The sequence below is a fragment of the Clostridium sp. UMB9555A genome (assembly GCF_030222355.1).
GTDB classification, from domain to species: Bacteria; Bacillota; Clostridia; order Clostridiales; family Clostridiaceae; genus Sarcina; species Sarcina perfringens.
Map to the genome: position 1 here is coordinate 461,372 of NZ_JASORQ010000001.1, position 57,671 is coordinate 519,042.

The window sequence follows — 57,671 nt, forward strand, 5'->3', positions numbered from 1 at the left end:
TTCTTTGACAATTCTTCAATAATTAATTCAATTAGTATTGTTAAAGAGGTATATGATAGGTTAAAATTAATATGTGATGAAGAATTACTTTCAGGAAGAAAAGTAACAGTGGATAAAGAAAATAAAAGTGAAAATAAAAGTGTAAAGAAGAGAGGGCTTTCCAAAATAATGGCGTTCTTAGAGGAGCTTTTTTAAAGGAGGAATTAGTTTGTTAGATTTTGATGTAGATATACAATCATTTACTAATATTAAGGTAATTGGATGTGGAGGCGGAGGCGGAAACGCTGTTAATAGAATGATTCAAGAAGGATTAAGAGATGTTGAATTTATTGCTATAAATACAGATAAACAAGCCTTAACATTATCTCATGCCCAAAATAAAATTCAAATAGGTGATAAACTTACAAAAGGACTAGGCGCAGGAGCAAATCCTGAAATAGGAAAAAAAGCTGCTGAGGAAAGTAGAGATGAAATAACAGAGGCTATATCAGGAGCTGATATGGTATTTATAACTGCTGGTATGGGCGGTGGTACTGGTACAGGAGCTGCACCAGTAGTAGCTGAAATAGCTAAATCAATGGGAATACTAACAGTAGGTATAGTTACTAAGCCATTCCCATTTGAAGGTAGAAGAAGAATGACTCATGCTGAAATGGGTATAGCAAATTTAAAAGAAAAAGTTGATACATTAGTTACAATACCTAATGAAAGACTTTTATCAATGGTAGATAAGAAAACAACTTTATTAGAATCATTTAAGAAAGCTGATGATGTTTTAAGACAAGGTGTACAAGGTATATCAGATCTTATAACTAATCCAGGTTTAATAAACTTAGACTTTGCAGACGTTAGAGCTGTTATGTTAGATAAAGGCTTAGCTCATATGGGTGTTGGATATGGTAAAGGAGAAACAAGAGCACAAGATGCTGCAAGAGAAGCAATATCATCTCCATTATTAGAAACATCAATAGTTGGTGCTACTGGAGTCTTATTAAATGTAACAGGAGATTCTGAATTAGGATTATTAGAAATAAATGAAGCGGCAGAAATAGTTCAAGAAGCTGCAGATCCAGATGCTAACATAATATTTGGTACTGTTATTGATGAAACATTAAAAGATGAAATAAGAATAACAGTTATAGCTACTGGATTTGAAAAAGAGCGTCAAAGAATGGGAATGGGATCTCAAGGAGCAACAAATAGAGAAACTCAAACTCAAAGAGAAGTTATAGTTGAAAAAGTTGAAGAAAAAGTAGCGGAGCAAGAAGTTGCTGCATCTTCACAAGCACAACAAGAAGATAGATATAATGATGATTTAGAAATACCTATGTTTTTAAGAAGAGGTAGAAGATAGTATTTTTAAAAATAAAAGCACTTATGGTAATTAATTACTATAAGTGCTTTTATTTTTACTTTAATTAGAAAAAATTTTATATATTTATAATAGAGTTTATGTAGAAATAAAAAGTTTTTTTAGTTATTTTTCAATATTTTGGGATGTAAAACTCAGGAAATGGAAAAAAATATTGAATTTTATTATTTAGAGTTTAATAAATTATGAACTTATGTTTAATGAATACATTTTCATTACAAGAATAGACATGAAAAAAATAATTATAATATTAAGAATTTTTTATTTGGTAGAAAAATGTAGAATAATGAGGAAAAAGAAAGATAGAAAATATGCATATGGAATATATAATGACAAAATTTTAGAATAAGAAGCTTTATAATTATAAATAGGGAGTGAGTTGATTTATGACTGTATATATTGACATTGTCATATTAGAAAATTTTTTAATTAACTTTTTTCTACTTTATTTAACTTTACAGACCTTAAAAGATACAATAATTTACAAGAGAATAGTACTAGCAGCTTTCTTAGGAGCAATATATACTTTATTTGTTTTTATTCCAGGGTTAAATATACTCACATCATTGCCTTTAAAACTACTTTTTTCTTTGGGAATGATTACTATAATATCAGAAAGAAGAGAGTTAAAGACAATAATGAAAAGATATATAACTTTTTTAGTGATAACTTTTGCCTTTTGTGGTACTTGTTTTATGTTTGCTTTAGTTGAAAATCAGTATAATATTTCAGAATCCTTTATAATAAATGATTATTCAACTAAATCTATAATATTCTCACTAATTATAAGTTACATACTTGTTAGTGGAGTTATGAATTATTTTAAAAATAGAGCTATTATAAATAACTTTATATATGATTTAGATGTATGTATTGATTCAGAAGTTGTTAATATTAAAGCTTTTTTAGATACAGGGAATGGACTTGTAGAGCCTGCAACTGCATTGCCTGTAATAATAGCAGAAAGAGAAAAGTTTAGAGGGGTAAACATTAAGGAAAAAGATCAATTTAGAATACCGTATAAAGTAGTTGATGGAAATTCAGGATATATGAAAGGGATTAAGATTGACAATATAAAGCTTTGTAATGTTAATGGGGAAACAATGACAAGAGATGCAATCTTATGTTTTTGTGATAATAAATTAAGTAAAGAGGGAGAATATGAAGCTTTATTGTCTAGAGGAATTATATAGGGGTGATTAGGTTATGTTAAATATAAGACTTTTACTTAATAAGTTATTTACTAAATTAGATATTATGGTAGAACCAATTTATTATGTTGGGGGGAATGATGTTCTTCCAGCACCTCTTAGTAAAGAAGAGGAAGAGGAGTTAGTTAACAAATTAGGGGAGAATGATGAAGCTATTAGAAGTATTCTTATTGAGAGAAATTTAAGACTAGTTGTATATATAGCTAGAAAATTTGAGAATACTGGTGTAGGCGTTGAGGATTTAATTTCTGTAGGAACAATTGGACTTATAAAGGCAGTAAATACATTTAATCCAGAAAAAAAGATAAAGCTTGCAACCTATGCATCAAGATGTATAGAAAATGAAATTCTTATGTATTTAAGGAGAAATAGCAAGGTTAAAGCTGAGATATCATTTTATGAGCCCTTAAATATAGATTGGGATGGAAATGAACTTTTACTTTCAGATATACTTGGCACAGATGATGATATTGTTTACAATCTTATAGAAGATGAAGTTGACAAGGAATTATTATTTACTGCAATGAAGAATCTTTCAAATAGAGAAAAAGAAATTGTTGAATTAAGATTTGGACTAGGTGGATATAAAGAAAAAACTCAAAAGGAAGTAGCTGATATGCTAGGAATATCTCAATCTTATATTTCAAGGTTAGAGAAGAAAATTATAAAAAGATTAAAGAAAGAAATTAACAAAATGATTTAAGAGTATAAAATTAACCTCTACAGGTAATAATTAAAATGCGGAAGGGAATTACTTCGAAGGGGTTGATTTCAATTATGATGATAAATAAAGTAGAAATATGTGGAGTCAATACAGCTAAATTACCAGTTTTAAAAGAAAAAGAAATGAAAGAATTATTGCTACAAATGCAAAATGGAGATACAAGTGCTAGAGAGAAATTTATTAAGGGGAATCTGAGATTAGTGCTTAGTGTAATCCAAAGGTTTAATAATAGAGGCGAAAATGTAGATGATTTATTTCAAGTTGGTTGTATAGGACTTATGAAATCTATAGATAACTTTGATTTATCACAAAATGTTAAATTTTCAACTTATGCTGTGCCAATGATAATAGGAGAAATAAGAAGATATTTAAGGGATAATAACACTATAAGAGTAAGTAGATCCTTAAGAGATATAGCTTATAAGGCTTTACTTGTAAGAGATAAGCTAGTAAATGAAAATAATAAGGAACCTACTGTATCTCAAATAGCAAAAGAGCTTAAAATTCCAAGGGAAGATGTTGTTTTTGCTTTAGATGCAATTCAAGATCCAGTTTCTTTATTTGAGCCTATTTATCATGATGGTGGAGATGCAATATATGTAATGGATCAGATAAGTGATTCAAAAAATCAAGATGATAGTTGGCTTGAAAATATAGCAATAAAGGAAGCTATGAAGAAATTAAATGATAGAGAAAAACTTATATTGAATTTAAGATTCTTTAATGGAAGAACTCAAATGGAGGTAGCTGATGAAATTGGTATATCTCAAGCACAAGTTTCAAGGTTGGAAAAAATAGCATTAAAGCATATGAGGAAGTATGTATAGAGCTCTTTTGAGCTCTATTTTTTATGGATAAATTAAAAATATTATGTTATTTAGTATTTTTTACCTATTCTAATTAATAAATATAAAAATTAAACATATAAATTAAATATAATAATTATATGTTTAGGAGGAGTTTATACATGGAAGAAAATTTATTTTCTTTAAATAATTTAAGGGCTATGGAAGTGATAGATGTAAGTGAAGGTAAAAAGTTAGGCTTAATAGCTGATGTTAAGATAGATTGTGATGATAATAGAATATTATCTATTATAATACCTGGAGAAAAAACATCCTTTTTTAGTAAGTCAGAGGATATAGAGATAGAATGGTCTGATGTATATAAAGTTGGAGTAGATGTTATACTAATAGATTCAAAAGGGAAAAATATACTAGATGTTCAAAAATATATATAGAAATTAAGTAGAAAAGAGGGTATAATATTATTACAACTTAGAGAAAGGCGTGGATTTTAAAATGAGATGTCCTTACTGTTCTTATGAAGAAAGTAAAGTTGTGGATTCTAGATCTGCAGAAGATTATAATGCAATTAGAAGAAGAAGAGAATGTTTAAGATGTTCTAAAAGATACACAACTTACGAAAAGGTAGAAGATATACCAATACTTGTTATAAAAAAGGATTTAAGTAGAGAAAGTTTCAATAAAGAAAAAATCATAAGCGGATTAATTAAAGCGTGTCAAAAGAGACCTGTATCTAGGGCTCAAATAGAAGAAATAGCAGCTGATATTGAACGAAACATAAGTAATAAAATGATGGTAGAGATAAAGTCTGATTACATAGGTGAAATGATAATGGAGAGACTTAAGGATATAGACGAAGTTTCATACGTAAGATTTGCTTCTGTATATAGACAATTTAAAGATATTAATACCTTTATGGAAGAAATAAAAAGTTTAATGAAATAATTTTAAGCTATCTTAAAGAGAGTTCTTTAAGATAGCTTTTTTATTTGTTTTAATTTATCCATATACTTAAATAATATTTAACTTGAATTTAATTTAACAAAGAGTTGAAATATGATAATATGGTAAAATAAGTAGATTATAATTTGTGTTTTTGAGGTGAAAGTTATGAAAAGAGAAATAATAGATAACAAAGAATTTATAGTTTTTAACGATGGAAATATAAAAGTTAGATTTTCAACTGCATTAAATAATGTTAATTATAAAAAAGAAGATGAAGAGGGAAAGAAAAATTTAGAGAACTTAAAGGAAATATTTAAAGTAGATAAGGTGGTTTATGTTAACCAAACACATAGTAGTGATTTTATTGATGCAACTGGAGAAGAATTTAAAGGGGATAGAGACTGTGATTCCTTAGTTACTAAGGATAAAAACACACTTATAGGAGTTTTTACAGCAGATTGTGTTCCAGTTATAGCTTATGATAAAGAGAAGGAAGTAATTGCAGCTATTCATAGTGGATGGAAAGGAACATACAATAAAATAGCTAGAAAAACTTGTGAATATATGAAAGAGAAATATGGTTGTGAAAATATTAAAGTAATAATAGGCCCTCACGTAAGACAATGTTGTTATGAAGTAAGTGAAGATTTAGCAGAGAAGTTCAGTGAAGAATTTGGGAAAGATGTATGTAATGGAAGAATGCTAAATCTTGAGAAGTGTGTAGAAATTCAGCTTAAGGGTATTGTTAAAAAAGAAAATATAACGTCTACTAGAATTTGTACTTATTGTGAAGAGGAAGTGAAGATGCATAGTTATAGACAGGATCAAGAAAAGGCAGGAAGATTATTTTCATCAATATTTATTGATTAAGGTGGATTAATAAATGAAGAAAAGAATAATTATTTTTACAACACTAATAATAACATTTTTTCTAGCAATAATGACTTCTATGTATTTAGTAATATCGAATCATAAATATTTAGAGGAATCAAAGAATGTTCTAAATGAATATAATAAGGTCATAGCTTTATTGTTAGAAAATGATAATGGAAATATTAAGAGTGAATTAGAAAGAATAGAATCAAATAATGATATGAAAAATATAAGAATAACATATATCAGTAAGGATGGAAATGTTATTTTTGATACACATAAAAAATTAATCAATGATAATGAAAGTTATCTTAAGAGACAGGAAATAATAGAGGCCATAGAAAGTGGTCTAGGAAGCAGTGTAAGGTATAGTAATGATCTTCATCAAAACATGATTTACAGTGCACTTAAACTTAAGGATGGTTCTATTGTTAGAACATCAATAGCTGTTGAAAATGCCAAACTAATAGATAGTATAAATAGTAACTATCTATTAGTTGGTGTTATATTATCCTTAGTAATTGCATTGTTGTTAACTGTTAAAATAACTAATATAATATTGAATCCATTAAAGGAATTAGAACAATTAACATCTACTATTGCAAGTGGTAATTTTCATAAGAGAGTAAAAATTAACTCTAAAGATGATGAAATTCAAAGGTTAGGAAAAAGCTTTAATTATATGGCAGAGCAATTAGAAATAACCATGGAGCGATTTAAGGATAAACAAAATGGTTTAGAAGCTATATTAAAAAGTATGGGTAGTGGAGTAATAGCTTTTGACAGGGATATGAATATTTTAATGATAAATCCTTATGCTAAAAAAATATTTGGTATAAGTGGAGAAATTATTGGGAATAAACTTTTGGATTATATAACTGACAAAGAGATAATAAAGGCTTTTTGTGATGGAAAAGATAGGGTAGAAATTGAAGTTAACTATAATGATGATCCAAAAATATTAAAGATAAGAAAAGCAAGTATAATAAATGAACCTGAAATAATAGGTACAGTTGTGGTTATACAAGACATTACAGATATTAAAAAGCTTGAAAACATGAGAAGTCAATTTGTAGCTAATATATCTCATGAACTTAAGACACCACTTACATCAATTAAGGGTTTTGCAGAAACCTTAAGATATGTAGATGATGATGAAACTAGAAATAAATTTTTAAGCATAATAGATGAAGAATCAGATAGATTAGCAAGGCTTTTAGAGGATATATTATGTCTTTATGAAATAGAACAAAAAAGAAGTACTGTTTTAGAAGAATTTAATGTTGATGAAGAAATTGATAAAGTTTATATGCTACTAAATGATCAAGCGAAGAAAAAAGGTGTGGAAATCTTTTTAGATACAAATAGTAATTGTGTTCTTATGGGAGATAAGGATAAGTTTAAACAAATGTTACTTAATCTTGTAAGCAATTCTGTTAAATATACTGAAAAAGGTGGAAAGGTAAGAGTTGAAAGTTATAATCGTGACATGAATCTTATTTTGGTTATTGAAGATAATGGAATTGGAATAAGTGCAGAGGATCTTCCAAGGATATTTGAAAGATTTTATAGAGTGGATAAAGCTAGAAGTAGAGAAAGTGGTGGAACTGGTTTAGGGCTTGCCATAGTTAAGCATATAGTTAGACTTTTTGATGGTGAGATAAATGTAACTAGTGAACTAGGAGTAGGAACTAAAATAGTAATAACTATACCTATAAATATATAATTCTAGTTAATTAATACTTTATAACACCTTTAAATTTATAACACTTATTATATAATTAGTTATATATTTTAAAATTTTTTTACTATAATAGAATTAAGAGAAAGCTATTAAAAGTAATCCTCAAAAATTTTTTTTGTGGATTACTTTTTAATATTTAAATAACATAGTTTAAAGCTTAATGAAAAAGTTAATAATTAAATTTAGAGTTAAATAAAAAGTTAGTAATTGAAACAAAACACAATATATAGGTATAAAGTTATTTCAGTTGACTACATTATTTAATTAAGGTAATATAACATAGATAGTACTAAAATAGGAGTGAAGCATATGAAAAGTAGAATTGCTGAAGTCTTACCAGGAGGAATTGGTGAGGAATTAGGCTTTGAAAAGGGAGATATACTATTAAGCATAAACGGTACTAAAGTTGAAGATATACTTGATTATAGATTTTTATTGGCAGACGAATACGTTGAGGTAGAAATATTAAAACCAAACAAAGAGGTTTGGGAGTTTGAAATAGAAAAGGAATATGGCGAAGATTTAGGAGTGGAATTTGAAGAGGCCATCCTAGACAAAGCTAAGAGTTGTACAAATAAATGTATATTTTGCTTCATAGATCAATTACCAAAGGGAATGAGAAAAACTTTATATTTTAAGGACGATGATTCAAGACTTTCATTTTTACAAGGTAACTTTGTTACTTTAACAAATATGAAGGATGAAGATATTGATAGAATTATAAAATATAGAATAAGTCCTATAAATGTATCAGTTCATACAACAAATCCAGATTTAAGAAAAAAAATTCTTAATAATAGATTTGCAGGGAATGTATATGAAAGATTACAAAAGTTAGCGGCAGCTGGTATAACTGTAAATGCTCAAATAGTTGTTATGCCAGGAATAAATAATGGAGACGAATTAGTTAGAACTGTAGAAGATCTTTATAAATTACGTCCTTCAATAGAAAATGTTGCTGCTGTACCAATTGGAATAACAAAGTTTAGAGAAGGATTAGCTGACCTTGAAATATATAATAAAGAAACTGCTAAAGAAGAATTAGATAGAATAAAAGTTCTTCAAGAAAAATATATGAAAGAAATAGGAAGCCCATTTGTAAGATTATCAGATGAGTTTTATGTTATGGCAGATGAGGAAGTTCCAAATGAAGAATTCTATAATGGATATGAGCAAATAGAAGACGGAGTTGGAATGATAAGACTTCTAAGAGAAACCATGGCAGTAGATATAAAGAATAAGTTAACTAAAAGTGGAAAAGGTAAATTTACTCTTATTACAGGAACATCTGCATTTAAAGAATTAGATCAGGTTTGTACTGATATAAGAGAAGAGAATAATAATATAGATATTAAGTGTAAGGTTATATTAAATGATTTCTTTGGGCATACAATAACAGTTGCAGGACTTTTAACTGGTCAAGATGTTATTGCTCAACTTAAAGATAACATTGATAGTGAGTACTTAATTATGGCAGATAACATGTTTAGAAAAGGTTACGAGCCAGGTGATATAACTCAAAGAATAATGTTAGATGATTTGACAGCAAAGGATATTGAGGAAAGATTGGGAGTTAAAGTTATAGTTTGTAGCTATACAGGGGAAGACCTAATAGACTTAATAAATGAACACTGTGAGGAGGAATAAGAATGAGTAAACCAATAGTTGCTATGGTTGGAAGACCGAACGTAGGTAAGTCGACTCTTTTCAATAAATTAGCAGGAAAAAGAATTTCAATAGTACAAGATACACCAGGGGTTACTAGAGACAGAGTATATGCAGAATCAGAATGGTTAAACAGAAAATTCACAATGATAGATACAGGTGGAATAGAGCCTGAGAGTAGTGATATAATTGTTAAACAAATGAGAAGACAAGCGCAAATTGCTATAGAAATGGCTGATGTAATAGTATTCGTTGTTGATGGTAAGGAAGGACTTACTGCTGCTGACCAAGAAGTTGCACAAATGCTTAGAAAAAGTAAAAAGCCTGTTGTTTTAGTAGTTAATAAAATAGATAGATTAGCTTTAGAAGAAAATAGCTATGAGTTCTACAATTTAGGAATTGGAGATCCTATAACTATATCAGCATCCCAAGGATTAGGTCTTGGAGATATGTTAGATGAAGTTGTTAAATATTTCAATGATCCTTCAGAGGATGAAGAGGATGATGAATATATTAGAATAGCTATGATAGGTAAACCAAATGTAGGTAAGTCATCACTTATTAATAGATTATTAGGTGAAGAGAGAGTTATAGTAAGTAATGTTCCAGGAACAACAAGGGATTCTATAGATAGTTATCTAGAAACAGAAGATGGAAAATTCATCTTAGTTGATACTGCTGGATTAAGAAGAAAAAGCAAAGTAAAAGAAGAAATAGAAAGATATAGTGTAATCAGAACTTATGCTGCTATAGAGAAAGCTGATGTAGCTATACTTGTAATAGATGCTGAGCAAGGAATAACTGAGCAAGATGAAAAAATAATAGGATATGCTCATGAAATGAACAAAGCAATTATGGTTGTTGTAAACAAATGGGATCTTATTGAAAAAGATGATAAAACATTAAGCAATTATCAAAAAGACTTACAACAAAAACTTAAGTTTATGCCATATGCTAAATACTTATTCATATCAGCTTTAACAGGACAAAGAGTACATAAAATATTATCAACAGCTAAATATTGCTATGATAATTACTCTAAGAGAGTTTCAACTGGATTATTAAATGATGTTATAAGTAAGGCTGTTTTAATGAAAGAGCCACCAGTTGTAGCCTTAAAGAGATTAAAAATATACTATGCTACTCAGGTTGCTACAAAGCCACCTAAGTTTGTGTTCTTTGTAAATGACCCTAATTTATTACATTTCTCATATGGTAGATATTTAGAAAACCAATTAAGAGAAAGTTTTGATTTTGATGGAACTGGAATAGAAATAGAATATAGAGCTAGAAAGGAGTAATTTTATGAGTAAAGTGGCTTTTTTAGGAGCAGGAAGTTTTGGAACTTCTTTAGGTATATTATTGGGGAATAAAGGTGTTACGGTTTCTCTGTGGGATAGAGATGAAAATGTAATAAATGACATTAACGTAAACAGAAAAAATGATAAATATATAAAAGATTTAAATATTCCTACGAATGTCACTGCTTATAAAGACTTAGATGAAGCTTTAAATGGGGCTGAATATGTAGTTCTTGCAGTACCTTCTCATGTTATAAGAACAGCTTGTAAAAACTTACAAGGTAAAATTAATGATGATGTAATAATTATTAATATTGCTAAAGGAATAGAAGAGGGTACTAATTTGAGACTATCTCAAGTTATAAATCAAGAATTACCAAATAATAAGGTTGTAGTTTTATCTGGGCCAAGTCATGCAGAAGAGGTTTCAAAGGGAATTCCAACAACTTTAGTTGCAAGCTCAGAATGTATGGAATGTGCAGAGAAAGTTCAAGACCTATTTATGGATAAAAACTTTAGAATATATACTAATGATGATATCATAGGAGTTGAAATTGGAGGTGCTGTTAAGAACATTATAGCCTTAGCGGCAGGTGTTTGTGACGGTATAGGATATGGAGACAATTCTAAGGCTGCATTAATGACTAGAGGAATGGCTGAAATAGCTAGAATAGGAATTAAAATGGGTGGAAAAGCTGAAACTTTCTTTGGATTAACTGGCATGGGAGATTTAATAGTTACTTGTACAAGTATGCATTCAAGAAACAGAAGAGCTGGAATATTTATAGGTCAAGGGAAAACTGCTGAGGAAGCTATAGAAGAAGTAGGAATGGTTGTTGAAGGTATAAAAGCTTGTAAAGCCTTCTATGAGTTAAAAGAAAAAGAAGGAGTAACAATGCCTATAACTGATATAGCATATAAAGTTCTTTTTGAAGGGGCAAAGGCAGAAAATGCTGTAAGTCTTTTAATGGAAAGAGATAAGAAAAAAGAAGAAATATAAAATTAAATTTAAAAAGAGATAGAAGCTTTTCTATCTCTTTTTGTTTTAATTAAAAGTAGACAGTGTTAAAAATGTTTTTTATGTAGTTATAAAATTAGTTTAAGTCTTACATATAAAAAAATAAAATTATTTAAAATAAATAGCATTAATTTAGATTTTTTTGAATAAATAATATTAATACATAATATTAGAAAGAGAAAGTTGAAGTTTAGATAAAGGAGTTAAAAAGTATATCCAATTAAAGTAAAAATATATTTTGCTAAACAGTATACTTTTTCAAAGTTTCTAATATATATATAGTGTTAATAATATTTATAGGAGGGTGTATCTTGGAAGATTTCAATATATACAAAGATATAGCAGAAAGAACACAGGGAGATATTTATGTTGGAGTTGTTGGGCCAGTAAGAACAGGTAAATCTACATTTATAAAAAGATTTATGGACTTAATGGTAATACCTAAGATTGATAATGCTTATAAAAAGGAAAGAGCAAAGGATGAATTACCACAAAGTGGATCAGGAAAAACTATTCATACAACAGAGCCTAAATTTGTACCTAATGAGGCAGTAGAAATTGCTTTAGATGATGGCATTAAGTTTAGTGTGAGAATGGTTGATTGTGTTGGATACATTGTTAAAGGGGCTAATGGTTATTTTGATGATGGAGAATCTAAAAAAGTTCATACTCCTTGGTTTGATTATGAAATTCCATTTGAAGATGCAGCTGAGATAGGAACTAGAAAAGTAATAACAGACCATTCAACAATAGGATTAGTAGTTACTACAGATGGAAGTATAACTGGTATAGATCGTGATGATTACTTAGATGCTGAAGAAAGAGTAGTAGCTGAGTTAAAATCAATAGATAAACCTTTTATAATTGTACTTAATTCATTATATCCAAGGGCAGAAGAGACTTTAGACTTAAAACAAGAATTAGAAATCAGATATGGAGTTCCAGTTCAAATAATGGATGTAGCCAATATGAATGAAAATGACATAAACGATTTATTTACAAAAGTACTTAAAGAATTTCCTGTTAAGGAAATTAATATAGACATGCCAAAATGGATTGAAAAATTAGAGCCTTCTCATTGGTTAAAATCTAATTTTATAGACATAGTTAAAGACATGTGTAAAAACATATCAAAAATTAGAGACGTTAAGGATCTACTTAGTACTTATGGAGAAGATTTCTTAGGAGTAGCTGATATAAGTGAGATGAATTTAGGAGATGGAACTGTAAGAGTTAAAATGACTCCTAAAAATGGCATCTTCTATAAAATAATAAGTGAAATGTGTGATGAAGAATTAAATGATGAAAGTGATTTAATAGCTTTAATCAAAGATTTGCATAAAGCAAAATCTGAATATGATAAGGTAGCTGAAGCAATAAATAGTGTTAAGGAAACAGGTTATGGACTAGTTGCTCCTCAATTATCAGAAATGAAGTTTGAAAAACCAGATATTGATAAGCAAGGTTCAAAATATGTTGTTAAACTTAAGGCTAGTGCTCCTAGTCTACATTTAATAAAAGCAGATATTCAAACAGAAATTTGCCCAATAATGGGAACTGAAAAAGAAACTCAAGAGGTATTTAAAACATTACTTGAGCAATTTGAAAGTGATCCGGAAAAATTATGGCAAAGCAATATGTTTGGTAAGTCCTTAGAAACATTAGTTCAAGAAGGTTTAAGAAGTAAACTTTATAAGATGCCAGATGACATTCAAAGTAAGATTCAAAAAACTCTTCAAAGAATTATTAATGAAGGTGAAGGAAACTTAATCTGTATTATTTTCTAAGTTAATTATTATATTTAAAGACCATATCAAAATAAAATTTGATATGGTCTTTTAAATTTTATACTGAAATAATTTTATGAAGTTTTAGATTGTAAGATATGTACATTAATTTAATTATTTTTATAATATATGTATTTTACAAAAAAGAAGATTAAATTAAAAAGAAAATGTTTTGATTTATTAGTTTTATAAAATTTGTAAAAAGATTATAATTATTAGGGGAATGATTAAGTTATTAGGGCTTATTAGTATTTAATATAAGTTTAGCTTTGCAAAGATTGAATAGAATTATTAATTTAATTATAATAAGCATTGTGACGAATGATACTTAGTCAAATAAAAAAGAAATTCGGAGGTACTCATGAAGAAAATAGCTGTAATTTTTAATGGTGGAACAATATCAATGAAAGTTGATGATAGAATAAAGGCTGCAGTTCCAAGTTTGACAGGAGAGGAAATAATGGCTATGGTAACAGGAATAGAAAGCTTTGCAACAATAGAGTCACATAGCTTTTCTTCATTACCAAGTCCACATATTACTCCAGAGATAATGCTTGAACTATCAAAATTTATAAATGCTTTAGTAGAGAGAGAAGATATAGATGGAGTTGTAGTAACTCATGGAACAGATACTCTAGAAGAAACATCTTATTTTGTTAATTTAACAACTAAGACAAGTAAACCAATAGTTTTTACTGGAGCTATGAGAAGTGGATCGGAGTTAGGATATGATGGACCAGCTAACTTAGCTGCATCAATATGTACAGCTGCATCAGATGAAGCGAAAAATAGAGGAGTTTTAGTTTGTTTCAATGGTGAATTAAATAGTGCTTCAGAGGTAACTAAGGCTAATTCAATGGCTTTAAACGCTTTTAGAACACCTAATTTTGGTCCAATAGGAATAGTTGATAATAATAGGGTAATATTTGATAGAAGAGTTCCACAGGAAGATTTTATACCATTAGAAGTTATTGATAAAAAAGTAGCCATAATAAAATGTGCTGCAGGGATGGATGGAGATTTTATATATCATTGCATAGATAAAAAATATGATGGAATTATACTTGAAGCTTTAGGAAGAGGGAATGTACCACCAACTATGGTTGAAGCAATAAAAGATGCTTTAGATAAGGGCATAGTTATAGTACTTACTTCAAGATGCTTTGAAGGAAGAGTAAGTGATAGCTATGGATATCTTGGAGGAGGAAAAAATCTTAAAGAGCTTGGAGTTATATTTGGAGAAAGTATGCCGAGTCAAAAAGCGAGAATAAAACTTTTAACTCTTCTTGGTTTTAATAAAGATTATAGATATATTAAACATAGTTTTGAGAAAGAAAGATACTAAACACATATATTTTTGAAAATAATAATAAAAAATATTCGATAATTATTGAACAATAACTTAAAATAGTGTACAATAACATTCGTAGACAGATGAATGGTTCATTTTATATAAAAACGTTCGTGTTTTGGGAGAGTGTTAATAGTAAACTTGATTAAAGTTATTATTCAGTAATTGGATAAAAGCTATTTTAAGTTTACTAAACTTAAAATAGCTTTTTTATATTTATGAACTTAAGACGAATATGGAGGTTTTTTATGGGAAATAAAATTCATGCTTTAAGGGAAGAAGGAAATTTACGTGTTTTACCTGAGAATAAAAGTGAATATAAGAGAGAATTTTTAGCTGGAACAACAAGTTTCTTAGCAATGGCTTATATAATAGCTGTAAATCCATCTATATTAAGCGCAGCAGGAATGCCAGCAGGTGCTATAGTAACGGCAACATGTATATCAGCAGTTATTGGATGTTTAATAATGGGGTTTTATGCTAAATTACCTTTTGGACTAGCTCCTGGAATGGGACTAAATGCATTCTTTACTTTTTCAGTAGTTATAGGAATGGGAATTTCTTGGGAAGTAGCTCTTACAGCTGTTTTTGTAGAAGGAATAATATTTATACTTTTATCATTATTTAAAGTAAGAGAGGCTGTTGTTGATGCAATTCCAATAAATTTAAAATATGCAGTTACAGCAGGGATAGGTCTTTTCATAGCTTTCATAGGATTTAATGGAGCTGGAGTTGTTATTGGAAATCCAGATACAATGGTTGCTATGGGACAAGTTGGTCCTAAAATGTTAATAGCAATGGTTGGACTTTGTATAATAGTAATTTTAGAAAAGAAAAAAGTTAAAGGTTCAATGCTAGTTGGTATAGTAGTTTCAACTCTTTTAGCTTGGGGATATGCTTTAATAAATACTGAAGCCGCAGCTAGTATGGGAATCTATTTACCAAATGGAATATTTAAATTTGAATCAATAGCTCCAATAGCAGGTAAAGTTAATTTTTCATATTTAACTTCACCACAGCATGTATTTAATTTCATAACTATAGTTTTCACATTCTTATTTGTTGATTTTTTTGATACAGTAGGAACCTTAATAGGGGTAGCTTCAAGAGCTAATATGTTAGATAAGAAGGGAAGAGTTCCTAATGCAGGTAGAGCATTAATGACAGATGCTATAGCAACTACAGCAGGGGCTTTACTTGGAACATCTACTGTAACAGTTTATGTTGAAAGTGCTACTGGAGTCGAAGAAGGTGGTAGAACAGGATTAACAGCTATAACAATAGGAGCTTTATTTTTCGTAGCAATGTTCTTTTCACCAATATTTGTAGCAGTACCAGCATGTGCTACTGCACCAGCTTTAATATATGTTGGATATTTAATGCTAACTAGTGTGTTAAAAATAGATTTTAGTGATATTACAGATGCAGTACCAGCATTTTTAATAATAGCTTTAATGCCTTTAACTTATAGCATAGGTGATGGATTAACAATTGGAGTTTTAGCATATGTAATATTAAATATATTACACAATATCTTTACTAAAAATAAAAAAGATAAAAAAGAATTATCAATGGTAATGATAGTTTTAGCGATTATATTTGTAATAAAACTTTGTCTACCATTAATTACACAGATGATAGGTTAAAATGAAAATAAATTTTATTTAGAATATGTACTTTAAAAGACTTTACTATAAGATTGAGAGTTATTTAATAAAAAATAATTTGAGACTTAAGTAAAGTCTTTTTTATTTAGAAGAAATAAGTCTTTATAAAAATAAATGTTAACAAAATGTAAAAAATAACTTGTTATTACTTGGATTTTATATTAATCTATATTTAGATTATTTTCAAGGAGGCTCTCTTTATGGTTAAAAGTATGACTGGTTTTGGGAGAGCAACTAGTGAAGAGGGAAAAGATAGAATATTTTCTCTAGAAATGAAGAGTGTAAACCATAGATATTTAGACATGAACATAAGAATGCCAAGAAGTATGGTTTCTTTAGAAGAAAAAATAAGAAATATTATTTCTTCTAAACTTAGCAGGGGAAAAGTTGACATCTTTATAAATTATAAAGATTATGCTAAAAATCAAGGAGTTGCTGTTTTAAATGAAGATTTAGCTAAGAGCTATGTAAATTCTTTAGAACAATTAAAGTCCTTATTTCCTAATGTGCAAGATGACTTAAGTTTATCATTAGTTGCTAGATACCCAGATGTAATAACTATAGAAGAAAAATCAGAAGATTTAGAAGCTATATGGGAAGAGATAAACTCACTATTAAATATGGCTGTAGAAAATATGATTTCTATGAGAAAAGTTGAAGGTGAGAAATTAGCTAGTGATATATTAGTTAAGTGTAGTTCTATAGAAGAAATAGTAGCTTTTATAGAAGAAAAGGCAGAGGTTATTGTTGCTTCTTATAAGCAAAAGTTAGAGGATAGACTTAAGAATTTATTAGGAGAAGTTCCAGTAGATGAAAACAGAGTGGCTATGGAAGTTGCCGTTTTTGCTGATAAAGCTTCGATTGATGAAGAGATAATAAGACTTAGAAGTCATATTAATCAATTAAGAAAAACTTTAACTTTAGATGAACCTATAGGTAGAAAGCTAGATTTCATAGTACAAGAAATGAACAGAGAAGCTAATACAATAGCATCAAAGTCAACAGATTTAGAAATAACCAACAAGGTTATAGATATAAAAAATATTATTGAAAAGATTAGAGAACAAGTTCAAAACATAGAATAATAGGAGGTAGAAAATGAGTATAAAGTTAATTAATATTGGTTTTGGAAACATAGTTTCAGCTAATAGATTAGTAGCAATAGTAAGTCCTGAATCAGCACCTATAAAGAGAATCATACAAGAAGCTAGAGATAGAGGTATGCTTATAGATGCAACTTATGGTAGAAGAACAAGAGCCGTAATAATTACAGATTCAGATCATGTAATTCTTTCAGCTGTTCAACCTGAGACAGTGGCTCACAGATTATCAACTAAGGAAGAAGTAGTTGTTGAAGATGATGAATAAGATACATAAGGATAATAGAGGTGTATTAATAGTTATTTCTGGTCCTTCAGGTGCAGGTAAGGGAACTATTTGTAAAGCCTTATTAGAAAAACACGATGATATATTCATATCAGTTTCTGCTACTACTAGAAACCCTAGAGTAGGAGAAGTTGATGGAGTTAATTATCATTTCTTAACAAAAGAAGAATTTAAACAAAGAATAGCAGAGGATGATTTCCTTGAGCATGCTGAAGTATATGGAAATTATTATGGAACTCCTAAATCAAGTGTTGAAAAAATGCTTGATGAAGGAAAAAACGTAATATTAGAAATAGATATACAAGGTGCTTTAAAAGTTAAGGAGAAAGCTACTGACGGAGTATTTATCTTTATATTACCTCCTTCAATGGAAGAGCTTAAGCAAAGAATAATAAAAAGAGGTAGCGAAACTCCAGAAAGTTTAATGACTAGATTTAAGTCGGCTTATAAAGAAATTAATTATGTGTCAAAATACAATTATGCAGTAGTTAACGATAATGTAGAAGATGCAGTAAAGAAAATAGAGGCTATATTATTAGCAGAAAAATGTAGAGTAGATAGATTAAAAGAAAATATATTAGAGTCAAAGGAGGACGAAATGCATGAACAACTCTATGATTAATCCATCAATCGTTGATTTATTAAAAAGGGTAGAAGATAGATATTCTTTAGTAATATTAAGTGCTAAGAGAGCAAGACAAATAATTGACGGAGCAGAAACTTTTGTTGATGTTGAGTCAAATAAACCATTAACAATAGCTATAAATGAAATAGATGAAGGATTTGTAAATTACAAAGACACTGAGGAGAAATAAGAGCTATGAAAGATAAGAAATGTGTTGTTGTAGGAGTAAGTGGAGGAGTAGCTGTTTATAAAGCCTTAGACGTTATAAGCAGACTAAGAAAAAAAGATGTAGAAGTACATGTAATAATGACTAAATCCGCTACTGAGTTTGTAACACCATTATCTTTTCAATCATTAAGCCAAAACATGGTTATAACAGATATGTTTGCTGAACCAAAGGCTTGGGAAATACAGCATATATCACTAGCAAAGAAAGCAGATTTAATGCTTATTGTACCAGCTACAGCAAACATTATAGGAAAGGTTGCAAATGGCATAGCTGACGATATGTTATCAACAACTATAATGGCAACAAAGGCGCCAGTTGTTTTTTGCCCTGCAATGAATACAAACATGTATGAAAATCCTATAGTTCAAAGGAACATAAGTCTTCTAAAGGAGCTTGGTTATGAATTTATAGAACCAGCTAGTGGAAGATTAGCATGTGGTGATGAGGGGAAAGGTAAACTTCAAGATACCGAAATTATTGCAGAAGAAACATTGAGAAGGTTACATTCTACTAATGATTTAGTTGGTAAGAAGGTTGTTGTTACTGCAGGACCTACTATGGTACCAATAGATCCAGTAAGAATTTTAACAAATAGATCTTCAGGTAAAATGGGATACTCAATAGCAGAGGAGGCCAGAGATAGAGGAGCAGAAGTTGTTCTTATATCAGGACCTACTTCTTTAAGAAAACCTAATGGAATTAAAGTTATTGATATTAAGACAAATGAAGATATGTTTAATGCTATAAAAAATGAATTTGAAGATGCTGATATAGTTATCAAGTCAGCAGCTGTAGCAGATTATAAAGCTAAAAATTATAGCAGTGAAAAGATTAAAAAAACAGGTGATGATTTAAATTTAATTTTTGAGAGAGATAGAGATATTCTAAAAACTCTTGGAGATATGAAAAAAAATCAAATTCTAGTAGGCTTTGCAGCAGAAAGTAGCAATGTAGTAGAAAATGCTAAAGGCAAACTAGAGAGGAAAACTCTAGATTATATTGTTGCAAATGATATAAGTAAGCCAGAAACAGGTTTCGCAAGTGATGAGAATAAAGTTACTATAATAAGCAAATCTGGTGAAGAGGTATCTTTAGAAAAGATGTCTAAAAGAGAAGTTGCAAAGAATATATTTGACATTATAAAAGGGCGCTAATTGCGCCTTTTTATTCTATATGAACAAGGGTGATTATTTTGGAGAAATTTGCTGAAGTAATTGTAAATAGTGAAGCTGTTACAATTGATAAGCCTTTTACATATAAGATTAAAGAAGATTTAGTTCATAATATAAAGGTTGGACATAGAGTTCTTATTCCTTTTGGAAATGGAAATAAAAAAATTGAAGGTTTTGTTTTAAAAATATTAGATAATGTTGAAAATAAAAGTATAAGATATAAATCTATATATAATGTTTGTGATAATGAACCCTTATTAAGTGAAGATTCTTTAAAGCTTATTAAATTTTTAAGAGAGAAATATTTATGTAAGTATATAGATGCTATAAGAGTTATGATTCCACCTAAAATAATGAGTGGAAATAAGGAAAAAACAAAACAAGTTATAGTATTTAAAAAATATATAGAAGAATTAAGTGAGCCACAAAAAAGAGCTTTAGAGCTAATTGAAGAAAAAAGTGGTGGTTTCACAAAAGCAGAATGGAATAAAATTTTTAATATATCAACATATATGATAAATAAATTAATAGAATTAGGTTGTACTTCTAGTGAAGAAGTAAGGGTTGGAAGGGAAAATTTAAGAGAGTTTAAGCCTTATCCGCCTAAAAGTTTAAATGAAGAACAGATAAGAGCATATGATACTGTTTTAGAAAGTGATAAAAATATATTTTTATTAAAGGGTATCACTGGAAGTGGAAAAACAGAAGTATATATGAATTTAGTTAGTTATATGCTCCTTTTTGAAAAGAGTTCATTAATATTAGTACCAGAAATAGCCCTAACTCCTCAAATGATTGAAAGATTTAAAGGAAGATTTGGAAAAGATGTAGCGGTCTTTCATAGTAGGCTTTCAGATGGAGAGAGATATGATGAATGGTATAGGGTTAAAAATGATCAAGTTAAGGTTGTTATAGGGGCAAGATCTGCCATATTTTTACCATTTAATGATTTAGGACTAATAGTAGTAGATGAAGAACATGAAAGTAGTTATAAATCAGATATGAATCCTAAATATAATACTATAGAAGTTTGTGAGTATTTAAGTGTTCTAAAAAATTGTAAGGTTGTTTTAGGTTCAGCAACCCCTAGTGTTGTTAGTTTTTATAAAGCACTTAAAGGGAATTATGAATTAATTGAACTTAAAAAGAGAGTTAATAATGGAGAACTTCCTAATGTATCTATTGTGGATATGAGGGAAGAGCTAAAGTCAAATAATAAAACAATGTTTAGTAGGGATTTATATTTGAAGATAAAAGATAGATTAGAGAAAAAAGAACAAATAATTTTGTTTTTAAATAGAAGAGGATTTTCATCCTTTGTTTCTTGTAGAAGTTGTGGATTTGTTTTTAAATGTAACAATTGTGACATATCAATGACTTATCATAATAATGGATACTTAGTTTGTCATTATTGTGGAAATACTGAAAAGATGCCTAAGCTTTGCCCTAAGTGTGGTAGTAACTATGTTAAACATTTTGGGGTAGGAACAGAAAAATTAGAGGAAGCAGTACATCATTATTTCAAAGAAGCAAAGGTTTTAAGGATGGATGTAGATACAACAAGAAAGAAAAATTCTCATGAGGAAATTTATAACTCATTTAAAAGTAAGGAAGCTGATATTTTAATAGGAACTCAGATGATAGCTAAGGGGCTTGATTTCCCAGATGTAACCTTAGTTGGAGTTATGGCTGCAGATATGTCTTTAAATTTGCCAGATTATAAGTCTAGTGAAAAGACATTTCAACTTATAACTCAGGTAAGTGGTAGAGCCGGACGTGGTGATAAAAAGGGAGATGTAATAATTCAAAGTTATTCTCCAGAACATTATGCTTTGACTTGTGCAAGGGATAATAATTATGAAGAGTTCTTTAAAAGAGAAATAAATGTAAGAAAACTTATGGCATATCCACCCTTTGATGATTTGTTTTTAATAAACCTAAGTGCAAAGGGAGAAATAAAAGTAAAGATTTTTGCAAAAAAATTAGAGATGTATTTACGTAATATTTTAAAAGAATATGATAATATATTTATATACGAAGCATGTCCTTGTTCCATAAGTAAAATAAAAAATGTTTATAGATGGCAAATTCTAATTAAGGGAAAATTAGATTTAGAGGTATGCTCTAAAATAAAAAAAGGGGTTTATGAATTATCCAAAGATGTTTATAATGAGATTAAGATTGGTTTAGACATAAATCCTAATAGTTTAATGTAAGGAGGAAGCTATTTTGGCAATAAGAAACTTAAGATTTAATGATGACGAAATACTAAGAAAAAGATGTAGAGTAGTTGATGACATTAATGATAGAATAAAAGTCTTAGTAGAAGATATGATAGAAACTATGTATGAAAATAATGGAGTTGGATTAGCAGCACCACAAGTTGGAATACTAAAGAGAATCTTTGTTGTTGATGCTATGGATGGAGCAGGTTCTAGGGTATTCATAAATCCAGAAATATTAGAAAAAAGTGGAGAGCAAACTGATGAAGAAGGATGCTTAAGCTTACCAGGTAGACATAAACCAGTAAAGAGAGCTAATAAAATAAAGATAAAGGCTTTAGATGTTAATGGAAATGAGTTTGTATTAGATGCAGAAGAATTTTTAGCAAGAGCTATACAACATGAATATGATCATTTAGAGGGAGTACTTTTTATAGATCATGAGCTTTAAGACTAAGGAGGAATATGACATGAAGATAGTATTTATGGGAACACCAGATTTTGCTGTTCCATCATTAAAGAGCTTAATAAATGAATTTGGAGTAAAAGCTGTTTTTACTCAACCAGATAGACCAAAGGGAAGAGGAAAGAAATTAGGTATGTCACCTGTAAAGGAAGTTGCTTTAGAACACAACATACCAGTTTATCAACCTTTAAGATTAAAAAATGAACCAGAAACTATAGAAGAACTAAAAAATATGGAACCAGACTTTATAATAGTAGTAGCTTTTGGTCAGATATTACCTAAAGAGGTTTTAGATATTCCTAAATATGGATGTATCAATCTACATGCGTCATTACTTCCTAAATTTAGAGGAGCAGCACCTTTAAACTGGAGTATAATCAAAGGAGAAAAGGTAACAGGAAATACAACTATGCTTATGGATGTAGGTCTTGATACTGGAGATATGCTTTTAAAAGATGAAGTAGAAATAACTGATAATATGACTGCAGGAGAATTACATGATATTTTAATGGAAAGAGGAGGAGAGTTATTAGTTAGAACTATAAAGGGCATACTTAATAATGAAATAACTCCAGAAAAGCAAAATGAAGAAGAAACATGTTATGCTTCAATGCTTAATAAAGAAATAGCTAAAATTGATTGGTCTCTTTCAGCACAGGATATTCATAATTTAGTTAGAGGATTAAATCCTTGGCCTGTAGCTTTAACTTCATATGATGATATTACAATGAAAGTTCATCAAACTAGAGTTGAAAAAGGGGATAGCAATAAAGAACCAGGAACTATAATAGCTGTAGATAAAACAGGAATTAAGGTTTCAACAGGCAAAGATATACTTGTTATAGAAAAATTACAGTTCCCAAATAGTAAGCAACTATTTGTAGAGCAATTTATAAATGGAAACACAATAGAAGTAGGTAAAGTTTTAAAATAATTTAAGAGGGTGATGGTATGTTTTATCAATATTATATTGAGCCAACATATTTAATACTTATACCAGCCATTTTAATATCGGCATGGGCACAATTTAAAGTTTCTAGCACATTTAACAAATATAGCACAGTTAGAAGTATAAATGGATATACTGGTGCACAAGTTGCAAGAATTCTTTTAAATGATGCTGGACTTCAAGAAGTAGAAATTCAACAAGTACCAGGAAGATTAAGTGATCATTATGATCCAAGAGCTAAGGTTTTAAGATTATCATCTGATGTTTATGGAAGCACTTCTGTAGCATCTATAGGCGTAGCAGCTCATGAAGTTGGGCACGCTATACAAGATAAAGAATCTTATTCTGCATTAGTTTTTAGAAATGCCATAGTACCTGTAGTAAACTTTTCATCAAGCTTATCATGGATTTTGTTTTTTATTGGAATATTACTAAGTTATAGTACTTTAGTAACTATTGGTATAATATTATTCTCAGTAGTTGTACTTTTTCAATTAGTAACATTGCCAGTAGAATTTAATGCTTCATCAAGAGCATTAAAACTTTTAGAGGCAAGAGGAATATTATATGATAAAGAAGTAGATGGAGCTAGAAAGGTATTAAGTGCAGCAGCATTAACTTATGTTGCAGCAACACTTATGGCTGTTTTACAATTAGTAAGACTTATAGCTATAAGTAACAGAAATTCAAATGATTAGAGGTTAGAATATGAATGCAAGAAAAATAATAGTTGAAATATTAGACAATGTCTTATTAAATGGAGCATATTCAAATATAGAAATAAATAAGCAATTTGCATCTAATGATATAGATCCAAAAGATAAGGGATTAATAACAGAGGTTGTTTATGGAACAATAAAATACAAAAAAATGATAGATATAATTCTTTCAAGTTTTGTTGCCGATATTGGTAAGATAGATGAGAGTGTAGTAAACATATTAAGAAGTGCTATATATCAAATGAAATTCTTAGATAGAGTTCCTCCATATGCAATAGTTAATGAGGCTGTAAATTTAACTAAAGAAACTGCACCTAATTTAGCTAAGTTTGTAAATGGAGTTTTAAGAAATTACTTAAGAAATGAAAATAAAAACTTTAAAGTTGGCTTAAGAAATAATGAAGCTTTATGTTATGACTTTTCTTTTGATAGATGGATGATAGAAATGTTTATAAAACAATATGGAAAAGAGGATGCTTTAAGAATACTTAGAGGATTAAATACAGTTCCATATGTAACAGTTAGAGTTAATACATGTAAAGCTGATTATGATGAAGTTTATGAAAGACTTGAAGAAGAAGGATATGATATAGAAGAAGGTGCATTTTCACCAGAAGCTATCATAATCAAAAAAGGTAGTGCAATAGAGAGAAATAAACTTTATCAAGAAGGTTTAATAACAGTTCAAGATGAAAGTGCTATGTTAGTAGCTCCTTTATTTGATTTAAAGGGTGATGAACAAGTTATGGATCTATGTAGTGCACCAGGAACTAAAGCAACTCATATAGGTGAGTTAATGATGAATAAAGGAAAAGTAGTGGCTTTTGATATTCATGACCATAAGTTAGCTTTAATAAAGGAAAATATAGATAGATTAGGTTTAACTAATGTTGAAGTTGAATTAGGAGATGCTACAAAGATAAATTCTAAGTATATTAACTGGGCTGATAGAGTATTATTAGATGTACCTTGCTCAGGTCTTGGAATTATAAGAAAGAAACCAGAAATAAAATGGAATAAAAAGAACAATGATTTAACAGAAGTTGTTAAGGTTCAAAAAGAAATATTAAAAAATGCTTGGAATTATTTAAGAGAAGGTGGAGAATTAGTTTACTCTACTTGTACTTTAAATAAAAAAGAAAATGAAGAAGTTATAGATTGGTTCGTAGAAAGAATTTCAGACTGCGAAGTAGAAAAAGTATTTTTAGGTAAGGCTGATAATGTGGTATATAATGATAACGGAAGTGTTACCATATTACCTAATAAGTACATGGATGGTTTCTTTATTGCTAAGCTTAAGAAAAAAGAAAGTAAATAGCAAAAAGGATAAACATGGAAGGTGAGACTGTATGAAAAACATCTTAGATTTTACATTAGAAGAGTTAAAAGAGTGGATGAAGGAAAATGGAGAGAGTGCTTTTAGAGCAAAGCAAATCTTCGATTGGATATACAAAAAGGAAGTATTTAATTTTGAAGAAATGAAAAATATTTCAAAAGCTCTAATTGGCAAGCTTTCAGAAAATTTTTATATAGGTATCCCTGAAGTTATAGATTATTTATCATCTAATGAAGATGGTACTAGAAAAATCCTTTTAGGATTAGGTGATGGAAACATAATAGAATGTGTCATTATGAGATATAAATATGGTAATTCTATTTGTGTTTCCACACAAATAGGGTGTAGGATGGGATGTAAATTCTGTGCATCTACCCTAGAAGGAATGGTAAGAAATTTAACTGCAGGAGAAATATTATCAGAAGTTTTAATTGGACAGAAACTTCTAGGTGAGAGAATATCTAATATAGTTTTAATGGGAAGTGGAGAACCCTTAGACAATTATGATAATGTTATGAAGTTCTTGGAGCTTGTTAATGCTGATTATGGCTTAAATATAGGGCAAAGACATATAACATTATCAACATGTGGTCTTGTGCCAAAAATTCGTGAAATGGCTGATAAAGAAATGCAAGTAACTTTAGCAATTTCATTACATGCTGTTTCAGATGAAAAGAGAAAAACAATAATGCCAATAGCTAATAAGTATTCAATTAGTGAGATTTTAGACGCTTGTAATTATTATATTGAGAAAACAGGAAGAAGAATAACTTTTGAATATTCTTTAGTTAGTGGAGTTAATGATACTAAAGAAGATGCTAAGAGCTTAGGAAGATTATTAAAAGGCATGCTTTGTCATGTTAATTTAATTCCTGTAAATGAAATAAAGGAAAATGAGTTTAAAAAATCTACTAAGAAGGATATAGAAACATTTTTAAATACTCTTAAAACATATGGAGTAGAAGCTACAGTAAGAAGAGAGATGGGCTCAGATATAAATGCAGCCTGTGGTCAATTGAGAAGAAGCTATATTAAGTCAAAAGGGTTAAAGCTGTAGGGGGAAATATTTATGTTAGGATTTGTAACAGATAAAGGAAATGTTAGAGAATTAAATGAAGATTTTTTATCTTATTCTAGAGAAGATGAATTTTCAATATATGTAGTTGGTGATGGAATGGGTGGACATAATGCTGGAGAAGTAGCTAGTAAGAGAGCTGTGGAAAGCATTATTTGTTTTGTTAAAGAAAATTTCGGTATTATACCATTAGATAATCTTTTAAAAGATGCAATTTTACATGCGAATGCTAAAATATATAGTATGAGTCAAGAAAGTTCTGGTTTATCTGGTATGGGTACAACAATAACAGCTATATTAGAGGTTAAAAACATAGTTTACATTGCCAATGTTGGTGATAGTGCTTGTTTTGGTATTAATGAAAATGGAATAAAAAAATTAACAAAGGATCATTCCTTAGTTCAAGAACTTGTTGATAGTGGTTGCATTACAAAGGGGGAAGCTAAAAATCATCCAAGAAAAAATGTAATAACTAGAGCTATAGGAACTAATTCAAATGTTGATGTTGATGTCTTTAAAGTTGATAGACATGAATATAAGGCATATTTACTTTGTACAGATGGATTAAGCAATGATGTTGATGAGGATGAAATTTGGAAAAAAGTAATTAAATCTAATGATTTTGATAAAGCATGCAATGAATTAGTTGAAATGGCTAAAGCAAGGGGAGGAAAGGATAATATTACAGTGTTAGTTTTTGGAGGAGAGAAATAGAATGATAGGTAAAATCTTAGGGAATAGGTACGAGTTACTTCAGTGCGTAGGCGAAGGTGGCATGTCCTTTGTATACAAAGCTAGATGTAGAAAATTAAATAGATTCGTAGCTGTTAAAATACTAAAAGATGAATTTAAAAACAATGAAGAAATTGTTAGAAGATTTAAAAAAGAAGCTACAGCTATTGCTAACTTGTCTAATCCAAATGTAGTAAATGTATTAGATGTTGGAACTCAAGATGATATCAATTATATTGTTATGGAATATGTTGAAGGTAAAACTTTAAAAGATATAATTAAGGAAAAAGGCGCTTTACCTTATGAGGTTGCCATAAGTATAGGAATAAAAGTTGCTAAAGCTTTAGAATGTGCCCATAAAAGCGGAATTATACATAGAGATGTTAAACCACAAAATATATTAGTTACAGAAGAAGGAGTTGTTAAAGTAACTGACTTTGGAATAGCTAAATCTATGGATTCCTCAACTATAGCACATACTAATAGTGTTATGGGATCAGCACATTATTTTTCACCAGAACAAGCTAAAGGAACTTATACTGACTATAGAACTGATTTATATTCTTTAGGAATAGTATTGTATGAAATGGTTACTGGAGTTGTTCCTTTTAATGGTGATTCACCTGTTACTGTAGCTGTAAAACATATACAGGAAAAAGCAATACCTCCTAAGAATATAAATCAAAATATTCCTAATAGTTTAAATGATTTAATAATGAAAGCTATGGAGAAGGATCCTGTTAATAGATATCAAACAGCTAAGGAAATAATAGGTGACTTAGAAAAGATAAAGAAGGATCCAAACATTACAATATCATCAAAATCTGCAGAAGATGAGGAACAATTTACAAGAGTTATGTCTCCAGTTGTTGTTACAAAAACTGAAACTAATAACTCAGAACCTGATGAGGATGATGAGGACGATGATGATGAATATTATGAAGATGATGAGGATGAAGATGAAGAAGAAAATAATATTCAAAATAAGCCTCAAAAAACTCTTAACAAAAATAAAAAGAAATCACCAATATTAATGATACTTGTAACTATTTTAGTTGTAGCATTAGGAATAACTCTTGGCTTCCTTGGTATGAAGAAATTTACAGAAGGTAGAAAAGATGTTAAGATACCTAATATTGTAGGAGAAAAGGCAGAAGATGCTAAGAGTAAGTTAGAAGGCTTAGGATTAAAGGTATTAGAAGTTACAGAAGAAAGTGATCAAGAAAAAGGAATTGTTTTAAAAGTTGATCCAAATGTAGATTCTACTGTTAAGAGCGGTAGCGAAGTAAAACTTACTGTTAGTGGTGGAGAAGCACAAATAAAAGTTCCAAACTTTGCAGAAATGAATTTAGATAGCGTTAAGAGAACATTAAAAAGTTTAGGTTTAGAGATTGGAACTGTTAACGAGGAATATAGTGATAGTGTTCCTAGAGGAGAAGTTATTTCTCAAAGTCCTAATGCTAATGAATCTGTAGATAAAGGTTCTAAAGTAAATGTTACTATAAGTAAAGGTAAAGAAATAAAAAATATAACTTTAAATATTCCAGATGTTTCAGGAAAAAGTGTAGATGAAGCTAAATCAATATTAGCTAATGCTGGTGTTGAAGCTAATGCTGTAAAGGGAGATCCTGCTAAAAGTGAAGGAGAATCTGGTAAGGTTTATAGTCAAAGTCAATCAGGACATTTTACAATTAAGCAAGGTGAAAAAGTAACTATAACAATAAATTACTACGGTGATTATGTGAAGCCTGAAAAACCTAAGCATAATGCAGGAGAACTTGTTGGAATGACTGGTGCTCAAGCTAAAGCATGGGCTTCAAAAAATAAAATTAATGTAAGTGGAATTACAAGCGATACTGCTAAGGTTAAATCAGTAAGTAATTCTGGTGAGGTTGAAGAAGGAGGATCAGTTTCTGTAACTATGGAAGAAGAAAAGAAACCTGAGAAACCAGAACAATCTCAGCAAACACAACCAGAACAACCAAATCAGCAAGCACAGCCAGAACAATCAAAACAACCAGAACAATCTGGTAATAATTAATAAATAAGTTTAAATGTTATTTTTATTTCTAAAATAAATAAAAATTATAAGGTAAAAGGGAGTTAATACTCCCTTTTATTTTATATAGTTAAATAAACAAGAGAAAAACTTGATTTATAAATAGAAAATAGAATTAGAAGGAAAGGAAAAGAGTCTATATAATTATTAAGATTCTTGCATTTTATATTAAAATTTGTTTATTATAAGAATATATAATATTAAAGATAGGGAGGAAACATGGAAGGAATTATAATAAAAGGTATAGGTGGATTCTATTATATAAAAACAGATGAAGGAATTATTGAATGTAAAGCTAGAGGTAAATTCAGATATAATTCATTAAAGCCTATGGTAGGAGATAGAGTTACCATAAAAGTAGAGAATGGAAAAGGTGTAATAGAGGATATACATGAGAGAAGCTCAGAGCTTATAAGACCAACTGTTGCAAACGTAACACAAGCTTTCGTTGTATTTGCAATAAAAAATCCTGACATAAATTTAGATTTATTAAATAGATTTTTAACTCTTTGTGAGTATAATGATATACATGCAGTTGTATGTTTAAATAAAGAAGATTTATGTACAGAGGAAGAAAAAGAAAACTTAAAGGAATTAATAAATGATATAGGTTATGAGGTTCTCTTCATAAATGCCAAGGAAGGAAAAGGTTTTGATGCTTTAAAGGAAAGATTAGAACATAACATAACAGTTCTTTGTGGCCCTTCTGGAGCAGGGAAATCTACACTTTTAAATTCTTTTATAGATAGGGAACATATGGAAACAGGAAGTGTAAGTGAAAAAATAGGAAGAGGTAAGCATACTACTAGACATAGTGAACTTATAGATGTAGACAATGGATATTTAGTTGATACTCCAGGTTTTACAACTTTAGATGTTACTTTTATAGATAGAGATAGCTTAAAATATTGCTTCCCAGAGTTTAATGATTATAATAATCTTTGCAAATTTAATGGATGTAATCATTATAAAGAACCTAAGTGTGCTGTGAAAGAAGCAGTTGAAGAGGGTAAAATAAACAAGCTAAGATATGATTTTTATATAAAAACCTTAGAAGAGATAATAAATAGGAGGGGTAATTAATGGTTAAAATAGCACCATCAATATTATCAGCAGATTTTAGTATTTTAGGAGAACAAGTTAAGAGAGTAGAAAAAGGTGGGGCAGAGTTCTTACATATAGATGTAATGGATGGTCATTTTGTTCCAAATATAAGCTTTGGATTTCCAATAATGAAAGCTATAAGGAACTTAAGCAATCTTGTTTTTGATGTTCACTTAATGATAGAAGAACCAGGAAGATATGTAGATGAATTTATAAGTGCAGGAGCAGATTTAATAACTGTACATTATGAAGCTGATAGACATATTGATAGAACAATAAATTATATAAAAAGTAAAGGATGCAAGGCTGGAATAGCTTTAAACCCAGGTACACCAGTTTCAATGCTTAAGAATTTAATACCTTCATTAGATATGGTATTAATAATGTCTGTTAATCCAGGCTTTGGAGGACAAAGCTTTATACCATATAGTTTAGATAAGATAAAAGAAGTAAAAGAAATGGCTAAGGCTTGTGGTAAGGAAGACTTATTAATCCAAGTTGATGGAGGAGTAGGTGCAAATAATATAAAAGAGATAGTAGAAGCTGGAGCTAATGTTTTAGTTGCTGGATCAGCTGTATTTAAAGAAGATAAAATAGAAGAAAACATTAAAGCTTTAAGAGAGGCACTATAAAATGAAAGTTCTTATAATAGCTGGGGGAGAAAAGCCTAGTAGTGAGTTATTAAAAAGTGAAATTAAAGAGTGTGACTTATTAATAGCTGCTGATAGGGGAGCTGAAGCCTATTTAGAAAATGGATTTACTCCAGATTATGCCCTAGGAGACTTTGATTCTATAGGAGAAGAATATAAGGATATATTAGATAAAATAAAAGTAGAAAAATTTAATCCTGAGAAGGATAATACTGATACTGAGATTGCTTTTTTTAAAGCAGTTGAATTAGGAGCTACAGAAATTGTCTTCTTAGGGGTTACAGGAACAAGATTAGATCATGTTATGGCTAATTTAGGACTTTTAAGAGAAGCTTTAGAGAGAGGTATTGAGGCATATATTATTGATAATAATAATAAGATTTACCTAAAGAATAAAGGGACAACTCTTAAGAAAGAGTTTGGTGATTATATATCATTTCAAGCTTTTGGTTCTCCAGTAAATAATTTTTCTATAAAAGGTTCTAAATATGAACTTTATAATCATAAACTTTTAATAGGAGATTCATTATGTGTGTCTAATGAGTTTATTGATGAATATATTGATATATCCTTTGAAAAAGGTGAAGTTTTAGTTATATATTCAAGAGATTAAACACAATTTGAGTTTCTTCTGCATAAAATAAAATAAGAAATAATTTTAAAGGTAGGAGAGAGTTTATGAGAATAATGACTATTAAGTTACCAAAGTTCTTAGCTAAAATAGTTAGAATGTTTAAAGGTAATAAGAAATCTGATACATAAGATGGAAAAAATTAAGGGATAAGTAAAGCTTATCCCTTATTTTTATGCAAAATAAAAATGCAGTTATTAAACTGCATTTTAGCCAAAGATTTCTTATATAGCTCTTTGAACTTTTCCAGATCTTAAGCATCTTGTACAAACGTGAACAGTTTTTGGTGTTCCTTTAACGATTGCTTTAACCTTTTTTATGTTAGGAGCCCAAGTTCTCTTTGATTGTCTGTGAGAGTGACTGTATTGTACTCCAGCTACAACTCCTTTGTTACAAATCTCGCATCTTCTTGCCATTAAAAACACCTCCTTTAAAATGAAGATAAAATCTTCAATAGGACAGATAATATTCTATCATAATATATATTAGTTATGCAAGTATAATATTAAAATAATTCTTTAAAAATATGTTTCAAAAGGTATATAGTTCTTGAATAATCAAAGTATTTAATATAGAATATAGTATATGTAATAGGTTTATGTATTTATTTTTAAGTGACTTTTATAGGCAGTTAATATAGAATACAGTATATCTAATAGTTGAGGAGGAATCGCCATGATAGGATATTCAAATGAATATGGAAATGTGTCTTATACTGATGACGTTTTAGCAAAGATTGTTGGGTTATCAACAATGGAATGCTACGGAGTTGTTGGAATGGTTTCTAAGAGCGCTACAGAAGGCCTTTGGGAGTTAATGAGAATAGAAAATTTAACAAAAGGCGTAAAAATAGATGATAAAAATGATAAGTTAACAATAGAAGTATTTGTTATGGTAGAATATGGTACAAAAATATCTGTAATAGCAAACAATATAATTCAAAAAGTTAAATATAATGTTGAAAATTATACTGGGCTTAAAGTATCTAGCATAACAGTAAATGTTCAAGCGGTTAGAGTCTAGGAGGTAAAACAGAATGAAATTTAATAAAGTAAATGGGGAACACTTGTATTATATGATGAGTAATGCAGCAAATAAGCTAGAGTTACAGAGTGAATATGTAAACTCTCTTAACGTTTTCCCAGTTCCAGATGGAGATACAGGAACAAACATGTCTATGACATTTAGAGCTGCTGTTAAGGAAATCGAAGGAATGGATAACAAAAACATTGGTGAAGTTTCTAAGAAACTAGCTAAGGGTGCTCTTATGGGTGCAAGAGGAAACTCAGGTGTTATTCTTTCACAAATTCTTAGAGGTATATCAAAAGGGCTTGAAGGAAAAGAAGAGGCTGATGCAAGTGAATTTGCTAATGCACTTTTAGAGGGAAGTAAATCAGCATATAAGGCTGTTATGAGACCAACAGAGGGAACAATACTTACAATTGTTAGAACTGCTGGTGAAGTGGCTGTAGCCTTAAAAGAAGATAATATAACTGAACTTATGAGAGAAGTATGCAGAGAAAGTAAAATTATGCTTGATAAGACACCAGAAATGTTACCAGCATTAAAGAAAGCTAAAGTTGTTGATTCAGGCGGAATGGGATTATTAATAATCCTTCAAGGAATGCAAGAAGCTTTAGAAAATGGATTAAAAGTAACTACAGGAACACCACAAGCTGTTAAATCTTCAGTAGCTAAGGCTCAAAGAAGTGAAACTATGAGCGAAGAAGATATTAAATTTGGATACTGTACTGAGTTTATAATCTTAGGGGACTCAAACCATGCAGAAGAATTTAAATCAAAAGTTATAAATAAGGGTGATTCTTTAGTTGTTGTTGGATATGAGGATGTAATCAAAGTTCATATTCATACAAATAATCCAGGAAAAGTTCTAGAAGAGGCAGTTAAATTTGGAGAACTTTCAAAAATTAAGATTGATAACATGAGAGAAGAGCATAGAGAAATGCTTGAAGGTATGTATGAAGAGGCAGCTGAAACAGAGGAGAGTGTTGCAGCTGGAGAGTTTAAAAAATATGCATTTATATCAGTAGCAATGGGTGAAGGTATGAAAAACATATTTAAGGACTTAGGTGTTGACTATGTTATAGAAGGTGGTCAAACTATGAACCCAAGTACTCAAGATATGTTAGAAGCTATTGAAAAATTAAATGCTGAGCATATATTTATTTTACCTAACAATAAAAATATAATTATGGCAGCTAATCAAGCAGCTGAAATATCAGATAAGGATATAAGAGTTATACCAACAAAGACAATTCCTCAAGGAATAACTTGTATAACTATGTTTAACCCAGAAGCTGACGTTGAAGAAAATACTGAAGAGTTAAAAGAAGCTATGGAAATGGTAAAAACAACTTCTGTAACATATGCTGTTAGAGATACTGAAGTTGATGGAAAAGAAATCAAAGAAGGTAATATCTTAGGCTTAGTTGAAGGTAAGATAAAAGAAGTTGGAGAAGATCCATATAAAGTAGCTGAAGATTTAATAGATTCTTTAGTTGATGAAGATTCAGAGTTAATCACTATATTCTATGGTAAAGACTGTGAAGAGGAAAAAGTTGATGCCTTAATTGAAAAACTAGAAGGAAAATATGAGGATTTAGATGTTCAATGTTATAAGGGTGAACAGCCATTATATTACTTCATAATGTCAGTAGAATAATTAAGAGTTAATAATTTTTAGTGGAATTTTAGTTTTTTTAAAGCTAATATGAATAGAAATTTTATTATAGGGTTATAGCTATAAGTTTTATGGTTATAATCCTTTAATTTTGCAATTTTAAGAATGTAATTAAAGTATATTATTTTTTTATAGATGATTAAATTAGCTTTATTATTTAAGGAGGGGATTAGGATTAACATATATGATGACATAGGATTAGTAAAAGGTGTTGGACCTAAGCTTAAAGAGAGACTTAATAAAGTTGGTATATTTACTGTTTTAGATTTACTTTTATATTTTCCAAGGGACTATGAATTTTTAAATGATGATATAAGTTTAAATGGAGATACAAGTGATGAAAAAGCTATTTTAAAATGTAAAGTTCAAAGTTATGGAAGTTCAATAAGAACTAGAAATGGAAAAACTTTAATCACAATTAACTTTACATATAATAACTTAAAGGTTATAGGGAAATGGTTTAATCAGCCTTATATAAAAAGGAATTTCATTTTAGGTAATGAATATAATCTTATGGGGAAATTTAAAAAGGTTAATAATACTCTAGAGGTTATTAATCCATTAATACCTTGTAAAGAAGCTAATAAAAGTGAGATTTTACCTATATATACTTTGAAAAATGGATTAACAAACAAAATTTTAGTTAAACTTATAAATGAAATACTTAAGAATATGATTATAAAAGAAAACTTACCAGAGGAAATAGTGAAAAAGTATAAACTTATATCCTTAGATAAAGCTATAAGAAGCATACATTTTCCAGAGGGAAGAGGAGAGTTACAAAGTGCAATAAATAGACTTAAGTTTCAAGAATTATTCACATACTCCCTAAAAATAATAATGATGAAGGCTCATATAAAGAAAGAAAATAGCGGAATAAGTTTTAAAATGAGTCCTCTTCTTAAGGACTTAAAAGAGTCACTTCCATATACTTTAACTAATGCACAATCAAGAACTCTTAGAGAAATACTTCTAGATCAAAAGAGAAATATTGCAATGAATAGATTAGTTCAAGGGGATGTTGGATCTGGAAAAACTTTAGTAGCATTAATATCTATGTTTAATGTGTACATGAACGGATATCAAACTGTTCTTATGGCACCTACAGAAATATTAGCTAATCAACATTATGCTGAAGCCAAAAAATATTTAGATAAATTTGGAGTTGATATAGAGCTTTTAACTGGAAGTACTAAGGAAAAAGAAAAGAAGAGAATAAAAGAGAAAATAGCTTCAGGGAAAGAAATAATGTTAATAGGAACTCACGCCTTAATACAGGATGATGTTGAATTAAATAATTTAGGTCTTGTAGTAACAGATGAGCAACATAGATTTGGAGTAGAACAGAGAAGTAGGCTCATAAATAAAAATAAGAGAGCAGATGTTTTAGTAATGACTGCGACTCCTATTCCAAGAACTCTTTCCTTATATTTATATAGTGACTTGGATATTTCTATAATAGATGAATTGCCTCCAGGAAGAAAGCCAATAGATACTATGCTAGTAGATATGAATCAAAGAATGAAGGCTTATAACTTTGCTTTAAAGGAAGTAGAGAAAGGAAGACAATTCTATATAGTATCACCTTTAATAGAGGAAAATGAAAAGTTAAATCTAAACTCTGTTGAAAAAATTTATGAAGAACTTAAAAATGGAATCTTTAAGGATGTAAGAATTGAAATTTTACATGGTAAGATGGCTGGAAAAGATAAGGATAAAATTATAAATACCTTTAAAAATGGGGAAATAAAAGGTATAATATCTACAACGGTTATAGAAGTAGGTGTTAATGTACCAAACTCTACAATGATGATAATAGAAAATGCAGAGAGGTTTGGTTTAGCACAACTTCATCAGCTTAGAGGAAGAGTTGGAAGAGGAGAACATAAGTCTTATTGTATTCTTATAGCTAATACTAAAAATGATATTACTAGAAGAAGGATGGAAATAATGACAGAAAGTTCAGATGGTTTTTATATTGCAGAAGAGGATTTAAAACTAAGAGGTGCTGGGGAAGTCTTTGGAATGAGACAGCATGGAGATGAAGGATTTATTCTAGCTAATGTAGTTGATGATATAAATATATTAAAATGTGCTAATCATGAAGCTAAATTAATAGTAAATAATATAAATGAAGATAATAAAAAGCTTTGTACAGAAATAATGAGGGGAATTGAAAGAAATAGTAGGTATATTTGTTTCAATTAGTAAATTGTTCAAAAACTAGTAATATGATAAAATAATTAAGGAAAATCAAAGGAGGACATTATAAATGAGAATAATAGCAGGAAAAGCAAGAGGAAGAAAACTATTATCACCACCAACATATGAAACAAGACCAACACTAGATAGAGTAAAAGAATCAATGTTTAGTATGATTCAATGGTATATACCTGATGCTGTAGTTATAGATGTTTTTGCAGGAACAGGAAGTTTAGGATTAGAAGCAGCAAGTAGAGGAGCTAAAGAATGCTACTTAGTTGATAAGAGTCCAGTAACATTCCCTGTTTTAAAGAAAAATATAGAAAATTTAGGCTTCGGAGATTTTTGTCATGCTCTAAACACAGATGCTTATTCTGCATTAAGAAGTTTAGCTTCAAGAGGTAAAGTATTTGATTTAATGTTTATAGATCCTCCATATATGAAAAATCTTATTCCAGAAGCTATAGAAATAATTGAAGAAAAAAACTTACTTCAAGAAGATGGGTTAATAGTTACTAAAATAGATTCAAGTGAAGAAATTTTTGAGGGAACTGAAAAGATAAAGCTTACAAAAGTTAAGAAGTATGGAAATACAACAGTTTGCTTTTATAAAATAGAGGAGGACTAAAATGAGAGTAGGGGTTTATCCAGGAAGTTTTGACCCTATTACTAAAGGACATCTAGACCTTATTGAAAGAGCGGCAAGTAAATTTGATAAGGTCATAGTTGCTGTTCTTATAAACATAAATAAAAAAGGTATGTTTTCTATAGAAGAAAGGGTTAATCTTATAGAGAAGTGCGTTGCAAAATACAATAATGTTGAGGTTAAAAGTTTTAATGGACTTTTAATTGATTTTGTGAGAAAAGAAAAAGCAGATGTAATAATAAAAGGTTTAAGATCAGTTACTGATTTTGAATATGAATTCCAAATGGCACTTATGAACAGAGAATTAGCAAATGAGGTTGAAACTGTATTTATGGTTACAAGCCCTAATTACTCTTATATAAGCTCGTCTGCAATAAAGCAGGTTGCAAGTTTTAATGGAGAAATAAAAAACTTTGTTCCAAAAGAGATAGTAGAGGATTTAGAAGAAAGGATTATTAGTTTAAGAGGGGAGGGATAATTATTAACATGGAGTCACAAGTTATTGAAATTTTAGATTACTTAAGAGATATTGTTGAGGGAGCTTCTAAGGTCCCTATAACAGGTAAGGTTGTTGTTGATAGAAAAGAAGTTTTAGAACTTTTAGACCAAGTGATTAATTGTCTTCCAGATGAGATTAAAAAAGCACAGTGGGTTTTAGGAGAGAAAGAAAGAATCTTAGCTGAAGCTAGAAAAGAAAATGAGAGTGTTAAGCAAGAAACTTATGAAATGATGAAAAAAAGAATTGAGAATCATAATATAGTAAAAGAAGCAGAATTAAGAGCCCAGGAGATAATAGCTAATGCTCAAAGACAAGCAAAAACTATTAGACTAGGCTCAAGAGAATATGCTGATGAAATATTATCTCAATTAGAAAATGAAATAACTAATAAAAGAGAAGAATTTCTTAATCATATGAAAAATAATATGGAGAAGTTTGCTATTGATTTCACAGAAGACTTAGATAAAGCAACTGGTGAAATAAGAAGCAATATTAAGGAATTAAGAGGCGATAAGTAATTTATATAAAATTGCTAAGCCAAGGGTTATTCCTATAATTAATATTATTGGAGAAAGCGTAATTAAAAATGAGCTTTCTATAAGTGAAACTGCAATATTATTTTTAAATATCATATAAACGAAAAACATAAGTACAAAGGCAATTATTCCTTGCAAAACTTTAAATAAGAAGTATTTTATTATAGATACATTTTCTTTATAAAAGAAAGAAGAAGTTTGCATTATTATTGAAAGTCCACCAAAGGAACTTAAAAATGATAGTAAGAGTAATTTGCTAAAAAGTGATAAATTACTAGAAGCTATTATGTTACATCCATTTGTAACTTCTATGCTTCCTAAAAATAAACCGTTAAATATATCAGGAGGTATATTTAACATAGAACTTAAGTTTGTTAATGTTCCAGTTGAAATAAATAAGGTTTTTAACATACTTATTATTACTGAAAACATAATTACATATCCGCATAGGACAAGTATATTTAAGGAAGCATCCTCAATAGACTTTTTAATCACTTCTCCTATGTTAAAAGTAGATTTGTTTTCAGTAATGACTTCTTTAGAAAGAGAGAGTTTTTTCTCTCTTTTTTTATTTTTAGTTATTATACCCATAATAATTGCAGAAATATAACTTGGTATTAACAATAAATATCCAAGAGTTGAATTGCCAAGCATAGATGTTCCTACAGCACCTAATAGAAATAAAGGGCCTATATTAGAAGCTATATTTAAAAGTCTTACAAATTCATCGTGGGGAATAAGCCCCTTTTTATATAAGTCAGTGGAATATTTTGCACCTAGTGGATATCCACAAAGAAAACTTGCAACTAAAGCAAAGCTACAAGGATAACTTAATCCTAAGGGTTTACATAGAATAGGGCCTAATATTTTTGAATATAGTTTTATTCCATCTAAATTAATTATCATGTTACATATAACCATAAATGGAAACATAGTTGGAAGCACAGAGTAAAAAAATAACTCTGCACCAGCCAAGGATGCTTCCATGGAAAGTTTAGGGTTTACTATAAAGTAAATTACTGTTAAGGTTAAAAATAAAGAAAAAATAATATTGCCTTTTATTTTTAATAATTTTATTAAAATTATACTTAGTATTATTATAAGTAAAAATAAAATACTATACATGGTTTCCTCCTTTTACGAAATCATATATAGTATTTATATTTAAGTACATATAATAATATTATTGTTATCTAAAAATAATAGGACTAATTAAATAATCACTGTTAATTTTAACTGATGGATTTATAAAGCTATAAATATTAGTGGCTTTTATGTCAAATTCTAACAAAGGATCTGATTTAGCTTTTGATAATTTATTAACGATGTTTATTTCAGAATTTTTCTTAATCTCTTTTAAAATTTCCCTTCCTTTATTATTAAATCCTAAGATTCTTACATAACTAGGAGGAGATTTTCTAAGAGAAAGAAGATCTTTATTTACATTTAATAGTACGTGACATAAAATTCTATTTAATCTAGTGTATGAATAGCGCTTACTTTTACATAGATTTATTAATTCATCTAAGGAATTAGCTTTTCCTATGTTTTGAATTATCTTATTATCTATGCCTTCAGAAGCCTCTGGTATTTCTTTTAATACATTAGGATTGCTTACTATAGAGTATTTTACTAAGTCAAACATTTTATTTAAATCACTAAAAGAAGTATTTTTTAATAAGTTATAGCTATACTCAGGCATAAAATCAAGACTTTCTTCCATATTTGAAGTATAAATACTTTTTCTTATGGCAGAAGCAGAAGCTATTTCATTTTTTGAAAGTTCTTCATCATTGTAATCTGCTCCTAATCTTTGTATAGTAAAAGGTTTTATAGAACTTTGAAGCTTATAAAGGCTTTTACAATATTCAATGGCTAATATATTATTAGAAGAGTTTAGAACTTTTTCTAAGTATGAAAAATCAATTTTATAATTATTATAATCTAAGTACTTCATTAAAGCTTTACTTCTAGCTTTAGGAAAGGGAAGTCCTTCCTTTAAATAATCCTTTAAATATTCTTTGAATATAGGAGGTTCATTGATAATAATTTCACTAAGTTTTTTGATTAAATCTATATCTCCACATTCTGACCCAAAACAAATATTATTAACTACATTTAAAGAATTAAGCAAAGATACTGCACCAAAGGCAAAAAATTCTGCTGAAGAAGTTGCAAAAAGGGTTGGAAGTTCTACAACTAGATCAACTCCAGCTTCTAAGGCCATTTTTGTTCTAGTCCATTTGTCCGTTAAAGCAGGCAAACCTCTTTGCACAAAGTTTCCACTCATAACACAAATAACTCCATCGCAATTTGTAATCTCTTTTGAACTTTTTAGATGAAGTTCATGACCTAGATGAAAAGGATTATATTCAGTTATTATGCCAGTTATATTCATTTAAATCACCACTTTTTCCTGTTTTGATAAAACTATAATAACCTAATATATAAAAATAATAAAGTGTATATATTTATTAGAAAATTCAGATAATTTTAAATATAAAAACAATATTATGATACCGTTTTTTTGTTTGTTATCTGTTGAAAAATATATTAGTATAGGAGTATAGTATTATTAGTATTGTGTGTGATAACACATAACATCTGCTTTGACTTGAAAGGAGAAATGAACATGGAACTTATGAAACAAATATGGGAAAGTGCTAAAAATAATAGAAAAAAAATAGTACTTCCAGAAGGTGATGAAGAGAGAACTCTTGTCGCTTCACAAAGAATAAAAGAAGAAGGACTTGCTGACGTTTACTTAGTAGGTTCAGAACAAGTAATAAGAGAAAAAGCTGAAGCTTTAGGCGTAAACTTAGAGGGAGTAAACATAGTTGATCCTGAAACTTCAGATAAATTAGACAGTTATATAAACGAATTTTATGAATTAAGAAAAGCTAAAGGAATGACAGTTGAAAAAGCTGGGAAAATCGTAAGAGATCCTTTATACTTCGGAACAATGATGGTAAAAATGGGTGATGCAGACGGAATGGTATCAGGTGCTGTACACACAACTGGTGACCTTTTAAGACCAGGTCTTCAAATAATAAAAACTGCTCCAGGAGTATCTGTAGTATCAAGTTTCTTCATAATGATGGTACCAGGTTCACAATATGGAGAAGGTGGAATGTTATTATTCTCAGACTGTGCTGTTAATCCAAATCCAAATGCAGACCAATTAGCTGCTATAGCTATAGCTACTGCTGATACTGCTAAAAATCTTTGCAAAATGGATCCAAAGGTTGCAATGCTTTCATTCTCAACAATGGGAAGTGCTGACCATGATTTAGTAACAAAGGTAAGAGTAGCGACAGAAAAAGCTAAAGAATTAAGACCAGATTTAGATATAGATGGTGAATTACAATTAGATGCTGCTATAGTTGGAAAAGTTGCTTCACAAAAAGCTCCAAATAGTAAAGTAGCAGGAAATGCTAATGTTTTAGTATTCCCAGATTTACAAGCTGGAAATATAGGATACAAATTAGTTCAAAGATTTGCTAATGCAGAAGCTATTGGACCAGTTTGTCAAGGTTTCGCTAAACCAATAAACGACCTTTCAAGAGGATGTAGTTCAGATGATATAGTTAACGTTGTTGCAATAACTGCTGTTCAAGCACAAGCAACTAAATAGTAATTGATTAGAATTTTATATAGATGGATAAAATTAAAATGAATTAAGCTTATTAATTTTAGTTTATAGGTTTAACAGGAGGAGTTTATAATGAACGTATTAGTTATAAATTGCGGAAGCTCATCATTAAAATATCAATTAATAGATATGGATACTGAAAATGCTTTAGCAACTGGATTAGTAGAAAGAATAGGATTAGAAGGCGCAAACTTAACTCAAAAGAGTGAAGGTAAAGATAAATATGAGATTGTAGAACCAATGAAAGATCATCAAGATGCTATTAGATTAGTTCTAGGAGCTTTAAGAGATGAAAAACATGGTGTTATAAAATCATTAGATGAAATAAATGCTATAGGACACAGAGTTGTTCATGGTGGAGAAAAATATGCTGAATCTGCATTAGTTACAGAGGAAGTTATGAAAGATTTAGAAGAGTGTGCTAAATTAGCTCCACTTCATAATCCAGCAAATATAATAGGAATAAATGCTTGTAAAGCATTAATGCCAAATGTTCCTATGGTTGTTGTATTTGATACAGCATTCCATCAAACAATGCCAGAAAAAGCATTCGTATATGCATTACCATATGAATTATATGAAAAAGAACACATAAGAAAATATGGTTTCCATGGAACTTCTCATAAATATGTTTCAGCTAAAATTGCAGAAGCTATGGGTAAAAACATAGAAGATTTAAAAATAATCACTTGTCACTTAGGAAATGGTGCAAGTATAGCAGCTATAAAAAATGGTAAATGTGTAGATACTACTATGGGATTCACACCACTTGAAGGTTTAGTAATGGGAACTAGATGTGGAAATATAGATCCAGCTGTAGTTACATACTTAATAGATGAATTAGGATATACTTCACAAGAAGTAAATACTTTAATGAACAAAAAATCAGGAATATTTGGAGTTTCAGGAGTAAGCAGTGACTTTAGAGATGTTGAAGCAGCTGCTGACAAAGGAAGCAAAGAAGCTCAAATAGCTTTAGATTTATTCAGAAACTCAGTTAAGAAATATATAGGAGCATACATTGCAGAGATGAATGGATGCGACGTAATAGTATTTACTGCTGGTGTTGGAGAAAACTCAATCATAGAAAGAGGAGCTATCTGTAGAGATTTAGAGTTCTTAGGAATTGAGTTAGATGAAGAAAGAAACAATATAAGAGCTAAAGTTGCTGAAATAAGCAAAGAGGGTTCAAAAATTAAACTTTTCGTAGTTCCAACTAACGAAGAATTAATGATAGCACAAGATACAGTAAGTATTGTAAGTAAATAATTATAAAATGCTTGACTTTTAAATAGCTAGTTAATATAATAAGATATGTGTTGTTTAGGAATAAACAATGCATATCTTATGTTAAGGAGCGTGAAAGTAGTTATTTAACTACGGTGATTATGAAATTAATTTTTTCAGAAATATGCTCAAAAAGAGAAAGAAGAAAATCTTTAGATTTTGTTCTGGATTTAAAAAGCTTCGAATTTGAAGGCGAAAATATGAAGGTTATAAAGCCTCTACATTTTACTGGTGAAGTTATATCTAATGAGTCTTTTATAGAGTTAGTAGGTAACATTACTGGAGAACTTCAGATGAAGTGTTCAAGATGCTTAACTAATTTCTCTTATGAAGTATCAATAGATATGGATGAGAAATTTACAAATAATTCAAATCAAGAAGATGATTCTATTGCTTATGTAGAAGGCGACGAATTAGATGTTGCTGAAGCGGTAGTAGAAAACGTAATTTCAACCTTACCTATAAAAAGACTTTGCAGCATAGACTGCAAGGGGCTTTGTCAAAAATGTGGTATTGATTTAAATAAAGAAACATGCCAATGTGACAATGAAGAAATTGACTTAAGAATGGCAAAGCTAATGGACTTGTTTAAGTAATAAGGAGGTGTAACAATGGGAAATCCAGCTAGAAAAACGTTCAGAGCAAAAAGAGATTCAAGAAGAGCTCAAACTTTCAAGGCAAGCTTACCAGGTATCGTAGAATGCCCACAATGTCATGAAATGAAAATGGCTCATAGAGTATGTAAAAACTGCGGACACTACAAAGGTAAAGAAGTAGTATCAGTTGAAGAATAAAAGAAAGTCTTATGACTTTCTTTTCTTTATATATAGGAAAAAAAGGGGTGAAACTCATGAGAATTGCTGTAGATGGAATGGGAGGAGATCATTCCCCAAGTGCAGTAGTTGAAGGGTGTGTTCAGGCATTAGAAGAATTTAAGGATATAGAAATATATATAACTGGACCAGAAGATCTTTTAAAAGAGGCTTTTTCTAAATTTAAATACGATAAAGAAAGAGTTACTTTTATAGATGCTAAAGAAGTAATAAGTACAAATGAGCATCCTGCTATGGCTGTTAAAAAGAAAAAAGACTCAAGTCTTGTTAAAGCTCTTAGACTTGTTAAGGATAATGAGTGTGAAGCAGTTATATCAGCTGGAAGCACAGGTGCATTTTTAACAGGATGTACACTTATTGTAGGAAGAATAAAAGGGGTTGAAAGACCTGCTTTAGCACCAGTTATGCCGGGTAAAAATGGTCCTTTTATGATAATTGATGCAGGAGCTAACGTTGATTCTAAACCTTCTTATTTAGTTCAATTTGCTAAAATGGGTGAGGTTTACTTTAAATCTGTTATGGATGTTAATAACCCTAAGGTAGGATTAGTTAATATTGGAGAAGAAGAAGAAAAGGGTAATGACCTTACAAAGGCTACTTATAAGCTTCTAAAAGAAGAAAAAGATATTAACTTTATTGGAAATGTTGAACCGAGAGAAGTTTCAACAGGAGATGTGGATGTCTTAGTTTGTGATGGATTTGTTGGAAATACTGTTTTAAAGATGTATGAAGGAGTAGCTTCTACAATATTAAGTATGATCAAATCAGAAGTTAAATCATCATTTTTAGCTAAATTAGGAGTACCATTCTTAGCACCAGCTTTAATGAACCTTAAGAAGAAAATGGATTATAAAGAATATGGTGGAGCACCATTCTTAGGTGTAAAGGGAATATGTGTAAAAGCACATGGTAGTTCTGATGCAAAAGCTTTTAAGAATGCAATAAGACAGGCAAGAAAGTTCCATGAAAATAACCTGATTGGGAAATTAAGTGAAGAAATCACTAAAAAAAGCTTTGATAATCAAAAAAATATTTAAAAATTACGTAATGCGTATTGACTATGCATTTTATATATAATAATATTTTATTAGATTAACTTAGGAGGTGAATTGAATGTTTGATAAATTAAAAGAAATTATTGCTGATAAATTAAGCGTAAACGAAGATGAAATAACTATGGAATCAACATTTATAGATGACTTAGGTGCGGATTCTCTTGATATAGTTGAATTAATAATGGCTCTTGAAGAAGAGTTAGAGATGGAAATCCCAGATGAAGATGCTGAGGGCTTCAAAACAGTAGGAGATGTAGTAGAATACATCACAGAACATACAGAGAAGTAATAAAGTCCCGCAATAAGCGGGATTTTTAATTTAAGTTTATTCTTGAAGTTGTTTCAAAAACAACTTGAAGAATAAACCTTAAGGAGATGAATTTTAAGGTGAAAGATATAAATTTAATAGAAGTTGAAAAACTTATAGGAATTGAGTTTGAAAACAAAGGGGTGCTTATAACAGCATTAACGCATAGTTCATATGCAAATCAATTTAAAGATGTAAAATATAATGAAAGATTAGAATTTTTAGGAGATTCAGTTTTACAGCTTTGTGTTACAAAATATTTATTTAATAATTACAAAGATAAATCTGAAGGTGAATTAACAAAAATAAGAGCTTTAGTAGTTTGTGAAAATTCTTTACATAAAGTTTCAAAAAACCTATCACTTGGTAAGTATATAAGAATGAGTAAAGGTGAGGAACTAACTGGAGGAAGAGAAAGAACTTCAATACAAGCTGATGCATTAGAAGCAGTAATTGCTGCAGTTTATTTAGATAAAGGAATTGAGGTTGCAAATGACTTTATTTTAAGAAACTTTAAAGATGTTATAGATAAGGCTATAAATGAAGAAATAATCTTAGACTTTAAAACTAGATTACAAGAAGTTCTTCAAAAAAATGGGGAAGTTAATATTGTTTATAATTTAGTTAAGCATGAAGGACCACCTCACAGAAGAAAATTCTTTACAGACCTTTTAATTAATAATGAGATTATGGGTCAAGGTGTTGGATTTAGTAAAAAAGAATCAGAACAAAATGCAGCTAAAGCAGCACTGCAAAGGTTAGGTGAAATTAAATGGGAAAAAGACACTATATAATCCCAATTTTTGTTCCTCATGAAGGATGTCCACATGATTGCGTATTTTGTAATCAAGGGAAAATAACTGGAGAAAATAAAGAGATTATATTAGGGCCAAAGTACAAGCAAGAAAATAAGGTTAATAGTGATTTTGTAAGAAAGACAATTGAAGAATATATAGAAACAATTGGTGAAGGAGATAGAATATTAGAGGTTTCTTTCTTTGGAGGAACTTTTACTGCTATTGATATAAATAAGCAAAGAGAACTATTAGATGTTGCAAAAGAATATAAGGATAAAAAAATTATAGACTATATAAGGTTGTCTACTAGACCAGATTATATTGATGAGTTTATTTTAGATCATTTAAAAAGTTATAAAGTTGATATAATAGAACTTGGAGTTCAGTCTTTAGATAAGGAAGTGTTGCATAAATCAGGTAGAGGTCATGGTTATGATGAGGTTTTAAAAGCTTCTAAGTTAATTAAAGAATATGGCTTTACTTTAGGTCATCAAATAATGGTAGGACTTCCTGAGGACACTTTTGAGAAGGATATAGAAACAACAAGAGAGTCTATAAAGATGAAACCTGATATATGTAGAATATATCCTGCTCTTACAGTGAAAAATACTCCTATGGAGGATATGTACTTAGAGGGAACTTATAAGCCATATACTCTAGAAGAGGCTGTTTCTATAAGTGCTAAACTTTATAAGATGTATAAAGAAAATAATATACAGGTTATAAGAATTGGATTGCAGCCTACAGATAATATAGCTTTAGGTAAGGATATTGTAGATGGACCTTTCCATCCTGCTTTTAGAGAATTAGTAGAGAGTAGTATTATAAATGAAAATATATATAATATTTTAAAGAATAAAAGTGGAGAAGTAACTATAAGAATTAGCAATAAATCAGTTTCTAAGCTTTATGCTGATAAAAAGAGATACTTCAATGAACTTAAAGACAAGGCACAAAATTGTAATTTGAAGGTTAAAGTAGATAATTCTATGGAAGTAGATAAAATAAATATAGAAGTAGAATCGAAAGTATATAAAATAGATTTATAGTTATTATATGCCTTGGAGTTGATCTCTGAGGCTTTTTTTATTGATATTTTAATTGGCATAATATAAACTTATACCATGAGGAGTGAAGTACAGTGAGAAAAACTACGAGAGACAGGGTTATAAAAATTACTATTATTTTTGTTGTAATATGCTTTTTAGCAACTTTATTACCGATTATGTTTATGTAAGGATAGGAGTGAATATATGTTTTTAAAATCTCTTGAAATAAGGGGATTTAAATCATTTGCTGATAAAACAGAATTAAATTTTAAAAAAGGAATAACGGCTATAGTTGGGCCTAATGGAAGTGGAAAAAGTAATGTATCAGATAGCGTAAGATGGGTTTTAGGGGAGCAAAGTGCTAAAACATTAAGAGGAGCTAAGATGGAAGATGTAATCTTTACTGGTACAGAATATAGAAAGCCTATAGGATATGCACAGGTTTCTTTAACTTTAGACAATTCTTCAGGGGAACTCCCTTTAGATTATTTAGATGTAAAAGTTACTAGAAAATTATTCCGTTCTGGAGAAAGCGAATATTTAATAAATAATTCTCCTTGTAGATTAAAAGATGTTGTAAACCTATTTATGGATACAGGAATAGGAAAAGAAGGGTATTCGCTTATTGGTCAAGGTAAAATAGATAGTATTCTAAGTGGTAAGCCGGAAGATAGAAGAGCTATTCTAGAGGAAGCTGCAGGTATTGTAAAGTTTAAATCTAGAAAGGGTGAAGCTGAAAAAAAGTTAAAGAATACGGAAGAAAACTTAGTTAGAATAAATGATATAATTTTTACTTATGAAGAAAGATTAGGTCCTTTAGAAGAGGAAAAAAATAAAGCTTTAAGATATTTAGAGCTTTCAAATGAATTAAAGCACAAAGAAATATCATCTATTATGAGTGAATTACACAATATTGATGGTGTTATATTAAGGCAAAAAGAAAAGATAAAAGATTTAATAGCTTTTAATGATAAGCAAAAAGAAAAGTATAAAGAAGAAAGAGAGAAAATGTTTGCTTTAAAGGAAGAGTTAGACTCTTTAGAAGGCAGCCATTCTAAAAAGCAAGAAGAGTATTTTGCTAAAAAGGAAGAAATAAATAAAAGCTTAGGAAAAGTAAATCTTTTAAATGAAAGAATTAAAAATATAGATGAATTAATTCTTAAAAACAAAGAAGAGTTAGAAGAAAATAAGAAGAAATTACATGTCTTAATGAAGGAAAAAAACTCTATAGAGAAGGATTTTAATTCAAATAAAAGTAAGTTTGAAAAAGAATTAGAAGAAATTAATAACTTAGAAAAAGAAGTTAATGAACTTAACTTAAAATTTATTTCTAAGGAAAAAGAAATTAAAAAGATAAAGGATGAGGAATTAGAACTTTTAAAAAAGGTTTCCTTATCTAAAAATAAAATGACAATGTTAGAAAGTGAATTGAGTAACATAAATGAAAAACTTGATTCATCAAAAAGCAAACAAGTAAATTATGATAATTCATTAAAAATTAATTTGGCAACTAATTTAAATCTTCAAAAAGAGCTTCAAATTATAGAAGAAGAAAAGAAAGATAAAGAAAGAGAATTAAGGGAAAAAGAAGAAGAGTTTAGAGAAGGCTTAAAGTTAATTAAGGAAACTCAAGGTAAACTTAATCAAATTTTATCAAAGGTAAATAAGATTGAAGCTAATAAAGAAATGCTAAAAAAATTAGAAAATCAATATGAAGGATACAACCTTTCAGTAAAGAAAATAATGGCTAGTGTAGATGCTGGACGTGTAAAAATAAATAAAAACAAATGCAAAGTTTTAGGAGAGGTTGTGGAAACTAAGGCTGGATATGAAACTTCTATTGAAGTAGCCTTAGGTGGAAGTATTTCTAATATTATAACTGAAGATGAGGAAGTTGCAAAAATTCTTATTAATCATCTTAGAGAAAATAAGTTAGGAAGAGCTACATTCTTACCATTATCAATAATAAGAGGTAAGAAGTTAGAACTTAGCAAAAACATAGTTGAAAGTGAAGGATTCTTAGGAATAGCTTCAGATTTAGTAAACTTTAAAGAGGTTTATAATAATGTTATAAATTATGTATTAGGTAAAACTATAATATGTGATAATATAGATAATGCTATAAAAATTGCTAAAATGCTTAATTATAGACATAAAATTGTTACCTTATCTGGTGAGGTTGTAAATGCAGGTGGAGCACTTACAGGTGGTAGTCTTTATCAAAAAAACACAGGTATAATGTCTAGAAAAAATGAAGTTAAAGCTTTAGAGGATGAATTAGTTAGAGTAAAAAATGAAGAGCATATACTAACTAAAGAATTGGAAAATTTAAATAGGGATCAAGAAGAGTTAAGTATAAAAAAACAAGAAATTATAGACAAAATATATGAAAAGAATTTAGAGTTAGCGGACTTAAACAACAAGATTAAAAATGTTAATGATGAAACTTTTAAAATAAAAAATTCTATAAAATCTTTAGAATTAGAGCTTAAGGATATTGATTCAAGAAAGATTAAGATAGTTAAAGAAATTGAAATTATTAATGAAAAGATTAATCAATTTGAAAACAAAGAAGTAACTAATTCAGAAAAGTTAAATGAATTAGATAAGAAACGTGAAGAACTTTCAAAAACTCTTTCTAAATATAAAGATAAGCTAACTAATATGAAAATAAATAAAGCTAAACTTCAAGAAGTTATTGAGGGAAGAGAAAAGGAAGCTAATAGAATAAATTCTTCTATAGAAGAAGTAGAAAATAAACTTACAAATATTACTAAGTACTTAGAAGAGATAAAAGCTAATAAGGAAGAAAGTAAAAAAGAAATAGTTTTATGTGAGAAGTTCATAAAAGAAGAGGAAGTAAATATAATTACTCTTGAAGAGAACTTTAAATCCTTTGAACTTAAAAAAGGTAAGTTAAAAGAGAACATAAGCTCTGCTGAGAATATCTTAGAAGTTCTTTCAGTTGAAATAGCTAAAAAGGAAGAAGAAGTTCATAAAAATGATATAACTTATACAAAACAAGAAAATGAAAAAAATATTTTAAACAAAAGACTTCTAGAAGAGTTTAATACAAGTTTTGAAGAAGAGAAAAATAGATTTAAGCCTATTGAAGATATGAATTCTCATAAGTCAAGGATATCAACTCTTAAAGCTAGAATAACTGGTTTAGGAAATGTAAATGTAAATGCTATTGAAGAATTTAAAGAAATATCTGAGAAGTATAATTTTATGACAACAGAAAGAGATGACTTGGAAAAGGCTAAGGAAGAACTTTTAAATGTTATAGAAGAAATGACATCTAAGATGAGAGTAGTCTTTAGACAAAACTTTAATATCTTAAATAAGCTATTTGATGAAACCTTTAAAGAATTATTTAAAGGAGGTAGTGCAAAGCTTGTTTTAGGTGATGGTGATGAGCTTACAGGAAATATAGACATAAATGTTCAACCACCAGGAAAGAAGCTTCAAAATATTAATCTTATGTCTGGAGGAGAGAAGGTTTTATCTGCTATAGCCTTATTATTCTCCATATTAAAGATGAAACCTACACCATTTTGTATATTAGATGAAATTGAGGCTGCTTTAGATGATGCCAATGTAAGAAGATATGCAGAGTTTCTAGGTAAGTTTAGAGATAATACTCAGTTTATAGTAATAACACATAGAAAAGGTACTATGGAAGCTGCTGATGTTATGTATGGAGTTACTATGGAAGAGAAAGGTATATCTAAAATTGTTTCAGTAGACTTGGACAAATAGAGGAGGACAAAAAATGTTTGGAAAATTATTTGATAAATTAAAAACTGGATTAACAAAAACAAGAGATAACTTAACAGATAAAATAAATGAAGCTTTAAATTTAGCTGTAACTATAGACGACGATATGTATGAGGAGCTTGAAGAAGCACTTATAATGTCAGATATAGGAATGGATACTACTGTTGAAATAATTGATAGATTAAAAGCTAAAATAAGAAAAGAAAAAATAAATGATGTTGAAATGGTTAAACCAGCCTTAAAAGAAGTTATTGCAGAAATGATGCTAGAAGGAGACTCTGAAGAGGAAGAAGATGATAAGGAAAAGAAGGTTATGCTTATAATAGGGGTTAACGGAGTAGGTAAGACTACTTCAATAGGTAAGATAGCAGCTAGAAATAAAAATAATGGTAAAAAAGTTCTATTAGCCGCTGCAGATACCTTTAGAGCAGCTGCCATAGATCAATTAGATATATGGAGTCAAAGAGCTAATGTAGATATAGTTAAGCATCAAGAAGGATCAGATCCTGCGGCAGTAGTTTTTGATGCCGTACAGGCTGCTAAAGCTAGGGATGTAGATTTATTAATATGTGATACGGCAGGAAGACTTCATAACAAGAAAAATCTTATGGATGAGTTAGCTAAAATAAATAGAATAATAGATAGAGAATTAGGAGATAGAAAAAAAGAAACTCTTCTAGTATTAGATGGTACAACAGGACAAAATGCAGTTATACAAGCAAAACAATTTATGGAGGCTTGTCCTATTGACGGAATAATATTAACTAAGTTAGATGGAACAGCTAAGGGTGGAGTTGTTATATCTATTAAGAATACTTTAAATATACCAGTTAAATATATTGGTGTTGGAGAAGGTGTAGAGGATTTACAAAAATTCAATGCTAAGGAATTTGCAGAAGCATTATTATAAGAAAAAAATAAAAAAATATTTAGAAAAATTATTAATCATAAATGAATATATAGTAATTTATATAAGTAATCATCAGGTTTTTAAGCATAAATATCAAAAAAATAAGTGTTAAGTAAAAATACTTGACACTTATAAAATTATTTGTTATTATCTTATTCGTGAGCAAGGTGGTTATATGGAAAATAGATTTGAAATATCAATGTTAATAGATTACTATGGAACATTGCTTACGGAAAAGCAGTTTAATGTTATGACCCTTTATTACAATGAAGATTTGTCACTAGCAGAGATTGCTGAAATTAATAAAACCAGTAGGCAAGCAATTTATGATTTAATCAAAAGATGCTCTAAGCAACTTCATTCTTATGATGAAAAACTTAAATTATCAAAAAAAATTGATAAAAGGTATAGAATTAAAGAAGAGCTTATGGCAGAATTAAATAAGAACTCTAATTTAGATGAAAATATAAAAAAATATATAGATGAGAAATTAGAGGAAATTATAAACGCTTAGGAGGGTTAAGCATGGCTTTTGATGGATTAGCGTCTAAATTACAAGACACGCTTAAAAAATTAAAGGGTAAAGGTAAGCTAACAGAAAAAGATATAAAAGAAGCCATGAGAGAAGTAAAGCTTGCGCTTTTAGAGGCAGATGTTAACTTCAAGGTGGTAAAAAAGTTTATATCAAATGTTAAAGATAAATGTGTTGGTGAGGAAGTATTAAATAGTTTAACTCCAGGTCAACAGGTTATTAAAATAGTTAATGACGAATTAACAACTCTTATGGGAGAGACTGAGAGTAAATTAAAATACTCAGACAATGGACCAACAGTGTTCATGTTAGTAGGTCTTCAAGGTGCAGGTAAAACAACTATGGCTGGAAAACTTGCATTGCACTTAAGAAAGAAAAACAAAAAGCCATTACTTGTGGCTTGTGATATATATAGACCTGCAGCCATAAAGCAATTACAGGTTGTAGGAAAACAAATAGATATACCAGTATTCTCAATGGGAGATAAGGTTAAGGCTGTAGATATTGCCAAAGCTGCAATAGAGCATGCAAAAGACAATGGAAATAACATTGTTATAATAGATACCGCTGGTAGACTTCATATAGATGAAGATTTAATGCAAGAGTTAAAAGATGTTAAAGAAGTTTCAAATCCTAGTGAAATATTATTAGTAGTTGATGCTATGACAGGTCAAGATGCTGTTAATGTAGCTGAGACATTTAATAATTCATTAGATCTTTCAGGAATAATATTAACAAAGTTAGATGGTGATACAAGAGGTGGTGCTGCTCTTTCAATAAGAGACATTACTGGTAAACCAATTAAATTTGTTGGTGTTGGTGAAAAGATGAGTGATATTGAAGTATTCCATCCAGATAGAATGGCTTCAAGAATATTAGGAATGGGAGATGTCCTTTCTTTAATAGAAAAAGCTCAGCAAGCTATTGACCAAGATGAAGCAAGTAAGTTAAGTGAAAAAATGTTAAATCAAGAATTTAACTTTGATGACTACTTATCAGCTATGGATCAAATGAAAAAGCTTGGACCTATAAATAAATTAATAGAGATGATTCCAGGTGTTAACACAAAGGAACTTGAAGGCATTGATTTTTCTCAAGGAGAAAAACAAATGGCTACAGTTAAGGCAATCATACAATCAATGACAGCTAAAGAAAGAAAACAACCTTCTTTAGTAATAGGAAATGGTTCAAGAAAGAGAAGAATAGCTAAAGGTTCTGGTACAACAGTACAAGAAGTAAATAAAGTCTTAAAAGGCTATGAAATGATGAAAAAGCAAATGAAGCAAATGAAATCATTCCAAAAAAATGCTAGTAAAAAGGGATTTTTAAGTAAACTTCCTTTTATGAAATAAATTGAACACACTTTTGAAGGAGGTGAAAATGTAATGGCAGTTAAAATAAGATTAAGAAGAATGGGTGCTCACAAAGCTCCTTTCTACAGAGTAGTTGTTGCTGATTCAAGAAGTCCAAGAGACGGAAGATTCATCGAAGAAATAGGATACTACAACCCAATCGCTAAGCCAGAAGCTGAAGTTAAAATAGACGCTGAAAAGGCTGCTAAGTGGTTAGGAAATGGTGCACAACCAACTGATATAGTTAAAAAATTATTCAACCAAGCTGGTATAAAATAGTTTTCCTAGGGGGTGAATCTACTTATTTTTAAGTAGGAATAATATGAAGGAATTAGTTGAAATAATTGCTAAGTCACTAGTAGATAAACCTGAGGATGTTCATGTAAATGAGGTCTTAGGAGAGGAATCAATCATATTAGAACTAAAGGTATCACCTGAAGATATGGGAAAAGTTATTGGAAAGCAAGGTAGAATTGCCAAAGCTATCAGAACAGTAGTGAAAGCTGCTGCAATTAAAGAAAACAAAAAAGTTGTAGTAGAAATCATTTAAAAAGAGTTAGGGGAATACCTAACTCTTATTTTATATACAGAAAAGGGGTGTAATAATGGAAGATTTATTAATAGTTGGTCAAATAATAAACACTCATGGCTTAAGAGGTGAAATGAAAGTTATGCCTTTAACTGAAGATATGAGAAGATTTGACTATTTAGAATATGTTATCTTAAAAGGAAAAAAGGTTAAAGTAGAGGGCGTAAAATACTTTAAGGATAAAGTTATACTTAAATTAGAAGGAATAAATTCAATAGAGGAAGCTGAAAAACTAAAAAGAACTTATTTAGAAATAGAACGTGAAGATGCTATAGAGCTTGAAGAAGATGAATATTTCATAGTTGATTTAGTTGGATGCACTGTTGTTGATACAGAGGGATTTGAGTATGGAAAAATCAAAGATGTAATCCAAACTCCAAGTAATGATGTTTATTGGGTTCAAGGAAAGAAGGAAGTATTAGTTCCAGTATTAAAGGATATAGTTTTAGATATTAATATGGATAAAAAATTAATTACTATAAGACCTTCTGGAGAGTGGCAATATGAAGATTAATATTCTTACATTGTTCCCAGAGATGTTTGATATATTTAAACATAGCATAATAGGAAGAGCTAGGGAAAATGGTTTTCTACATATAGAGACGGTAAATATAAGAGATTATACTTTAAATAAGCATAAGAAGGTAGATGATTATCCTTATGGTGGAGGGGCAGGAATGGTTATGACTCCTCAGCCAGTTGTAGATGCTATAAAGGCTGTTAAAGAAAAAAATAAGGGTAAGGTTATATTTTTAGGACCAAGAGGAAAAACTTTCAATCAAGAAATGGCTAAGGAACTTTCTAAAGAGGAAGAATTAGTTTTTGTTTGTGGACACTATGAAGGTATAGACCAAAGAGTTTATAAATATTTTGATTTAGAAATTTCTCTTGGAGATTTTGTGTTAACAGGTGGAGAAATGGCATGTATTCCAGTTATTGATAGCATATCTAGATTAGTGCCAGGTGTTTTAGGAAGTGAAGAAAGTTTCCAAGATGAAAGTTATTATGATGGGACTTTAGAATACCCACAATATACAAGACCTTTTGAATTTGAGGGAGAGAAAGTTCCAGAGGTTCTTATGTCAGGTCATCACGAAAATATAAGAAAGTGGAGAAGAAAAGAATCACTTCTTATAACTAAAGAAAGAAGACCAGATATGTTTGAAAAAATTAAACTTTCAAAAGAAGACATAAAATTGTTAAAATCAAAATAAATATATTGATTAAAGAATACAAGTATGATAGAATAAACTTCGTGCTAGTACCGGCGGTCCTCTGTCACAGAGTGTGTTAAGAACGTCAAAATTTTAGAAGATATCAAGGAGGAATGCACAATGAACGAAATCATAAGAGCAATCGAAAAAGAACAAATCAGAGAAGATTTAACTCAATTCAACATAGGTGACACTATAAAAGTTCACGTTAGAATTAAAGAAGGTAACAGAGAAAGAATCCAAGTATTCGAAGGAACTGTTATCAAAAAACAAAACGGTGGATTAAGAGAAACTTTCACAGTAAGAAGAGTTGCTTACGGTGTAGGTGTTGAAAGAACTTTCCCAATAAACGCTCCAATCATCGATAAGATTGATGTTGTAAGAAGAGGTAAAGTAAGAAGAGCTAAATTATTCTACTTAAGAGACAGAGTAGGTAAAGCTGCTAAAGTTAAAGAGTTAACTAGATAATTTAAACATAAACTGGGACTAGTGAATAGTCCCATTTTTTGTTTGTATAAAAATATTAGAATTTTACTTTAAACAATATTGATTTAATTTGTTTAAGATAATATATTGAATATAACCTAAAATAAAAAATGGAAGGGTGATTTATTATGGCAATAAACTGGTTCCCTGGCCATATGGTCAAAACGAAAAGAGAAATACAGAACAATTTAAAGCTTGTAGATGCTGTTATAGAAATTAGAGATGCTAGAATACCTAAATCTTCTAAAAATCCAGATATAGACACTCTATGTGCTGGTAAGCCTAGAGTAATACTTTTAAATAAGAGTGATTTAACTGATCCTAAGGTAACTAAAGCTTGGAAAGAGAGCTTAACTAATGATGAAACAATTGTTTTAGAAGTAAACGCTTTAAAAGGTGAAGGATTAAATGCTATAAAACCTGCCCTTTTAAAACTTTTAAAAGAGAAACATGATAGATTAAAAGCTAAAGGTTTAGCTAAAATCACTACTAGAGCTATGGTTGTTGGAATCCCTAATGTTGGTAAATCAACATTTATAAATAAAATGGCTAAAAACAATATAGCTAAAACTGGAGATAGACCTGGTGTTACTAAGAATAAACAATGGATAAAAACTAAGTTAGGTATAGAATTAATGGATACACCAGGAGTTTTATGGCCTAAATTTGAGGATGAGATCGTTGGATTAAATTTAGCATTTACTGGAGCTATAAAAGACGAAATAATGGATACTGAAGAATTAGCTCTTAAACTAGTTGAAAGACTTCAAGAAACAAATCCAGAAGAATTAATGACTAGATATAAACTTACAGAACTTCATGAAAATCCATTAGATAACTTAGATGCTATAGCTAGAAAAAGAGGAGCTATAATGGCAGGTAATCAAATAGATTACAATAGAATTGCAGGAATAATTTTAGATGAATTTAGAGGCGGAAAAATAGGAAAAATATCTTTAGAAAAACCAGAATAGGAAGTAGGGTTTATTATGGATAATTTAATAAAAGATATGAGAGAAAATTTAAATTCATACTCTTTTAAAGTAGTAAGTGATTTAGTGAAAGAGTTAGAGGTAAATAGAGACAACAAAGCTCAAATAAAAGAACTTGCTGATTTATTAAAAGAGGATAAAAGAAAAAATGTATCATCTTTAGGAAGTAGATTAGAGAAAAACCTAAATAATCTTATTAAAGAAGAAGAAAGAGTTAAAAATATGTATCTTTTTGATAAGAGTTTTGGTGATTATAAGTATGTAGCTGGAGTTGATGAGGTTGGAAGAGGACCTTTAGCAGGGCCCATAGTTTCAGCAGCGGTAATATTAGATTCTAGTGATTTAGATGATATAATTCTTTACATAAATGACTCAAAAAAATTATCAGAACATAAAAGAGAAGAGTTAAGTGAGATCATAAAAGAAAAAGCCT

61 protein-coding genes (2 of these 61 running past the window's edge) are annotated in these 57,671 nt (G+C 29.4%); 58 read left to right on the forward strand and 3 right to left on the reverse strand.

The annotated features are described in order from the left end of the window. From QP548_RS02125 to spoVM, 32 genes are all read left to right on the forward strand, one after another. A protein-coding gene (locus QP548_RS02125; protein WP_061428818.1) for a cell division FtsA domain-containing protein crosses the window boundary here: on the forward strand, positions 1-195 show its end. It extends 1,044 nt beyond the left edge of the window; 195 of the gene's 1,239 nt are visible here — the last part of the coding sequence; its start codon lies off the left edge, out of view; it ends in the stop codon at positions 193-195. Positions 196-208: 13 nt separating this feature from the next. Next, positions 209-1,354 carry a cell division protein FtsZ gene (gene ftsZ, locus QP548_RS02130; protein WP_061415801.1) on the forward strand — a complete coding sequence of 382 codons (1,146 nt, stop codon included), beginning with the start codon at positions 209-211 and terminating at the stop codon, positions 1,352-1,354. Positions 1,355-1,758: 404 nt separating this feature from the next. Then, a complete protein-coding gene (gene spoIIGA, locus QP548_RS02135; RefSeq protein WP_061428817.1) occupies positions 1,759-2,565 on the forward strand; it encodes a sigma-E processing peptidase SpoIIGA in 807 nt (268 codons plus the stop codon). Between the two features lie 13 nt (positions 2,566-2,578). Beyond that, on the forward strand, positions 2,579-3,286 hold the full coding sequence (gene sigE / locus QP548_RS02140; RefSeq protein ID WP_061428816.1) for an RNA polymerase sporulation sigma factor SigE: 708 nt from the start codon (positions 2,579-2,581) through the stop codon (positions 3,284-3,286). 74 nt (positions 3,287-3,360) lie between these two features. Further along, on the forward strand, positions 3,361-4,134 hold the full coding sequence (gene sigG / locus QP548_RS02145; RefSeq protein WP_003449454.1) for an RNA polymerase sporulation sigma factor SigG: 774 nt from the start codon (positions 3,361-3,363) through the stop codon (positions 4,132-4,134). A 140-nt stretch (positions 4,135-4,274) separates the two neighbouring features. Continuing rightward, positions 4,275-4,547: a YlmC/YmxH family sporulation protein gene (locus QP548_RS02150; RefSeq protein WP_003458476.1), complete on the forward strand. Its 273-nt coding sequence runs from the start codon at positions 4,275-4,277 to the stop codon at positions 4,545-4,547. Positions 4,548-4,608: 61 nt separating this feature from the next. Next, positions 4,609-5,058, forward strand: coding sequence for a transcriptional regulator NrdR (gene nrdR, locus QP548_RS02155; RefSeq protein ID WP_003449440.1), 450 nt, complete (start codon positions 4,609-4,611; stop codon positions 5,056-5,058). A 165-nt stretch (positions 5,059-5,223) separates the two neighbouring features. After that, positions 5,224-5,928 (forward strand): peptidoglycan editing factor PgeF, encoded by a 705-nt coding sequence (pgeF, locus tag QP548_RS02160; RefSeq protein ID WP_061428815.1) that lies wholly within the window; start codon positions 5,224-5,226, stop codon positions 5,926-5,928. A 13-nt stretch (positions 5,929-5,941) separates the two neighbouring features. Beyond that, complete coding sequence (gene pnpS, locus QP548_RS02165; protein ID WP_061428814.1) at positions 5,942-7,657, forward strand: two-component system histidine kinase PnpS; 1,716 nt, start codon at positions 5,942-5,944, stop codon at positions 7,655-7,657. A gap of 327 nt (positions 7,658-7,984) precedes the next feature. Continuing rightward, positions 7,985-9,322: a radical SAM protein gene (locus tag QP548_RS02170; protein WP_003458424.1), complete on the forward strand. Its 1,338-nt coding sequence runs from the start codon at positions 7,985-7,987 to the stop codon at positions 9,320-9,322. A gap of 2 nt (positions 9,323-9,324) precedes the next feature. Next, positions 9,325-10,641, forward strand: coding sequence for a ribosome biogenesis GTPase Der (gene der / locus QP548_RS02175; RefSeq protein ID WP_003458514.1), 1,317 nt, complete (start codon positions 9,325-9,327; stop codon positions 10,639-10,641). 4 nt (positions 10,642-10,645) lie between these two features. Then, positions 10,646-11,641, forward strand: coding sequence for an NAD(P)H-dependent glycerol-3-phosphate dehydrogenase (locus tag QP548_RS02180; RefSeq protein WP_061428813.1), 996 nt, complete (start codon positions 10,646-10,648; stop codon positions 11,639-11,641). Positions 11,642-11,970: 329 nt separating this feature from the next. Continuing rightward, the gene (spoIVA, locus tag QP548_RS02185; protein ID WP_003465386.1) at positions 11,971-13,446 is read left to right on the forward strand and encodes a stage IV sporulation protein A; all 1,476 of its coding nucleotides are present in this window, start codon (positions 11,971-11,973) and stop codon (positions 13,444-13,446) included. A gap of 361 nt (positions 13,447-13,807) precedes the next feature. Continuing rightward, positions 13,808-14,791, forward strand: a complete 984-nt coding sequence (locus QP548_RS02190) for an asparaginase (RefSeq protein WP_061428812.1) — start codon at positions 13,808-13,810, stop codon at positions 14,789-14,791. Positions 14,792-15,045: 254 nt separating this feature from the next. After that, a complete protein-coding gene (locus QP548_RS02195) occupies positions 15,046-16,443 on the forward strand; it encodes an NCS2 family permease (protein ID WP_061428811.1) in 1,398 nt (465 codons plus the stop codon). A 221-nt stretch (positions 16,444-16,664) separates the two neighbouring features. Next, positions 16,665-17,549, forward strand: coding sequence for a YicC/YloC family endoribonuclease (locus QP548_RS02200; RefSeq protein ID WP_061428810.1), 885 nt, complete (start codon positions 16,665-16,667; stop codon positions 17,547-17,549). Positions 17,550-17,562: 13 nt separating this feature from the next. Next, entirely contained in the window at positions 17,563-17,832 is a 270-nt protein-coding gene (remA, locus tag QP548_RS02205; RefSeq protein WP_003458433.1) for an extracellular matrix/biofilm regulator RemA, read from the forward strand. Beyond that, on the forward strand, positions 17,822-18,472 hold the full coding sequence (gene gmk / locus QP548_RS02210; protein ID WP_061429451.1) for a guanylate kinase: 651 nt from the start codon (positions 17,822-17,824) through the stop codon (positions 18,470-18,472). The genes remA and gmk overlap by 11 nt, the downstream gene beginning before the upstream one ends. Beyond that, positions 18,453-18,665 (forward strand): DNA-directed RNA polymerase subunit omega, encoded by a 213-nt coding sequence (gene rpoZ / locus QP548_RS02215; RefSeq protein ID WP_003449449.1) that lies wholly within the window; start codon positions 18,453-18,455, stop codon positions 18,663-18,665. The genes gmk and rpoZ overlap by 20 nt, the downstream gene beginning before the upstream one ends. Positions 18,666-18,670: 5 nt before the next feature. Next, a complete protein-coding gene (gene coaBC / locus QP548_RS02220) occupies positions 18,671-19,858 on the forward strand; it encodes a bifunctional phosphopantothenoylcysteine decarboxylase/phosphopantothenate--cysteine ligase CoaBC (RefSeq protein ID WP_061428809.1) in 1,188 nt (395 codons plus the stop codon). Between the two features lie 38 nt (positions 19,859-19,896). Next, positions 19,897-22,092: a primosomal protein N' gene (priA, locus tag QP548_RS02225; RefSeq protein WP_061428808.1), complete on the forward strand. Its 2,196-nt coding sequence runs from the start codon at positions 19,897-19,899 to the stop codon at positions 22,090-22,092. A 13-nt stretch (positions 22,093-22,105) separates the two neighbouring features. Continuing rightward, on the forward strand, positions 22,106-22,549 hold the full coding sequence (def, locus tag QP548_RS02230) for a peptide deformylase (RefSeq protein WP_061428807.1): 444 nt from the start codon (positions 22,106-22,108) through the stop codon (positions 22,547-22,549). Between the two features lie 19 nt (positions 22,550-22,568). Further along, entirely contained in the window at positions 22,569-23,498 is a 930-nt protein-coding gene (gene fmt, locus QP548_RS02235; protein WP_061428806.1) for a methionyl-tRNA formyltransferase, read from the forward strand. A 17-nt stretch (positions 23,499-23,515) separates the two neighbouring features. After that, positions 23,516-24,211, forward strand: coding sequence for a zinc metallopeptidase (locus QP548_RS02240; protein ID WP_061428805.1), 696 nt, complete (start codon positions 23,516-23,518; stop codon positions 24,209-24,211). Positions 24,212-24,221: 10 nt separating this feature from the next. Beyond that, the gene (rsmB, locus tag QP548_RS02245) at positions 24,222-25,550 is read left to right on the forward strand and encodes a 16S rRNA (cytosine(967)-C(5))-methyltransferase RsmB (RefSeq protein WP_061428804.1); all 1,329 of its coding nucleotides are present in this window, start codon (positions 24,222-24,224) and stop codon (positions 25,548-25,550) included. Between the two features lie 31 nt (positions 25,551-25,581). Beyond that, positions 25,582-26,625: a 23S rRNA (adenine(2503)-C(2))-methyltransferase RlmN gene (gene rlmN, locus QP548_RS02250; RefSeq protein WP_061428803.1), complete on the forward strand. Its 1,044-nt coding sequence runs from the start codon at positions 25,582-25,584 to the stop codon at positions 26,623-26,625. A gap of 12 nt (positions 26,626-26,637) precedes the next feature. Beyond that, complete coding sequence (locus QP548_RS02255) at positions 26,638-27,357, forward strand: Stp1/IreP family PP2C-type Ser/Thr phosphatase (RefSeq protein WP_061428802.1); 720 nt, start codon at positions 26,638-26,640, stop codon at positions 27,355-27,357. A 1-nt stretch (position 27,358) separates the two neighbouring features. After that, the gene (gene pknB / locus QP548_RS02260; RefSeq protein ID WP_061428801.1) at positions 27,359-29,416 is read left to right on the forward strand and encodes a Stk1 family PASTA domain-containing Ser/Thr kinase; all 2,058 of its coding nucleotides are present in this window, start codon (positions 27,359-27,361) and stop codon (positions 29,414-29,416) included. Positions 29,417-29,653: 237 nt separating this feature from the next. After that, entirely contained in the window at positions 29,654-30,517 is an 864-nt protein-coding gene (rsgA, locus tag QP548_RS02265; protein ID WP_011590943.1) for a ribosome small subunit-dependent GTPase A, read from the forward strand. Continuing rightward, positions 30,517-31,170, forward strand: coding sequence for a ribulose-phosphate 3-epimerase (gene rpe / locus QP548_RS02270; RefSeq protein ID WP_003471640.1), 654 nt, complete (start codon positions 30,517-30,519; stop codon positions 31,168-31,170). The genes rsgA and rpe overlap by 1 nt, the downstream gene beginning before the upstream one ends. A gap of 1 nt (position 31,171) precedes the next feature. After that, positions 31,172-31,801 carry a thiamine diphosphokinase gene (locus QP548_RS02275; protein WP_003449435.1) on the forward strand — a complete coding sequence of 210 codons (630 nt, stop codon included), beginning with the start codon at positions 31,172-31,174 and terminating at the stop codon, positions 31,799-31,801. Between the two features lie 74 nt (positions 31,802-31,875). Continuing rightward, the gene (gene spoVM / locus QP548_RS16985) at positions 31,876-31,950 is read left to right on the forward strand and encodes a stage V sporulation protein SpoVM (protein ID WP_225899456.1); all 75 of its coding nucleotides are present in this window, start codon (positions 31,876-31,878) and stop codon (positions 31,948-31,950) included. 93 nt (positions 31,951-32,043) lie between these two features. On the opposite strand, the gene rpmB is transcribed toward spoVM, so the two are convergent. Further along, complete coding sequence (rpmB, locus tag QP548_RS02280) at positions 32,044-32,235, reverse strand: 50S ribosomal protein L28 (RefSeq protein WP_003458496.1); 192 nt, start codon at positions 32,233-32,235, stop codon at positions 32,044-32,046. Positions 32,236-32,494: 259 nt separating this feature from the next. Between rpmB and QP548_RS02285 the strand changes: the two genes are divergently transcribed. The 6 genes from QP548_RS02285 (at position 32,495) to QP548_RS02310 (ending at position 38,385) form a co-directional block, all read left to right on the forward strand. After that, positions 32,495-32,842, forward strand: a complete 348-nt coding sequence (locus tag QP548_RS02285; RefSeq protein ID WP_003458425.1) for an Asp23/Gls24 family envelope stress response protein — start codon at positions 32,495-32,497, stop codon at positions 32,840-32,842. 13 nt (positions 32,843-32,855) lie between these two features. Further along, the gene (locus tag QP548_RS02290; RefSeq protein WP_003471654.1) at positions 32,856-34,502 is read left to right on the forward strand and encodes a DAK2 domain-containing protein; all 1,647 of its coding nucleotides are present in this window, start codon (positions 32,856-32,858) and stop codon (positions 34,500-34,502) included. 153 nt (positions 34,503-34,655) lie between these two features. Next, the gene (recG, locus tag QP548_RS02295) at positions 34,656-36,728 is read left to right on the forward strand and encodes an ATP-dependent DNA helicase RecG (RefSeq protein ID WP_081109960.1); all 2,073 of its coding nucleotides are present in this window, start codon (positions 34,656-34,658) and stop codon (positions 36,726-36,728) included. 64 nt (positions 36,729-36,792) lie between these two features. After that, entirely contained in the window at positions 36,793-37,350 is a 558-nt protein-coding gene (gene rsmD, locus QP548_RS02300; RefSeq protein ID WP_003458525.1) for a 16S rRNA (guanine(966)-N(2))-methyltransferase RsmD, read from the forward strand. Between the two features lies 1 nt (position 37,351). Next, positions 37,352-37,846 carry a pantetheine-phosphate adenylyltransferase gene (gene coaD, locus QP548_RS02305; protein ID WP_003458450.1) on the forward strand — a complete coding sequence of 165 codons (495 nt, stop codon included), beginning with the start codon at positions 37,352-37,354 and terminating at the stop codon, positions 37,844-37,846. An 8-nt stretch (positions 37,847-37,854) separates the two neighbouring features. Then, positions 37,855-38,385, forward strand: coding sequence for an ATPase (locus QP548_RS02310; protein ID WP_003458392.1), 531 nt, complete (start codon positions 37,855-37,857; stop codon positions 38,383-38,385). Here the strand turns inward: QP548_RS02310 and ylbJ are convergent. Continuing rightward, entirely contained in the window at positions 38,368-39,528 is a 1,161-nt protein-coding gene (gene ylbJ, locus QP548_RS02315) for a sporulation integral membrane protein YlbJ (RefSeq protein WP_061428800.1), read from the reverse strand. The genes QP548_RS02310 and ylbJ overlap by 18 nt on opposite strands. A gap of 64 nt (positions 39,529-39,592) precedes the next feature. Next, on the reverse strand, positions 39,593-40,801 hold the full coding sequence (locus QP548_RS02320) for a nucleotidyltransferase (protein ID WP_061428799.1): 1,209 nt from the start codon (positions 40,799-40,801) through the stop codon (positions 39,593-39,595). Between the two features lie 234 nt (positions 40,802-41,035). On the opposite strand from QP548_RS02320, the gene pta reads away from it, so the two are divergent. The 20 genes from pta to QP548_RS02420 form a co-directional block, all read left to right on the forward strand. After that, positions 41,036-42,037, forward strand: a complete 1,002-nt coding sequence (gene pta, locus QP548_RS02325; protein ID WP_061428798.1) for a phosphate acetyltransferase — start codon at positions 41,036-41,038, stop codon at positions 42,035-42,037. Positions 42,038-42,127: 90 nt separating this feature from the next. After that, positions 42,128-43,324: an acetate/propionate family kinase gene (locus QP548_RS02330; RefSeq protein ID WP_061428797.1), complete on the forward strand. Its 1,197-nt coding sequence runs from the start codon at positions 42,128-42,130 to the stop codon at positions 43,322-43,324. Positions 43,325-43,443: 119 nt separating this feature from the next. Then, positions 43,444-43,938, forward strand: coding sequence for a YceD family protein (locus QP548_RS02335; protein WP_003449453.1), 495 nt, complete (start codon positions 43,444-43,446; stop codon positions 43,936-43,938). A 15-nt stretch (positions 43,939-43,953) separates the two neighbouring features. Further along, a complete protein-coding gene (gene rpmF, locus QP548_RS02340) occupies positions 43,954-44,136 on the forward strand; it encodes a 50S ribosomal protein L32 (protein ID WP_003449428.1) in 183 nt (60 codons plus the stop codon). Between the two features lie 56 nt (positions 44,137-44,192). After that, positions 44,193-45,212: a phosphate acyltransferase PlsX gene (plsX, locus tag QP548_RS02345; RefSeq protein WP_061428796.1), complete on the forward strand. Its 1,020-nt coding sequence runs from the start codon at positions 44,193-44,195 to the stop codon at positions 45,210-45,212. A 76-nt stretch (positions 45,213-45,288) separates the two neighbouring features. Beyond that, positions 45,289-45,519 carry an acyl carrier protein gene (gene acpP, locus QP548_RS02350; protein WP_003458423.1) on the forward strand — a complete coding sequence of 77 codons (231 nt, stop codon included), beginning with the start codon at positions 45,289-45,291 and terminating at the stop codon, positions 45,517-45,519. 98 nt (positions 45,520-45,617) lie between these two features. Beyond that, complete coding sequence (gene rnc / locus QP548_RS02355; RefSeq protein ID WP_003458447.1) at positions 45,618-46,331, forward strand: ribonuclease III; 714 nt, start codon at positions 45,618-45,620, stop codon at positions 46,329-46,331. Then, entirely contained in the window at positions 46,310-47,383 is a 1,074-nt protein-coding gene (locus tag QP548_RS02360; RefSeq protein WP_061428795.1) for an elongator complex protein 3, read from the forward strand. Before rnc ends, QP548_RS02360 begins: the two co-directional genes overlap by 22 nt. 92 nt (positions 47,384-47,475) lie before the next feature. After that, on the forward strand, positions 47,476-47,571 hold the full coding sequence (locus QP548_RS02365; RefSeq protein WP_100066302.1) for a DUF4044 domain-containing protein: 96 nt from the start codon (positions 47,476-47,478) through the stop codon (positions 47,569-47,571). A gap of 16 nt (positions 47,572-47,587) precedes the next feature. Further along, the gene (gene smc / locus QP548_RS02370) at positions 47,588-51,145 is read left to right on the forward strand and encodes a chromosome segregation protein SMC (RefSeq protein ID WP_061428794.1); all 3,558 of its coding nucleotides are present in this window, start codon (positions 47,588-47,590) and stop codon (positions 51,143-51,145) included. 13 nt (positions 51,146-51,158) lie between these two features. Continuing rightward, positions 51,159-52,073 (forward strand): signal recognition particle-docking protein FtsY, encoded by a 915-nt coding sequence (gene ftsY / locus QP548_RS02375; RefSeq protein WP_003458440.1) that lies wholly within the window; start codon positions 51,159-51,161, stop codon positions 52,071-52,073. A gap of 175 nt (positions 52,074-52,248) precedes the next feature. Beyond that, positions 52,249-52,587, forward strand: coding sequence for a putative DNA-binding protein (locus tag QP548_RS02380; protein ID WP_061428792.1), 339 nt, complete (start codon positions 52,249-52,251; stop codon positions 52,585-52,587). A gap of 11 nt (positions 52,588-52,598) precedes the next feature. Further along, on the forward strand, positions 52,599-53,957 hold the full coding sequence (ffh, locus tag QP548_RS02385) for a signal recognition particle protein (RefSeq protein WP_061428791.1): 1,359 nt from the start codon (positions 52,599-52,601) through the stop codon (positions 53,955-53,957). 33 nt (positions 53,958-53,990) lie between these two features. After that, positions 53,991-54,236: a 30S ribosomal protein S16 gene (gene rpsP / locus QP548_RS02390; protein WP_003458442.1), complete on the forward strand. Its 246-nt coding sequence runs from the start codon at positions 53,991-53,993 to the stop codon at positions 54,234-54,236. A 43-nt stretch (positions 54,237-54,279) separates the two neighbouring features. Then, positions 54,280-54,507 carry a KH domain-containing protein gene (locus QP548_RS02395; protein ID WP_003458429.1) on the forward strand — a complete coding sequence of 76 codons (228 nt, stop codon included), beginning with the start codon at positions 54,280-54,282 and terminating at the stop codon, positions 54,505-54,507. Positions 54,508-54,562: 55 nt separating this feature from the next. Then, entirely contained in the window at positions 54,563-55,060 is a 498-nt protein-coding gene (gene rimM, locus QP548_RS02400) for a ribosome maturation factor RimM (RefSeq protein WP_061428790.1), read from the forward strand. Further along, on the forward strand, positions 55,050-55,760 hold the full coding sequence (trmD, locus tag QP548_RS02405; RefSeq protein ID WP_061428789.1) for a tRNA (guanosine(37)-N1)-methyltransferase TrmD: 711 nt from the start codon (positions 55,050-55,052) through the stop codon (positions 55,758-55,760). Before rimM ends, trmD begins: the two co-directional genes overlap by 11 nt. 120 nt (positions 55,761-55,880) lie before the next feature. Then, positions 55,881-56,228: a 50S ribosomal protein L19 gene (rplS, locus tag QP548_RS02410; RefSeq protein WP_003449446.1), complete on the forward strand. Its 348-nt coding sequence runs from the start codon at positions 55,881-55,883 to the stop codon at positions 56,226-56,228. 146 nt (positions 56,229-56,374) lie between these two features. Further along, positions 56,375-57,220 (forward strand): ribosome biogenesis GTPase YlqF, encoded by an 846-nt coding sequence (ylqF, locus tag QP548_RS02415; RefSeq protein ID WP_003466453.1) that lies wholly within the window; start codon positions 56,375-56,377, stop codon positions 57,218-57,220. 15 nt (positions 57,221-57,235) lie between these two features. After that, on the forward strand, positions 57,236-57,671 hold the 5' portion of the coding sequence (locus tag QP548_RS02420) for a ribonuclease HII (RefSeq protein ID WP_061428788.1). It continues 383 nt past the right edge of the window; only the first 436 of its 819 coding nucleotides appear in the window; it begins with the start codon at positions 57,236-57,238; its stop codon lies beyond the right edge, outside the window.

Coding starts and splice junctions, on each gene's coding strand:
- QP548_RS02150 (WP_003458476.1), top strand. CDS start 4,275: ATGGAAGAAAATTTATTTTCTTTAAATAATTTAAGGGCTATGGAAGTG.
- rlmN (WP_061428803.1), top strand. CDS start 25,582: ATGAAAAACATCTTAGATTTTACATTAGAAGAGTTAAAAGAGTGGATG.
- spoIIGA (WP_061428817.1), top strand. CDS start 1,759: ATGACTGTATATATTGACATTGTCATATTAGAAAATTTTTTAATTAAC.
- rpmF (WP_003449428.1), top strand. CDS start 43,954: ATGGGAAATCCAGCTAGAAAAACGTTCAGAGCAAAAAGAGATTCAAGA.
- rpe (WP_003471640.1), top strand. CDS start 30,517: ATGGTTAAAATAGCACCATCAATATTATCAGCAGATTTTAGTATTTTA.
- sigE (WP_061428816.1), top strand. CDS start 2,579: ATGTTAAATATAAGACTTTTACTTAATAAGTTATTTACTAAATTAGAT.
- smc (WP_061428794.1), top strand. CDS start 47,588: ATGTTTTTAAAATCTCTTGAAATAAGGGGATTTAAATCATTTGCTGAT.
- remA (WP_003458433.1), top strand. CDS start 17,563: ATGAGTATAAAGTTAATTAATATTGGTTTTGGAAACATAGTTTCAGCT.
- pta (WP_061428798.1), top strand. CDS start 41,036: ATGGAACTTATGAAACAAATATGGGAAAGTGCTAAAAATAATAGAAAA.
- QP548_RS02255 (WP_061428802.1), top strand. CDS start 26,638: ATGTTAGGATTTGTAACAGATAAAGGAAATGTTAGAGAATTAAATGAA.
- QP548_RS02290 (WP_003471654.1), top strand. CDS start 32,856: ATGAAATTTAATAAAGTAAATGGGGAACACTTGTATTATATGATGAGT.
- rsmD (WP_003458525.1), top strand. CDS start 36,793: ATGAGAATAATAGCAGGAAAAGCAAGAGGAAGAAAACTATTATCACCA.
- QP548_RS02275 (WP_003449435.1), top strand. CDS start 31,172: ATGAAAGTTCTTATAATAGCTGGGGGAGAAAAGCCTAGTAGTGAGTTA.
- QP548_RS02335 (WP_003449453.1), top strand. CDS start 43,444: ATGAAATTAATTTTTTCAGAAATATGCTCAAAAAGAGAAAGAAGAAAA.
- QP548_RS02395 (WP_003458429.1), top strand. CDS start 54,280: ATGAAGGAATTAGTTGAAATAATTGCTAAGTCACTAGTAGATAAACCT.
- coaD (WP_003458450.1), top strand. CDS start 37,352: ATGAGAGTAGGGGTTTATCCAGGAAGTTTTGACCCTATTACTAAAGGA.
- rplS (WP_003449446.1), top strand. CDS start 55,881: ATGAACGAAATCATAAGAGCAATCGAAAAAGAACAAATCAGAGAAGAT.
- QP548_RS02195 (WP_061428811.1), top strand. CDS start 15,046: ATGGGAAATAAAATTCATGCTTTAAGGGAAGAAGGAAATTTACGTGTT.
- pnpS (WP_061428814.1), top strand. CDS start 5,942: ATGAAGAAAAGAATAATTATTTTTACAACACTAATAATAACATTTTTT.
- sigG (WP_003449454.1), top strand. CDS start 3,361: ATGATGATAAATAAAGTAGAAATATGTGGAGTCAATACAGCTAAATTA.
- rsgA (WP_011590943.1), top strand. CDS start 29,654: ATGGAAGGAATTATAATAAAAGGTATAGGTGGATTCTATTATATAAAA.
- ffh (WP_061428791.1), top strand. CDS start 52,599: ATGGCTTTTGATGGATTAGCGTCTAAATTACAAGACACGCTTAAAAAA.
- rsmB (WP_061428804.1), top strand. CDS start 24,222: ATGAATGCAAGAAAAATAATAGTTGAAATATTAGACAATGTCTTATTA.
- rpoZ (WP_003449449.1), top strand. CDS start 18,453: ATGAACAACTCTATGATTAATCCATCAATCGTTGATTTATTAAAAAGG.
- rpmB (WP_003458496.1), bottom strand. CDS start 32,235: ATGGCAAGAAGATGCGAGATTTGTAACAAAGGAGTTGTAGCTGGAGTA.
- ylbJ (WP_061428800.1), bottom strand. CDS start 39,528: ATGTATAGTATTTTATTTTTACTTATAATAATACTAAGTATAATTTTA.
- rimM (WP_061428790.1), top strand. CDS start 54,563: ATGGAAGATTTATTAATAGTTGGTCAAATAATAAACACTCATGGCTTA.
- QP548_RS02170 (WP_003458424.1), top strand. CDS start 7,985: ATGAAAAGTAGAATTGCTGAAGTCTTACCAGGAGGAATTGGTGAGGAA.
- trmD (WP_061428789.1), top strand. CDS start 55,050: ATGAAGATTAATATTCTTACATTGTTCCCAGAGATGTTTGATATATTT.
- nrdR (WP_003449440.1), top strand. CDS start 4,609: ATGAGATGTCCTTACTGTTCTTATGAAGAAAGTAAAGTTGTGGATTCT.
- QP548_RS02310 (WP_003458392.1), top strand. CDS start 37,855: ATGGAGTCACAAGTTATTGAAATTTTAGATTACTTAAGAGATATTGTT.
- QP548_RS02285 (WP_003458425.1), top strand. CDS start 32,495: ATGATAGGATATTCAAATGAATATGGAAATGTGTCTTATACTGATGAC.
- ftsY (WP_003458440.1), top strand. CDS start 51,159: ATGTTTGGAAAATTATTTGATAAATTAAAAACTGGATTAACAAAAACA.
- fmt (WP_061428806.1), top strand. CDS start 22,569: ATGAAGATAGTATTTATGGGAACACCAGATTTTGCTGTTCCATCATTA.
- QP548_RS02200 (WP_061428810.1), top strand. CDS start 16,665: ATGGTTAAAAGTATGACTGGTTTTGGGAGAGCAACTAGTGAAGAGGGA.
- acpP (WP_003458423.1), top strand. CDS start 45,289: ATGTTTGATAAATTAAAAGAAATTATTGCTGATAAATTAAGCGTAAAC.
- QP548_RS02240 (WP_061428805.1), top strand. CDS start 23,516: ATGTTTTATCAATATTATATTGAGCCAACATATTTAATACTTATACCA.
- plsX (WP_061428796.1), top strand. CDS start 44,193: ATGAGAATTGCTGTAGATGGAATGGGAGGAGATCATTCCCCAAGTGCA.
- der (WP_003458514.1), top strand. CDS start 9,325: ATGAGTAAACCAATAGTTGCTATGGTTGGAAGACCGAACGTAGGTAAG.
- rpsP (WP_003458442.1), top strand. CDS start 53,991: ATGGCAGTTAAAATAAGATTAAGAAGAATGGGTGCTCACAAAGCTCCT.
- pgeF (WP_061428815.1), top strand. CDS start 5,224: ATGAAAAGAGAAATAATAGATAACAAAGAATTTATAGTTTTTAACGAT.
- gmk (WP_061429451.1), top strand. CDS start 17,822: ATGATGAATAAGATACATAAGGATAATAGAGGTGTATTAATAGTTATT.
- pknB (WP_061428801.1), top strand. CDS start 27,359: ATGATAGGTAAAATCTTAGGGAATAGGTACGAGTTACTTCAGTGCGTA.
- QP548_RS02180 (WP_061428813.1), top strand. CDS start 10,646: ATGAGTAAAGTGGCTTTTTTAGGAGCAGGAAGTTTTGGAACTTCTTTA.
- QP548_RS02380 (WP_061428792.1), top strand. CDS start 52,249: ATGGAAAATAGATTTGAAATATCAATGTTAATAGATTACTATGGAACA.
- QP548_RS02190 (WP_061428812.1), top strand. CDS start 13,808: ATGAAGAAAATAGCTGTAATTTTTAATGGTGGAACAATATCAATGAAA.
- recG (WP_081109960.1), top strand. CDS start 34,656: ATGATTAAATTAGCTTTATTATTTAAGGAGGGGATTAGGATTAACATA.
- QP548_RS02320 (WP_061428799.1), bottom strand. CDS start 40,801: ATGAATATAACTGGCATAATAACTGAATATAATCCTTTTCATCTAGGT.
- QP548_RS02360 (WP_061428795.1), top strand. CDS start 46,310: ATGGGAAAAAGACACTATATAATCCCAATTTTTGTTCCTCATGAAGGA.
- coaBC (WP_061428809.1), top strand. CDS start 18,671: ATGAAAGATAAGAAATGTGTTGTTGTAGGAGTAAGTGGAGGAGTAGCT.
- QP548_RS02330 (WP_061428797.1), top strand. CDS start 42,128: ATGAACGTATTAGTTATAAATTGCGGAAGCTCATCATTAAAATATCAA.
- ylqF (WP_003466453.1), top strand. CDS start 56,375: ATGGCAATAAACTGGTTCCCTGGCCATATGGTCAAAACGAAAAGAGAA.